This window comes from Actinoplanes flavus, assembly GCF_017592555.1.
GTDB classification, from domain to species: Bacteria; Actinomycetota; Actinomycetes; order Mycobacteriales; family Micromonosporaceae; genus Actinoplanes; species Actinoplanes flavus.
In genome coordinates this window covers 114,594-172,264 of record NZ_JAGFNS010000018.1, presented here as the reverse complement: position 1 = coordinate 172,264, position 57,671 = coordinate 114,594, and the positions used below count along the sequence as shown (strand labels likewise).

Genomic DNA, 57,671 nt, shown 5'->3' with positions numbered 1-57,671 from the left:
CCCGGACCCACCTCGATGTCCAGCCGCAGATCGTCGCCGCGCAGCGGCCCGGCCGCGCCGCCGACCAGGTGCACCGTCGCGCCGCCGGCGCTTCGTGGCCCGGTGCGGCGCGGCAGCAGCGGCGACTCACCCCGCAGCACGGCCAGCCGCGTCCCGCCCCGCCCGTCGGTCTCCGCCACGACGGCCGCGCTCGCCCGCATGAAGCGGCCCGCCCCAGCCCGGCCGGCCCCGGGTGGGTGCGGGTGGCGGAGCCCCGGTTCGGCGAGGTCAGGCACCGGCGACGGCGGTTCGGGTCGCCACCAGGGCACGGATCCAGTCGGCCACCGGGGTGGCCCGCCGGTCCTCGGCCAGGGACAGGAAGACCGTCGGCAGGTCGTGACGGCGCGCCCTCGCGTCGCGGTCCATCACCGACAGATCCGCGCCGACCAGCGGCGCCAGGTCGGTCTTGTTGATGACCAGCAGATCGGCGGTGGTGACACCGGGGCCGCCCTTGCGCGGGACCTTGTCGCCGCCGGCCACGTCGACCACGAAGATCTGCCGGTCGATCAGGCCCTTGCTGAACGTCGCGGTCAGGTTGTCGCCACCGCTCTCCACCAGCACCAGGTCCAGCGGCCCGAGCGCCGCCTCCAGGTCCTCGACCGCGTCCAGGTTGGCCGAGATGTCGTCGCGGATGGCGGTGTGCGGGCAGCAGCCGGTCTCCACGGCCCGGATCCGCTCGGCCGGGAGCACGCCGTTGCGGAGCAGGAAGTCGGCGTCCTCGGTGGTGTAGATGTCGTTGGTCACGACGGCCAGCCGCAACTCCTCGCCGAGGGCCCGGCACAGCGCCGCGACCAGGGCGGTCTTGCCCGACCCGACCGGCCCGCCGATGCCGACGCGCAGCGCGCGGGCGCCGGTGTGCAGTGGCTCGTGCGGGTCCACGCCGGGTTCCGGGTGGGTGTGGGGGGCCTCGCCGGGGCCGTGTTCGTGCTGATGAGGCAGTTCAGGATGCAAAGAGACGCACCTCCCAGGTGGCGTGGTGCTCGGCGCCGATGTCGAGCAGGGGAGCGCCCGCGGCCGGCAGGTCGTCGACCGGGTCGCCGTGCCGTCGCGCGGCGAGCGCCGCGATCCGGTCACATTCGGGGGCGAGCCGCGCCAGGAGCGCGTGCACCGCGTACGGATCAAGACCGAGAAGCCGGACCGCCGCGCCGGCCGAGCCGGAGATCGTGCCGTGCGCCGCCGCGACCGCCGCCTCGACGGGCGTCAGCCCGGCAGCCGAGGCCAGCGCGCCGAGCGCGACCGGCTGATGGGGTTCCCGCGACGGCAGCGAGGCCAGCCGCCACATCGCCCGCCCGGCCCGTAGCAGCGCGCGCCCCTGCGCCCGGGAGGCCCTGCGCAGCGCGGGCGAGGGAGTCCGGGCATCGAGCCCGGCGTCCAGTTCGGCGGCCCGCCCCACGTCCCCGCAGGCCGCGGCCGCGAACGCCGCCGACACGAGCCCACCGGTGGCGAGCCTCCCGCGCAGAAACCCGTCGAGTTCCCGGATGTCACGCACCCGCCCGGCGGCGATCTGCGGCTCCAGCCCGCCGGAATGCGCGTGCCCACCGGAGGGCAGCCGCCCATCCGCGAGCAGCACCAACGTGGCCAGACTCATGTCGCGCCCCACCACCGGCCCACCGGGCGTGACTCCGCCATCAGAACAGGAAGTAGCGCTGGGCCATGGGCAGTTCGGCGACGGGGTCCGGCTCGATGACGGCGCCGTCGATGCGTACCTCGAAGGTGTCCGCCGACACCTCGATCCGCGGCATCGCGTCGTTGAGCGGCATGTCCGCCTTGCCCACCGAACGGGTGTCGGCGACCGGCACCAGCGCCCGTTTGACGCCGATCCGGTCGGACAGCAGCGCGTCGATGGCGGCCGGGGCGACGAACGCCAGGGACGTCTGGGCCGGGACCACGCCGTACGCGCCGAACATCGGCCGGGGCAGCATCGGCTGCGGGGTCGGGATGGAGGCGTTCGCGTCGCCCATCTGCGCGTACGCGATCATGCCGCCTTTGAGGACGAGCGCCGGGCGTACCCCGAAGAAGGCCGGATCCCAGAGGACCAGATCGGCCAGCTTGCCCGGCTCGATCGAGCCGATCTGCGCGGCCATGCCGTGCGCCACCGCCGGGCAGATCGTATATTTCGCGATATAGCGTTTCGCGCGGTTGTTGTCCGCGGCCCCGTCGCCCGGCAGGGCTCCGGTGCGCGCCTTCATCACGTGCGCGGTCTGCCAGGTACGCGTGACGACCTCACCCACCCGCCCCATGGCCTGCGAGTCCGACCCGATCATCGAGATCGCCCCGAGATCGTGCAGGTAGTCCTCGGCGGCCATGGTGGACGGCCGGATCCGGCTCTCGGCGAAGGCCAGATCCTCCGGTACGGCCGAGTTGAGGTGGTGGCAGACCATCAGCATGTCGAGGTGCTCGCTGAGGGTGTTGCGGGTGTACGGCCGGGTCGGGTTGGTCGACGACGGCAGCACGTTGGGGTGCGCGGCCACCGTGATGATGTCCGGCGCGTGCCCGCCGCCCGCGCCCTCGGTGTGATAGGCGTGAATGGACCGTCCGGCGATGGCCCGCAGCGTCTCCTCGACGAAGCCGGCCTCGTTCAGCGTGTCGGTGTGGATCGCCACCTGGACGCCGGACGCGTCGGCCACGCCCAGACAGGCGTCGATCGCGGCCGGGGTGGTGCCCCAGTCCTCGTGGAGTTTGAAGCCGCCGGCCCCGCCGCGCAGCTGTTCCCACATCGACTCGGTGGACGTCGTGTTGCCCTTGCCGAGCAGCAGCACGTTGACCGGCCAGGTGTCGAGGGACTCCAGCATCCGGGCCAGGTGCCAGGCGTTCGGGGTGACCGTGGTGGCCTTGGTGCCCTCGGCCGGGCCGGTGCCGCCGCCGATGATCGTGGTGATGCCGGCCGCCAGCGCGGTGTCCAGGATCGTCGGGCTGATCAGGTGCACGTGGCTGTCGATCGCCCCGGCCGTGAGGATCTTGCCGTTCCCGGCGATGATCTCGGTGCCCGCGCCGATGACCAGCCCGGGGTGCACACCGTCCATGGTGTCCGGGTTGCCGGCCTTGCCGACGGCGACGATCCGGCCGTCGCGGATGCCGACGTCGGCCTTGACGATGCCCCAGTGGTCGAGCACCACGACGCCGGTGATGACGGTGTCCGGGGTGCCCTCGGCGCGGGTGGCGCGGGACTGGCCCATCGACTCGCGGATCACCTTGCCGCCGCCGAAGACGACCTCGTCGCCGGGACCGGGCCCGGCGCTGCGGTCCTCCTCGATCTCGATCAGCAGGTTGGTGTCGGCGAGCCGGATCCGGTCGCCGGCGGTGGGTCCGTACAGGGCGGCGTACCGGTCGCGCTCCAGAAAGGTCACCGCGGGCTCCCGTTGTGCTCGCCGTCGCCTTCGTCCTCGTCGAGGGAACCGGCCGGCTCGATGTCGGTGGGGTCGGGCCCGGGGACGGCCGGCGCCCGGTCGAGCGGTCCGCCGGCGAGGCCGCGCAGGCCGGGCACGATGCGCTCGCCGGCCAGCGCCACCAGGGTCACGTCGCGGGGGATGCCGGGCTCGAACCGGACTGAGGTGCCGGCCGGGACGGCCAGCCGGTGCCCCCAGGCGGCGGCGCGGTCGAACTCCAGGGCCGCGTTGGACTCGGCGAAGTGGAAGTGCGAGCCGACCTGGACCGGCCGGTCGCCGGTGTTGCGGACGGTCAGGGTCACCGTGGGACGGCCGGCGTTGATCTCGATGGCGCCCTCGCCGTACAGGACCTCGCCGGGGATCACGAGATCGGCCCGTGCACGGTGACGAGCTTGGTGCCGTCCGGGAAGGTGGCCTCCACCTGCACCTCGGCCAGCATCTCGGGCACCCCGTCGAGGACGTCGTCACGGGTGAGCACGCGGCGCCCGGCGTCCATCAGCTCGGCCACGGTCCGCCCGTCGCGGGCGCCTTCCAGCAGGAACGCGGTGATGATCGCGGTGGCCTCCGGATAGTTGAGCCGCAGGCCCCGCTCGCGGCGCCGCCGGGCGACGTCGGCCGCGACGTGGATGAGCAGGCGTTCCTGCTCGTGCTGGCTGAGGAACAAAGGGAACCTCCTGTTAGCGCTCCGGAATGCTCGCAGGTGGAAGTTTCGGACGTGTGAACCTATGAGGATCAAAACACGGAACGGCCACGCCTTCCGTGCTTCCGCACGGTGGCGTGGCCGTTTCCGTTCGTTTCCCGGACTACTTCGGCAGGCGTGCTCCCAGCAGCGGGGCCAGCATGGCCGAGTACCGGGTGGTGATGTGGTCGTCGTCGCGCCACACCAGGAGGTTGCCGACCACGGTGGGGCAGTCCTCGGCGGTGCAGAACCAGGCGGTCGGGTCGATCACCTGGACGCCGCCGGCCTTCGCGGCCTGGTCGACCAGCTGCTGCCGGGCGGGGATCTGGACCGCGTCGCCGGCCGGGGCGACACACCGGGAGATCTTGCGGGAGTGCTCGGCGAGGCACTCCGGCGCGTTGTGCCCGGGCCACGGCGTGTCCCGGATCTGCACCAGCTTCGTCCTGGGCGCCTTGATCGTACGGAAGGTGGCCGCCCACCCGTCCGCCCAGCGCTGGTCGGCGCCGGACGTCACCCGGTGGCCGTTCTCGTCCAGCAGCGGGTTGCCGTCGTTGCCGCTCGACGAGATCACCACGAGGTACGGCCGGGCCTTGCCGATCTCGGCGAGCACCTTCTCGCGCCAGGCCGGGCATTCGGTGTAGGCACGCTTGAGGGCGGTGCTGAAGGTGTTCACCGAGGCGGCGTGGCAGGCGCTCTTGGTACGGACCATCAGCTTCCAGCCGCGTTCCTTCGCGATCGCGTCGACCGCCGGGAACCAGTGCGCGGCGTGCGAGTCGCCGAGCAGGTAGACGGTCCGCTTGCCGGCCGGGTCGCCGAACACGCAGGGCCCGGGCACCACCGTCTCCAGGTATTCCAGGTGGCAGTTGGTGCTGTAGTACGACGGTTTGTCCTTGCGCGCGTTCTGCACCCGCGGGGTGGTGTTGGCCGGCAGCTTCCCGGTGCCGACCGAGGCCGCGATGATCCGGCTCAGCTCGCTCTCCGGGTCGGCGGCGGCCGACACCACCCGGGTGGTGTCGATCGCCGGGTCGCCCTTGGCCAGCTGCGGCGGCTTCATGGCGCCGACCTGCGCGACCAGTGCGGCCAGCGAGGACAGGGCCAGGCCGACGGCCAGGCCGCGACGGGACCGGGCCTTCACCCATGCCTGGTTGCGGGCCGGGTTCTCCACCAGGTGGTAGGAGCCGATCGCCAGCACCAGGGAACCGGCCGCCAGCCCGAGGTTGAGCGGGATGGTCGGTTCGACGTCCAGCATGTGCGGAACGATCATGAGGACCGGCCAGTGCCACAGGTACCAGCTGTAGGAATACTTGCCGATCTGCTGGAACGGCCAGGTGCCGAGCACGGTCACGGCGCCGCCGCGGGGCGCCGCGCAGCCACCGGCGATGATCGCCGCGGCGCCGAGCACCGGCAGGGCGGCGGCCGAGCCGGGGAACGGGGTCTCCTCGGTGTAGAGGAACGCCGACACCAGCACGGCGGCCAGTCCGGCCCAGGTCAGGGTGGCGGCCAGGGCGCGGGGGAGTCCGGCGAGCCGGGCCGCGCCGACCGCGACCAGCGCGCCCACGGCCAGCTCCCAGGCGCGGGTGTGCGCTCCGAAGTAGGCCCACGGGGCGGAGGACGCGGTCTGCGTGATGCTCACCGTGAGTGAGGCGGCGACCACCAGGACGAGGGTGACGATCACCGGCGTACGCCGTTTGCCCCACACCAGCGCGAAGATCAGCAGGAGCAGCGGCCAGACCAGGTAGAACTGCTCCTCCACGGCCAGCGACCAGAAGTGCTGGAGCGGGGAGGGCTCGGCGTCGGCGTTGAGGTACTGCACGCCCTCGTTCGCGAGCCGCCAGTTGATCCCGTAGAAGGTCGCGTAGATGGCGTCGGCGGCGATCGACTTGAACCGGGTGGCCGGCATCCACAGCCAGCTCGCCGTCACGGTGACCAGCAGCACCACTGTGGAGGCGGGCAGCAGCCGGGTGGCGCGCCGGGCGTAGAAGGTGGCCAGCGAGATCCGGCCGGTCCGGGTGAGTTCCTTGAGCAGCAGCGTGGTGATCAGGAAGCCGGAGATCACGAAGAACACGTCGACGCCGACATAGCCGCCGGCCAGGCCGGAGAGGCCCGCGTGCGACAGGACGACCAGGGTGACCGCGATCGCCCGCATTCCCTCGATGTCCGGTCGGAAACCTAGGTGTGAGCGTGTGGGCGCTCCCGGAGAGGATTCCGGGCGGGCGCTGTGGAGTTGTGTGTCGTACGAAACCGACATGTCCTACCTAAGCCTGCTGAAGGGCGACGGCACCCGCCGGGTAATCGGTCGCCGATCGTACCCGTCACGACATGGGTGATCCACAGCTGGTTCATCACGCTTTCATGGCGAGGAAACCTCACACGCGCGCGGCGACCCCGTCGATCAACAGATCCACGGCCAGGGCGAACCCGGTGTCGTCCGCCTCGCCGACCCCGATGAGCCGGCCCATGGTGCCGTTGACCTCGGTGTGCAGCAGTCCGCCGACGAGCACCGCGAGCACCGCGCCGGTCCGCTCGACCTCACTCTCCAGGAGTCCCGCGGAGCGCAGGACGGCGCAGAGCGAGCGCCACATCGGGCCGTCGCTCTGGATGAAGTCGTCGGAGGCGAAGGCGTGCCGGATCAGGTTGCGGTGGGCCAGGCTGAGCGCCCGGAACTCGTACGCCAGGCGGCGCAGCTGCTCCTGCCAGGTGCCCTCGGCGACCATGATGTGCCGGGCGCCCTCGGTCACCAGCCGGGTCACGCCGTCCAGGAGGGCGGCCTTGTTGTGCACGTGGTGGTAGAGCGACATCGGATTGACGCCCAGGTCGCCCGCCAGGCGGCGCATGCTCAGTGCCCCCACGCCCTCGGCGTCGATGATCCTGAGCGCGCGCAGGAGGATCACGTCCTTCGTTAGACGTGGATCACTCTGCCTTCCGTTTCCAGCCATACGCCGTATGGTAGCGCCATACACCGTATGGCTGAGGAGGACCCCACGTGACCGCCCCGATTCCCACCCCGCGCGGACTGCCGATCGTCGGCAATGGACTGCAGGTCCCGGTGGAGGGCACACATCGGTTCTTCGCCGAGCTGGCCGCACAGCATCCCGGCGGGCTCTTCAAGCTCAACCTGGCCGGCCGCCACGTCGTCTTCGTCTACGACCCCGACCTGGTCGCCGAGGTCTGTGACGAGAGCCGCTTCTACAAGCCGATCGACCCGCCGCTCGCGCACGTCCGCGACTTCGCCGGTGACGGCCTGTTCACCGCCCGTGAGGGCGAGGAGGTGTGGGGCCAGGCGCACCGCATCCTGCTGCCCGCGTTCAGTCAGCGGTCCATGAAGGCGTACTTCCCGCAGATGCTGGAGATCGCCGAGAACCTGACGACCGCGTGGGCCGGCCGCAACGAGGTCGACGTCACCGACGACATGACCCGGCTCGCCCTCGACACCATCACGCTCGCCGGGTTCGGGCAGCGGTTCCGCTCCTTCGAGCAGCCGGAGCTGCACCCGTTCCTCCAGGCCATGGGCAGCGCGCTGACCGAGGCGATGAACCGGACCCGCCAGCTCCCGATGGTCACCGGCCTGAAGAAGAAGGCCGATGCGCTCTACCGGTCGGACATCTCCGTCATGCAGGAGACGGTCGACGAGGTGATCCGCGTCCGCCGGGCCTCCGGCGAGAAGCTGAACGACCTGCTCGGCCTGATGCTCGAGGCGTCCGACCCGGTCACCGGCGGGCGGCTGTCCGACGAGAACATCCGCAACCAGGTGCTCACCTTCCTGATCGCCGGGCACGAGACCACCAGCGGCACCCTCTCCTTCGCGCTGCACCACCTGATGCGCAACCCGCACGTGCTGGCCCAGGCCTACGCCGAGGTCGACCGGATCCTGCCCGGCGACACCGTGCCCACCTACGAGCTGATCATGAAGCTCGACGTGATCCCGCGGATCCTCGACGAGACGCTGCGCCTGCACTCGCCGATCACCGCGATCGGCCTGGCCGCCCGGGAGGCGACCACGCTGGGCGGGCGCTACGCCATCGAGGCGAACCAGAAGATCGCGGTGGTGCTCAAGCCGCTGCACACCCACCCGGCGGCCTGGAGCGACCCGGAGACCTTCGACATCGACCGGTGGCTGCCGGAGCACAAGGCGTCGCACCACCCGCACGCGTACAAGCCGTTCGGCAACGGCGAGCGGGCCTGCATCGGCCGCCAGTTCGCCCTCACCGAGGCCCGGCTCGCGCTCGCCATGATCCTGCAACGGTTCGCGCTCTCCGACCCGCAGGGCCACGAGCTGACCATCAAGCAGACCCTCACCATCAAGCCCGAGGACTTCCGGCTCCGGCTGCGCCGGCGCCACGAGCACGAGCGCATCGCCACCTCCGCGCCGTCGGCCGCCGCCGTCACCGACGAGGTCGAGGTTCAGGCCTCGGGGGTACGGATGCGCGTCGCCTACGGGTCCAACCTGGGCACCTCCGAGGACCTCGCCCAGCAGATCGCCGACCGGGCCCGGCGCTCCGGGTTCGAGGTGACCGTGCAGACCCTCGACGAGCTGGCCGCCGACCTGCCCGGCGAGGGGCTGCTGACCGTCGTCACGTCCAGCTACAACGGCAAGGCGCCGGACAATGCGCAGGCCTTCGACGACCTCGACATCCCGGCCGGGGCGCTCGACGGCGTCCGGTTCGCGGTCCTCGGCAACGGCAACACGCAATGGGCCACCTACCAGGCGTACCCGAAACGGGTTTTCGAGAAGCTCGCGGCGGCCGGCGCGGAACCGGTCGTCGAACGCGGCGAGACCGACGCCTCCGGCGACTTCGACGGCATGGCCACCACCTGGCTGGAAGGGCTGTGGACGGCGCTCGCCGCCGCCTACGGGACCGCGACGGCCGCCAGCACCGGGCCGCGCTACTCGGTCGAGGTCCTCGGCGAGGACCAGATCCGGCCCGCCGTGGTGTCCGGGCAGGCCCACCCCGTCATGATCATGTCGGTGGAGGAGCTGGTCGGCGACCCCACCGGGCTGTGGGACTTCACCCGGGAGGCGCCCCGGCCGGGCGTCAAGGCGATCACCGTCCAGCTGCCCGAAGGGGTCGAGTACACCGCCGGCGACCACCTGGCCGTCTACGCCAAGAACGACCCGGAACTCGTCGACTGGGCGCTGCACACGCTCCGGGTGTCCCGCGACCTGGTGATCCGTCTCGGCCAGGACGGCGAGCGGCCCAGCGGACTGCCGATCGGGATCCCGGTCACCGCCGGCCTGCTGCTCACCGACTTCGTGGAACTCCAGGAACCGGCCACCCGCGGCCAGATCGGGGTCCTCGCCGAGCACACCCCGTGCCCGTGGACCACCCGGCAGCTGGCCCTCTGGACCGCCGACACCCCCGAGGCGCGCCAGGCGTACGCCGACGAGATCCTCGCGAAGCGGGTGTCGGTGCTCTCCCTGCTGGAGCGGTTCCCCGCGGTCGAGCTGCCGTTCGGGGTGTTCCTCGAGCTCGTCGGCACGATCCGGCCGCGGTTCTACTCCATCTCCTCGTCGCCCGCCGTCGACCCGTCACTCGTGACGATCACCGTCGGCCTGGTGGACGGCCCGTCCCGCACCGGCAACGGCCGGTACCGGGGCATGTGCTCCCAATACCTGGCCCGCCTGTCGCCCGGCGACGTGTTCTACGGCCACGTCCGGGTGCCGGCGCCGCCCTTCCGGCTGCCCGCCGACCCGGCCACGCCGATGATCCTGATCGGTCCGGGCACCGGCTTCGCCCCGCTGCGCGGCTTCCTCCAGGAACGGGCGCTGCAGCCCGGCCGCGGTCCCGCCAAGCTGTTCTACGGCTGCCGGCACCCGGAGCACGACTGGCTGTACCGCGAGGAGATGGAGCAGTGGGCCGCCGACGGGGTGGCCGACCTGCACCTGGCCTTCTCAGCGGTGCCGGACCACCCGCACCGGTTCGTCCAGGAGGCCCTCGCCGAACAGGGCGACGCCGTGTGGGAGCTGCTGGAACGCGGCGGCCACATCTACCTGTGCGGCGACGGGGCCCGGATGGCGCCGGCGGTCCGCGACGAGCTCTACGCCATCTTCCGCCGCCACACCGGCGCGACGGCCGAACAGGCGGAGTCGTGGCTCAGCTCCCTGGAAGCGGCGGGCCGCTACCAGCAGGACGTCTTCGCCTAGCCGGATTCCGTGGCGCCGGGCCGGTCCGGGCCGGCGCCACGGATCGTCTTCGGTCGCCGTACCGTCGCCGGGTCTTGACCTTGATCTTCGGTCTCAGCCCGCGTCAGCGGACGGGCCGGCCGGAGGAGGGCTCGCCGGGGCGTCCGGCGACACGCTCGTCGACGGGACGGGCGAGACACTGCCGTCGGCGGACGGGCTGGTGGCCGACGGGCGCGGAGAACGCGTGCGGGTCGCGGGCGGAGGCTTGCGGCCGGTGGAGGCCGACGGCGACGGGGTGACGGACACGCTCGGAAGCCCGTCCGGGCTCGGTGAACCGGCCGGGGTGGGCGAGGGCGTCGCGCGGCCGGCCGGCAACCAGCCGAACCATTGGGCCGCGGCGAGCGCGAACATCGAGACGGCGAGCACCGTCAGCGCGACCGTGAGGACCGGCAGCCAGCGTGCGGGCCCCGCCGGGATCGCCGGGCTCTCGTCGACGGGTGTCCGGACGGACGGCCGGCGCGGGATCGGGGTGGTGACCGGCTCGGTGGCCAGAAGCGCCGCACGGACCGCCGCCTCGCCACCGGCCGCGTTCGTCGCCGCGGCGGCCATCGCGGCGGCGGACGGGGCCCGGGCGCCGGGATCCTTCGCGAGGGCCTGCTCGACCAGCTCGCGGACCGGCGCCGGGATGGCCGGCGGCAGCGGCGGCGGCTCCTCCGAGACGTGACGCAGCGCGATCGTGACGGCGTCGTCGCCGGTGAACGGGGGAGCCCCGGTCAGGCAGTGGTAGGCGACGGCGCCCAGCGCGTACAGGTCGGCGGCCGGGCCGACCACCTGCTTGGACACCTGCTCGGGGGCGATGTAGCAGGCCGTACCCACCACGTTGCGGGCGCCGGTCAGCGTCTGCGACGTCGCCGACCGGGCCACCCCGAAGTCGACCAGCACCACGTTGCCGTCCGGCTCGACGATCAGGTTGCCCGGCGTGACGTCCCGGTGCACGATGCCCGCCCGGTGCGCGGCGTGCAGGGCCCGGCCCGCCTGAGCGACCACCGCCATGGTCTCGGCGGGCGACAGCCGGCCGCGCTCGGTCAGCCGCTGATCCAGGGACTGGCCGTCGATGCGGGCCATCACCAGGAACGCGCCCTCGGCGGTGCTGCCGTAGTCGTACACCGCGGCGACACCCGGATGCCGCAGCGCGGCCATCGCCCGCGCCTCGTGCTCGAAGCGCCGCCGGAAACTCGCCTCCCCGGCCGTACCGGCCAGCAGCATCTTCACCGCGACCGGACGGCCCAGGACGGTGTCGGTGGCCCGCCAGACCTCGCCCATGCCCCCGGCGGCGATCCGGTCCTCCAACCGGTATCGCCCGCCGAGCGAATCTCCCGGTCCGGGCATGGACTCATCTTCTACGATCGATGGCCCGTTCGCCTAGATCGGAAGGCGGGCCTCCAGCAGTGGGGCCAGCATCGCGGCGTACCGGGTGGTGATGTGGCTGCTGTCCCGCCAGGTCAGGATGTTGCCGACCACGGCCGGGCAGACGTCACCGTCACAGAACCACGGCCGGGTCTCGATCACCGTGACCCCGTTGCCACGGGCCGCCTGCGACACCAGCGCCTGCCGCGGCGGGAAGGCGAACGCCTCGGCCGCCGGGCGGGCGCACTTCGACGCCCGGTTCGAGTGGGCGGCCAGGCACTCCGGAGCGTCCTTGCCCGGCCACGGGGTGTCCTCGATCATCACGAGCGCGGTGCCCTTGGCACGGACGGCCTTGAAGGTGGCGGTCCAGCCGGCCGCCCACAGCGCGTCCCGCTCCTCGGCGGCGCCCTCGTCGATCCGGTTGCCGGCCGCGTCCAGCAGGCCGCCGTTGTTGTTGCCGTTCGAGGCGATCACCACCAGCTTCGGGCGGGTCTGCCTGATCTCGGCGAGGACGGTGTCACGCCACTGGCTGCACTCGTCGTACGGGCGCTTGAAGACCTGGGCGTACGTCCGGACCAGCGGCGCCTGGCAGGCGCTCTTGGTGCGGACCATCAGCTTCCAGCCGCGCTTCTTGGCGATCGCGTCCATGGCCGGATACCAGTGCGCGGCGTGCGAGTCGCCGAACAGGTACACCGTCTGCTTGCCGGCCGGGTCACCGAAGACGCACTCGCCGGGGGCGGTCACGTCCGCGTAGTCCAGGTGACACTTGCTCTTGTAGTACGCCGGCAGGTCGTAGTGGGCGCGCTGCACCTTCGGCGTGACGTTCGCCGGCAGCTCACCCAGGCGGGCGGACTCGGCGATGATCCGCCTGAGCTCCGCCTCCGGGTCGGCGGCGGCCGCCACCGCCTTGGCGGTGTTCACGGCCGCGTCGCCCCGGGCCAGCTGCGGCGGGTTCATGGCGCCGACCTGCGCGACCAGCGCGGCGGTCATCGACAGGGCCAGGCCGACCGCGATGCCCCGGCGGGCGCCCTTCTTGACCCACGCGTGGTTCCGGACCGGGTTCTCCACCAGGTGGTACGAGCCGATCGCCAGCACCAGCGCGCCGGCCGACAGACCCAGGTTGAGCGGTACGTTCGGCTCCACGTCCAGCATGGACGGGACGATCATCAGAACCGGCCAGTGCCACAGGTACCAGCTGTACGAATACTTGCCGATCTGCTGGAACGGCCAGGTGCCGAGCAGGGCCACGGCGCCGCCGCGGGGCGCCGCACAACCACCGGCGATGATCGCCGCGGCGCCCAGCACCGGCAGGGCGGCGGCCGAACCGGGGAACGGGGTCGCCTCGTCGTACATCAGCGCCGAGGTCACCACCGCCGCGAGACCCGCCCACGTCAGGCCGGCGGCCAGCGCCCGGGGCAGGGCGGCCAGACGGCTCGCGCCGATCGCCACCAGGGCGCCGATACCGAGCTCCCAGGCACGGGTGTGCGCCCCGAAGTACGCCCACGGCGCCGACGACTCGGTCACCTGGACGCTGGTGATCAGCGACGCCACCACGATCAGGCACAGGGTGACCACCACCGCGGCCCGGCGTTTGCCCCACACCAGCGCGAAGACCAGCAGAAGCAGCGGCCAGACCAGGTAGAACTGCTCCTCCACCGCGAGCGACCAGAAATGCTGGAGCGGCGACGGGGCGGCGTCGGCGTTCATGTACTGGACGCCCTCGTGCGCCAGCCGCCAGTTGATCCCGTAGAAGGTGGCGTAGATCGCGTCCGAGGCGATCGACGAGAACCGGGTCGCCGGCAGCCACAGCCAGCTGCCCACCACGGTGACCAGCAGGACCAGGGTCGACGCCGGCAGCAGCCGGGTGGCGCGCCGGGCGTAGAAGGTGGCCAGCGAGATCCGGCCGGTCCGGGTGAGCTCCTTGAGCAGCAGCGTGGTGATCAGGAAGCCGGAGATCACGAAGAACACGTCGACGCCGACGTAGCCCCCGGCCAGCCCCGCGATCCCGGCATGCGACAGCACCACGAGAGTCACCGCGACGGCTCGCATGCCCTCGATGTCCGGCCGGAACCTGAGATGTGGCTGAGCCGGCTTGACCTCGTTCTCCGGTCGGAGCGCTGCGGTTTGCGTGTCGTGGATAACCGACATGTCCTGCCTAAGGGAACTCAGTGCCGCCGGTCCGCCCGGAGGGTTAGCTGAGAGATCTTACATATCGATCCCAAAGCTTGCACACAGCTCTTTCATCGGCTGTTCACGAGCCGGTCGGCTAGGTCGGAGGCCTGGTTATCACCCTGTTCGGCCTGGTCCTCCCGGTTTCGGCCCGAGTCCCGTCGGTTTCGGCTTGGTTCTCGCCGCTTACGGCTTGTTCTCTCGGTGCCGACCTAGGGCGCCTCGGTCTCGCCTTGGTTCTTGCCGCTTACGGCTTGGTTCTCCCCGGTTTCGACCTAGGGCGCCTTGGTTTCGGCTTGGTTCTTGCCGCTTGCGGCTTGGTTGTCGCCGGTCTCCGCTTGGATCTCGCCGCTTTCAGCCTGGTTCTCCCCGGGTTCAGTCTCGTTCGCGCCGGGTTCGGTCTCGTCTTCACCGGGCTCGCTGGTTTCGTCGCCGTCGGGAGTCTGCTCCGGTGTGGACGTCTCCCCGGCCGTCGGCTCGGTGGTCGGCCCGGCGGTCGGCCCGGCCTGACTCTCCGCGGGCCGGGTCGGCGTCCGGCTCGGTTCGGCGGAGGACTTCTTCGGTTTCGGAGATTTTTCCTGATAGTCGGCCTTGTTGTCCGGTCCGCCCTTGTCGTCCTTCTGCTCCACGGTCCGCGGCGCCGAACTCGCCGGAGCATCAGGCACGACCCGGTCGATCCTCTCCCGGCCACCGAAGAGCCCGAACGGATCCGCCGCGGCGACCACACCGGCCACCCCGAGAACCACGGCCGCCGCCACCGCGAGCACCCGCTGCCGCCGTCGCATCCTTCCCCCGGAGTCTCCACTCCGATCCCCGGCCGTCCCACCTACGCCCGCACCGGCGCCTCCGCCAGCCGCGGCCATACCCGGCGCGGCGGCCCAGCCCTCCGTCCCGGCCATGGCTCGACCAGGGGTTTGGCCCTCTGACGGGGCCGGTCTCGGCGCGGCGGTCTCGCCCACTGCGGCGTTCCCGCCGACCGTGGCGGTCTCACCCGCCGCTGCGGCCCCGCCCACTGCGGCGGTCTCGCCGACCGTGGCGGTCTCGCCGACCGTGGCGGTCTCGCCGACCGTGGCGGCCCCACCCAGCGCTGCGGCCGTTGTAGCACCAGCGGTGTGAGCCTCCGTCGCCGCCGTGGTCGGCACGGTCGGCGTGCCTGCCGTCGCGGGTGAGCGTTGCGCGGGAACGGCGGGACCCCCGCCGGTCGAGTCCGGCTCGATGGCTCCGCTTTCCTCCGAGGACGTCCCGATGGGGACGACTCCGGCGATGCCGAACCAGGGCGCCCCGGTCCTCGTCTTCGCGAGGCCGTCGTCGGGCGCCACCGGGGCAGGGCCGGTCACGATCCCACCTGTGGGGGCTGCGGCGGGCGTTCCCCCAGCCTGGGTTCCGAGCCTCGCGGCGGGCGTTTCCCCGGCCTGACCCGCGAGCCCGGTGGCTGCTGGTTCCGTGGCCTGGCCCGTGAGTTCGGTGGCTGCTGTTTCCCCGGCTTGGCTTGTGAGTTCGGTGGCTGCTGGTTCCCTGGCCGGGCCCGCGAGCCCGGTGGCTGCTGAACTCCCGGCCTGGTCCGGGAGTTTTGTGGCCGCTGATTTGCCGGCCTGGTTCGTTAGTTCGGTGGCCGCTGCCGAGGCGGCTTCGGCCATGGCCTCGGCGGACGGGAAGCGTGCCGCCGGATCCTTCGCCAGCGCGGTACGGACGAGCGCGCTCACCGCGGACGGCACGTCGTCCGGCAGCGGCGGCGGCTCCTGGTCGAGATGCTGGAGGGCGATCGCGATCGGGTTCTTGCCGAGGAACGGCGGGTGCCCGGCGAGGCAGTGGAACGCCAGAGCGCCCAGCGCGTAGACATCCGCGGCGGGACCGGCCTCCTGCTTCGTCACCTGCTCCGGCGCGATGTAGAGGGCAGTCCCGACCACCTCCCGCGCCCCGGTCAGGGTGCCGGAATGGGCGGAGCGCGCCACCCCGAAGTCGACCAGGACCACCGTGCCGTCCGGTTCGACCAGCAGGTTGCCCGGTTTGACGTCCCGATGCACGATCCCGGCGGCGTGTGCTGCCGCCAGGGCCGAGGCCGCCTGCGCCACGAGCGACATGGTCTCGGCCGGGGTGAGGCGACCGCGCTCGGCCAGAATCCGGTTCAGCGGTTGCCCGTCGACCCGGGCCATGACCAGGTAGGCGTCCTCGGTGCCGGTGCTGCCGAAGTCGTACACCGCGACCACACCGGGGTGGCGCAGGGCCGCGAGCGCCCGCGCCTCGTGCCGGAATCGTCGCTGGAAGCCGGCATCGCTGGCCCGGTCGGCGAGCAGGGTCTTGACCGCGACGGCCCGTCCCAGAACGGTGTCGGTCGCCTGCCAGACCTCGCCCATGCCGCCGGAGGCGATGCGGTCGTCCAGCCGGTAACGTCCGCCGAGCAACTCTCCGGGGTGAGGCATGAATGTCCCTCTACCCAGGAGAGTTCGGGGCTATCCGTCCGCGGTCATGGCCCGGTGTAGAGAACAGCGTCGATCTCGATGTCGAAGCCGACCAGTGGCACGGGCAGCGTCGTGCGCACGGGACGGTGTTCCCCCTTGATGTACTCCTGGTAGATCTCGTTCATCTCCGCGAAGTCGCCGAAGTCGCGCAGGTAGACACCCACCCGCACGGCGTCGTCCAGGCTCGACCCGGCGGCCTCGGCCACCGCCGCCAGATTGCGGAACGCCGCGTGAGCCTGCTCGGCGAAGCTGCCGGTCACCCGGGTGCCGTCCGGCAGCGCGGGGATCGCCCCGGCCAGATAGATCGTGTCGCCGGCGACGACGGCGTGCGAGTAGGGGCCGCCGGCGGGTGCCGCCTTGTCGGTCATCACAGCGCGTTTGGGCATCAGGAACTCCTCGGTTTCGGTCTCGGGAACTGATCGGCCAGCCCGTCCACATCCACGAGCGGCGTGGTGAGCAGGGCACGGATGTCGTGATCGCGGCGCGCCAGGGCGGCGTGCTGCGCGTCGGTCAGGGGGATCCACGGCGCCGGTGGCGCGGACAGCTTCGGCGGCAGTGGACGGCCGTCCACATAGGTGGACCGGTTGATCAGGCGGAACGGGGAGATCCGGACCTGGCGGTGCGCGTCGGAAACCGGGAACGGCTCGTCCCGTACCTCGAAGATCGCGAAGTCGGCTGGAGCGCCGACCGTGAGTGAACCGCCGGGAAGGCCCAGCGCCCGCGCCGGATGGGTGGTCGCCGCGGCCACCACCTCGGGCAGCGTCATCCCCGCCGCGAGCAGTTTCGCCATGGTGGTCGGCAGGTCGAAGGCCGGCCCGTGCAGGGACCGGGCGTGCAGGTCGGTGGAGACGGTGAACGGGCGCAGCCCCGCCTCGAGCTGGGCCTCCAGCACGTCGAAGGCGAACCCACCGGAACCGTGGCCGATGTCCAGCAGGACACCGCGGTCGGCGGCCGCCCGGATCGCCGGGCCCAGCGGCGTGGCGATGCCGCTCGCGCAGTGCGTCACGATGTCGCCCGGGCGCAGCAGATCGAGCACCTCCGCCAAGGAGGGCGGGGGCGTGCCGACGTGGACCATGACCGGCACCCCGCAGGCGTCCGCTGCCGCGAGCCCGCGGCGCAGCGGCTCCACGCCGTTGTCGCCCACCGTGTCGGCGTCGATGCGGACCTTCACCCCGACCAGTAGATCGCGGTTCGCCTGGATCGTGTCGATCGCCAGGGCGGTGTCGCAGTTCGCCAGGTCACGGCACTCGCCGGTGCGCCCGGCCAGCCCCACCGCGGAGATGTTGAGCAGCGCGGGGATCCGCACGGCGGCCGACTCGGCGGTGCGCCGCAGCCCGGCCAGCGTGAACGCCCCCGCCGAGCCCGCGTCCACCCAGGTGGTGACCCCGGATCGCCAGGCGACGGCATCCGGATCGATCCCCCAGTAGCCCGGTCCGACATGCGTGTGCAGATCGATCAGGCCCGGGGTGACCAGGCAGCCGGTCACGTCGACAACCCGGCGTGCGTCGCGGGGCAGCCCGGCACCGACCGCCGCGATTCGCCCGTCGCGGATTCCCAGCTCCTGATCGCCGCCGGTCAGCAGCAGGTCGAACCTCATCCGCGAGCACCGCCCACCACATGGCCGGTCCCCTCGGCGCCGTCGGGTGATGACACGGCCGGGGTGCCGGCGTCCCGAGCGGAGAGGAGCGGGTGGCGGAGAGAGCCCGGCTCGGCCTCGGTGAGGAGGCGGTCGTGCTGACTGTTGGCCGGGTGATCGATGTCCGGCGGTGTGGGGGTGCGGCTCGCGGTGGGAGGACGGTCGTGCTGAGCGTTGGCGGGGTGGTCGGTGTCCGGCGGCGCGGCGGTGCGGCTCGCGGTGAGTGCGGCGGTGATCGCCAGGCGGTAGAGGCGTGCGGGGCGGCCCTTGTGATGTGGCTGGGTGCTGCCCTCCGCGACAGCCAAGCCCGCCTCGGTGAGCTTGCGGATGAGCCGCCGGCCGCTCGGGTCGGTGATGCCGAGCGCCTCCGCCACCTCGCCGGGTGAGACCGGCCGGCCTGCGAGGGAACGCTCCAGCGCGGTGAGACGGGACAGTGTGGCCGGGCTCAGGCCGGCCCGGCCGGCCAGCTCTTCCAGGCCGCCGTGCTGACGATACGTATACGTGAGCGGCGATCCGCCCGCACCGCCCATCGGGCCGATCATCACGCCGTCGTCGGTGATCAGATAGGCGGTGGGGGCACCGTCACGCTCCGCCCGGTCGGCCGCCTGCTCGGCGAGGGACACGCTGTGCCGGGCCGACGGGCCGATGCCGAACCCGGCGAACGCGCCCACCGGCCCGCCCTCCCGCTCGGTGGTGTCGTGCCAGGAGACCGGGGCCGTCACCCAGTGCCGGGTGAACCTCTCGAAGACGGCGGCCGGCGCGAACGCCACCACGTCACGTGTGCTGTGCTCCTCCATCCAGGCGTCGCTCAGCTCCGGGACCTCCGCCAGGGCCCGGCGCAGGGCGGCCCGCGCGCCCGTCTCCGGGGAGCGGAAGACGGCGGCCGCGAACCGCTGCTCGTCGGCCCGCCGCCGGCGGATCCGCAGAGCCAGCTCGTGCAGGTCGGCGCGGATCGTGCCCGGGGTGGCCAGCGCGTGCAGGACGGCGGCGCGGCCGTCGAGGGCGGCGGCGACACCGGTCCGCACGGTGATCACATAGCTCGCGCCGGTGCTCTCCAGATGGGCGCGGTGGAACCGCACCACCTCGGCGAGCGACTGCTCCGGATCGAACGGCAGCGTGGCGACGGCGGACCGGTCGAGATCGAGCGCCGCGGCGACCTCGTCGACCGTCTCGGTGGCGAACGTGTCGATGCTGACCGGGGTGGCCGGCCAGCCGTTGCCGCGAGCCCGGGCCCAGGCCAGGGCCAGGTCGAGAGCGGCCGACCGGGTGACCGCGACGGGCAGGCCGGCCGGGATCAGGTCACGGGCCCGCGACCAGGGGACCAGGCCGAGCAGCAGTCCGTCGAGCCCGCCGGTGGCCAGCAGCTCGCCGACCCGATCACGGATCTGCTCCTCGCTCTCGTAGACGGCCCAGGAGAAGGAGACTCCGGTGAGCGTGCGCGCGGCCTCGGCGAAACGCTCCCGGTGGCCGGCGTGCACCACCAAACCGATGATCATCGCCGCTCCTCTTGTGGTTCGTATGTGGTGCGTATTAGCGTCCTCCATGACGACAGCGTGGTCAAGGAGGTTCCGTGAACGAACCAGTTACGAGCCTGATCCCGCTCCCGCGGGCGGTGACCTCCTCGGCCGGGGCCTTCCGGCTCGAGACCGCCACCAGCCTGTCAGCCGATCCGGGGACGGAGGCGGTCTCCGGATGGTTGCGGGCGGCGCTCGGCCCGGCGACCGGGTGCTTGCTGTCACCCGGCGAGGGCGGCATCCGGATGCGTCTCGATCCGGACCTCCCGGCCGAGGGTTACCTGCTCGACGTGGCCCCGGCCGGCGTGCACATCGCGGGCGGTTCCGCCGCGGGCGTCTTCTACGGGGCGCAGACGTTGCGTCAGCTCCTGCCCCCGGCGGCGTTGCGCGGGGCGGCGATCTCGGCCGGTCCCTGGGAGATCCCCGCTCACCGGATCGCGGACGAGCCGAGGTTCGCCTGGCGTGGCGTGCTCCTCGACGTGGCCCGCCACTTCATGCCCGTCTCCGACGTGCTCCGCTTCATCGACCTGGCCGCCTTCCACAAGCTCAACGTGCTGCATCTGCACCTCACCGACGACCAGGGGTGGCGGATCGAGGTGCCCGGCCTGCCCCGGCTCACCGAGGTCGCCTCGTGGCGGTCCACCAGCATGCTCGGCTCGCGTGGCCACGAGCGCTATGACGGGCGGCCGCACGGGGGCTACTACACGACCGACGACCTGCGCGAGATCGTGGCGTTCGCGGCCGCGCGCCACATCACCGTCGTCCCCGAGGTCGACATGCCGGGTCACATGCAGGCGGCCATCGCGGCCTACCCCGAGCTGGGCAACGGGTTCGCGGGCCCGGTGCGCACCGCCTGGGGGATATCCGAGCACGTCCTGAATGTCGGCCCGGCGGCGCTCGACTTCTGCCGGGCCGTGCTCGACCACGTCTGCGACGTCTTTCCCGGCGAGCTGATCGGCATCGGCGGCGACGAGTGCCCGACCACGGAGTGGCGGGACAGCCCGTCCGCCCGGGAGCGGATCAGCGCCGAGGGGCTGGCCGGCCCGCACGAGTTGCAGCCCTGGTTCACCGCACGGCTGGCCGAGCATCTCGCCAGCCGGGGCCGCCGGTTGTTCGGGTGGGACGAGATCCTGGCCGGAGGGGCGCCGCCCGGCGCGGTCGTCGCCGCCTGGCGGGGGCGCGAGCCCACCACCCACGCGGTTCGCGCCGGGCATCAGGTGGTGGCCTGTCCCGACATCGCGGTCTACCTCGACTACCGGCAGTCCGACGACCCCGGGGAGCCGACACCGGTCGGCACCCGGCTGACCCTCGCCGACGTGTTCGCGTTCGACCCCGTCCCGGCCGGGCTCAGCGTGTCCGAGGCCGCCCTGGTTCTCGGCGGGCAGGCCAACGTCTGGACCGAGCATCTGGAGTCCGCCCGCCGGGTCGACTACCAGGCCTTCCCCCGGCTCTGCGCGTTCGCCGAGACGGTCTGGGGGCCGCCCGAGCGGGACTTCGCCGGATTCTCCGCGCGGCTGCCCGCCCATCTGGCCCGTCTCGACGCACTCGGCGTCGGCTATCGGCCGCTCACCGGCCCCCGGCCGTGGGACGCCCGGCCCGACGCCCCGGGCCATCCCCGTGACCTGGCCGGCCGGCTGGCCGAGCTGCACGAGATGACCGCCGGCCTGCGGCGGGTGGCGACATGACGGCGCCCGTCTCAGGACAGCATCGGCAACAGCCGCCGGGCCAGTCGCAGCGGCCGGCCGGTCATGACCCCGTCTCCTTCGAAGGTCCACACCTCGGAGAGCACCGCCTGCACGAAGCCCCAGGCCACCACCCGGTCCATCGGCATGCCGAGGCCGTCGGCGAGCTGTTCCATCCGAGCCGGAACCAGATCGAGGACGGTGTCGTCCGGGTCGAGCGGATCGGGGTTGTAGAGCATGGCGCCGATCTCGTAACCGGGATCGCCGACCACGCCGTGCGGGTCGATGGCCAGCCACGGTTCCCGTTCCGCGGCCAGCACGTTGTCGTGGTGCAGGTCGCCGTGCAGCACCACCCGCTCGGTGGCGCTGGAGCAGAGCTCGGTGAAAAGGCCTCCGGCCCGCTTCACGAGGTGCCGGGGCAGCGGCTCGTCACCGGGGAAGCGGCGCAGGTGCCTGGCGAAGGAGGCGCTGCGATCGGCGAGCTCGGGCAGCGGCGCATCCGGTGGTGCCGGGCGATGCAGCCGCTTGGCGACCTCGATCAGGGCGGCCGTCGCCGCTTCGTCCCGCGCCGGCACGAGCGCGCTCACCGGAGTGCCGGGCCGGGCCTCCTCCAGCAGCAGAGCGCCCCGGACCTCGTCGCGGGCCAGCACGGTGATCGCCCCGCGACCGGCGAAACACTCCAGCGCCGCCGCCTCGTCCCGGAGGTGGTCGCTGTCCGGGACGCCCAATTTGAGGACCGCGGTCGTTCCGTCCGCGCGGCGGACCCGGGTCACCCAGTTCATGCTCAGCGGGAGGCGGCCGGCCGGCCGCAGCTCCCAGTCGCGCATCACCCGGTCGGCGATGCCGGGCAATCCGGCCAGCCACTGGGTACCGGCTTCGCCCCAGCATTCCTCGACATTGCGGACGAACGAATCGGGGAGCGCGATACCGACCATGAGGTGCAGTCTGGCAGCCGGCGGCGAAGGGGAGCGAAATGACGATCGACTGGCGGAGCAAGGGTTTCTGGGCTCCGGACGAGGCGTGGGATCCCGCCCGTCTCGCGGCCGAACGACCCGGCATCTTCGACGGTGGCTTCAGCTGGCCGTTGCTGGTGGTCCGGCGGGACGCGGTGGAGGCGAACATCGCCACGATGGCGGCCTACTGCCGGCGGCACGGACTGGAGTTCGCCCCGCATGCCAAGACGACGATGGCCCCGGGTCTGCTCGACGCCCAACTACGGGCCGGGGCGTGGGGGATGACCGTGGCCACGCCCCATCAGGCGCTGGTGATGCGGCGGCTCGCGGTGGAACGGGTGCTGATCGCCAACGAGATCCTCGACCCGACGGCGCTGCGCTGGCTGGCCACCGAGAGCGCCGCCGGATGGGAGGTCTACTTCCAGGTCGACTCGGTCGCCGGTGTGGACGCGGCGGCCGCGACGGGTGGGCCGTTGCGAGTCCTCGTCGAGCTGGGGCACGCCGGCGGGCGGACCGGGGTGCGGACCCTCGACGAGATGGAGACGGTGGCCCGTGCCGTCGCCGCTGCTCCCGGCCTCGAGCTCGCCGGGGTCACCGGGTATGAGGGCCAGCTGCCCGACCAGGACAGTGTGGACACGTTCCTGGACCGGCTCGTCGCCGGTGTGGCCCGGCTGAGCGGGGCCGGTCTGCTGCCGGAGCGCCCGATCGTCTCGGCCGGAGGCAGCGCCTGGTTCGACCGGGTCGCCGACAGATTGGCCGGCCTCGACGTGGCAGCCAGGCTCGTTCTGCGCAGTGGCGCCTCGGTCACCCATGACGACGGCTTCTACCGGGAGCGGACCCCGTTCGTCCGGGTGCCCGACGAGGGCCCGCTCGCCGCGGCCCTGGAGATCTGGGCCCAGGTGCTCTCGGCGCCCGAGCCGGGGCTCGCGCTCGCCGGCATGGGCAAGCGGGACGCCCCGTTCGACGAAGGACTACCGGTTCCCCTGGAGATTCGGCGACCAGACGGGGTGATCGAGTCAGCGGAGGGTCTGCGGGTCACGAAACTGAACGATCACCACACCTATCTCCAGGTCGACGGGGTCGTTCTCGGGCCGGGCGATCTCGTCCGGTTCGGGATCTCGCATCCGTGCACCGCCTTCGACAAGTGGCGGGACATCCCGGTCGTCGACGAGCAGCGGCGGGTGGTCGACGTGCTGCACACCTACTTCTGAGGAGGTTCGACCAGCAGGCGAGCGCCATTCTCCATCGACCGGCGGTAGAGCGGCAGATGGCGGGCCGGGGCGCCGACCCCGATCGAGACGGCCTCCCGTTCCCGGTCGACATCGGTGAGGGCGGGCGGGAGGTAAACGGGAAGCGTGTGGGAGATCGCCGTGCCAGACTGCCGCCTGTGACGACCCTGACCCTGTGGCGGCCGACCGGTCCGCGGGAGCTGGACCTGGTCCGTTCCTCGGGATGGCGGCGCTGGCCGGCACGCCTGCCGGACCAGCCGATCTTCTATCCGGTGCTGAACGAGGATTACGCGATCATGATCGCTAGGGACTGGAACGTCCCGGCGTCCGGAACCGGGTATGTGACCCGGTTCGAGGTCGACGCCGGGTTCGCTTCCCGGTACCCGGTCCGGCAGGCCGGTGGCGACAGCATCCTCGAGTTGTGGGTTCCGGCCGAGGAGCTCGAGGAGTTCAACGATCACATCGTCGGCCTCATCGAGGTGGTGCACGAGTTCCGATGAGGGAGGTGTTCGGGCAGGGCGCTTATCGAGTGCGGTTCGACTGGGGTCCGGCCGGTGCGGACCGGATCGCCGACGGCGCCGCCTGTGTGGTTGTCGTGGACGTGTTGTCCTTCACCACGGCTCTCACCGTGGCGGCGGAGCACGGCATCTCGGTGTTGCCCTACCCCTGGCGGGACGCGTCGGCGGTCTCCGCGGCCGCCCGGCACCGGGCCGAACTCGCGGTCGGCCGCATGGCGGCGAGATCGGCGGCGGGATCAGAGACGGGATCGGCGGTGGGATCGGCGGTGGGATCGGCGGCGGGATCAGAGACGGGATCGGCGGTGGGATCGGCGGTGGGATCGGCGGCGGGATCAGAGACGGGATCGGCGGCGGGATCGGCGGCGGGGTCGGAGGCGGGGTCGGCGGCGAGCGTCAGCCTCTCGCCGCCGACCATCGCCCGGGCGGCGGCGCACCGGCGTATCGAGCGGCTGGTTCTGCCCTCGCCCAACGGTTCGGCGATCTCCGCCCGCATGGCGGCGACCGGCGCCACAGTGGTCGGTGTGAGCCTGCGCAACGCCGCGGCCGCGGCCGCCTGGGTTCGGCGCCGGGCGGCGGGGCGGCCGGTCGCCGTGGTCGCGGCGGGTGAACGCTGGCCGGACGATGCGCTGCGCCCGGCCGCCGAGGATCTCTGGGGCGCCGGCGCGTTCCTCGACGCTTTCGTCGCCGGTCCACCGGAGCCGGACGGTGTGTCCTTCGAGGCCGGTGCGGCGATCGCGGCCTACCGGGCGGTCGCCGTCGACCTGCCCGCCGCGCTGGCCGCGTCCGTCTCCGGGCGCGAGCTGACCGCGAAGGGTTTCGAAGCCGACGTCGCGACCGCCGCCGATGCGGGTGCGAGCACTGTGGTCCCGGTCCTGACTGATGGTTGGTTCCGCCCGCACACCCTTGACCCCGCAGACGGATAGCGCAGGCACCACCAGTCGGTGCGGTGGTGGCGCTCCCGCGTTGCGCGGGGGAAGCCGGCCGACATGCGGAGAGTCACGGGCCGCGCAACCGGTGAGAGTGTGACCGTAATCAGTCGCCTCACCGGGGGATGGCCGCTGAGATCGACGATGTTTATGGTGATTAAGCAACTGATAGACCGGTTTCTTCACCTGCGTCGCCGGAGTCATATATGACCGCTTTCCGCGCAGCCGCCAGCGACCCCGCCGCCCACCAGCCATCACCGCCGGACCGCGCGGCCCCGGACCCCGGGGCCGCTCCCCGGCCGGCCGCCGGACCCTCCTCCGGTACGACCTACCCGAGTGGCGCGCACCCCACCGCCGGCCACTCCGGTCACACCTACGGCAGCGCCTCCGCGCATCCCGGAGCGCCGAGGTACGCCGGTGGGGCGCCCCAGCGTGGACCGGCCGGCGGGAGCGCACCGGCCTATCCACGCGGCTCGCAGTACAGCGGCGAGCCGCGGATCCCGAGGCAACACGGTGCGCCGGGCCAGAACGGGAGAGCCGCCTGGGCGGCGCCGGATCCGGCCGCCTCGGAAGGGCCCACCCAGCCACTGGGAACGCCCGAACCGCCCGCCCCGGGTTCCGCGGCGGCGAACGAACAGACGGCGCGCCCCGAAGCGGCGCCCGAGGACGCCAAGCCGGTCAAGGAGCCGAAGGTCCCCGCGAAGGAGCCGAGGACGAAGGTGCGGAAGGCGCCACGACGGACGACGGTCGCCCTCGCCGTACTCCTGAGTCTGCTGGCCCTGGCCGGCTCGGTGGCGGCGGTGGTTCTCGCTTGGCGTACGAAAGAATCGGAAGAGGCACGGCGTACCGAAGAATCCACAGCGGTGGAAACGCCCAGCCCGGCCCCCGCCCGTCCCGATGAATATCGGGTCTCGTACGCCAAGGAGCCGTTGCGGATCCAGCCGGCCTGCGCCGCGGTCGTCCACCTGGACCTCGACGAACCTCGCGCCGCGGTCGCGGAGAACCTGGCCGATCTGCGGTACGAGAACCGCTGCGGCGGCCGTCAGCCGCAGCTGAGTCTCGGCGCCGGCGCGGCCCGGGGAAGCCGGTACGCCGGTGCCGACACCGACGCCGAGGGTTGCGACCGGGCGATCCGGACCAGCCCGCTCGGGCAGGGTCTGCGCGTCGAGGTCACGAAGGGTACGGCGCTCTGTGTGCTGACCACGGCGACGCCGGCCGCGCTGGTGCTCGTGGAGATCGTGGAGGTCGGCGGCTCCGGCGGCGCCGGCCTGCGGGCCACATCGTGGCAGATGCCGGGAGGGCGGTGACCGGCCCGTGCCACGCGGCGCGGGCGCTCCTGACAGAATGTCGGGTGCGCCCCGCGAACTCTGTTAGGAGACGTTTCCGTGATCCGTACCCATGACGCCGGCACTCTGCGCGCGAGCGACGCCGGCACGACGGTGACGCTCGCCGGGTGGGTCGCGCGTCGGCGCGACCACGGCGGCGTCATCTTCGTCGACCTCCGCGACGCCTCCGGCGTGGTGCAGGTGGTGTTCCGCGAGGAGGACGCGCACGCGCTGCGCAACGAGTTCTGTGTGAAGGTCGTCGGCGAGGTCAGCGCCCGCCCGGCCGGCAACGAGAACCCGGACCTGGCCACCGGCGCGATCGAGGTGGTCGCCAGCGAGCTGACCGTGCTCTCCGAGGCGGCCCCGCTGCCGCTGCCGGTCGACGACACGGTCACCGCCTCCGACGACCTCCGCCTCAAGTACCGCTACCTGGACCTGCGCCGTTCCGGCCCGGCGAAGGCGCTGCGCCTGCGCAGCCGCGCCAACCAGATCGCCCGCGAGGTGCTGCACGCCCGCGACTTCAACGAGATCGAGACGCCGACGCTGACGCGTTCGACGCCGGAGGGCGCCCGCGACTTCCTGGTCCCGGTCCGCCTCCAACCCGGGACGTGGTACGCGCTGCCCCAGTCCCCCCAGCTGTTCAAGCAGCTGCTGATGGTGGCCGGCATGGAGCGGTATTACCAGATCGCCCGCTGCTACCGCGACGAGGACTTCCGCGCCGACCGGCAGCCGGAGTTCACCCAGCTCGACATCGAGATGTCGTTCGTGACGCAGGACGACGTCATCGCGCTCGGCGAGGAGATCGTCTCCCGTCTGTGGAGCGAGCTCGCCGACTACCAGGTGCAGCTGCCGATCCCGCGGATCACCTGGACCGACGCGATGAACCGCTACGGATCCGACAAACCCGATCTCCGGTACGGCGTCGAGCTGGTCGAACTCACCGAGTACCTGCGCGGCACCGCGTTCCGGGTGTTCGCCGGCGCGATCGACGCGGGCGGCTACGTCGGCGCGGTCGTCATGCCGGGCGGCGCCGCGCAGACCCGCAAGGAGCTGGACGGCTGGCAGGACTGGGCGAAGGCGCGCGGCGCCCGTGGCCTGGCCTACGTGGTGCTGGACGCCGAGACGGGCGAGCCGAAGGGCCCGGTTGCGAAGAACCTGTCGCCGGAGCACCTGGCGGGTCTCGCCGACCAGGTCGGGGCGAAGCCGGGCGACGCCGTCTTCTTCGCCGCCGCGACCGAACGGCGGGAGGCGCAGGAGCTGCTCGGCGCGGCCCGGATCGAGATCGCCAAGCGGGCGAACCTGATCGACGAGTCGGCCTGGGCGTTCTGCTGGGTGGTGGACGCGCCGATGTTCGAGAAGACCGACGACGGCGGCTGGACCGCGGTGCACCACCCGTTTACCTCGCCGAACGAGGAGTGGGAGGCGCGCTTCGAGGAGGCGCCGGACCAGGCCCTCGCGTACGCGTACGACATCGTCGTCAACGGCAACGAGATCGGCGGCGGATCCGTCCGTATCCACCGCGCCGACGTGCAGAGCCGGGTCTTCGACCTGCTCGGCATCACGCCGGAGGAGGCCGCGGACAAGTTCGGCTTCCTGCTGGAGGCGTTCAAGTACGGCCCGCCTCCGCACGCCGGCATCGCGCTCGGCTGGGACCGGACCTGCATGCTGCTCAGCGGCAACGACTCGATCCGTGAGGTCATCGCGTTCCCGAAGACCCGCGGCGGCTTCGACCCGCTGACCACCGCGCCCACGCCGATCACCGCCCAGCAGCGCCTGGAGGCCGGCATCGACGCCAAGCCGAAGGCCACCGCCGGCACCCCGGGCACCGACGGCCAGGCGGCTCCGGTCCTGCACTCCAACTGAGTCGGTCGTGAGGGCCGGTCGCGGGGGATGAACCCGGCGGCCGGCCCTCACGTTTCAGGAACCCCACCGGTCGGGTATCAGCGGGTCACAGGCTCTCTGACACCCCCCGGAGGAACCATCATGCTCGCCATCGCAGGCGCCGTCGTCTTCGGCATCTACCTTCTCGCCGACCTGCTCGACACCAACTTCGGTGCTCCCGACCTGTTCAACTTCCCGACCATGGCGTCGCTCGGCCTGCTGCTCGTCTCGCTGTACCTGGCGGGCATCGGCAGCGGCCCGCGTGCCGGTGCGGGCACCGGCTCCGGCCGCCGCTTCTACGGCCGTCGCCCCGGCCGCGGCTGATCCCCGCGGCCGCTCGGCCGCGACCTCCGGCCCCTGGAGGCCCGCCTTCCCCCGGCGGGCCTCCAGCCGTGTCTGCACACGCTGCGTGAGGCCGTCGTGGCTGCTCGGGAGCGTTTCCACAGGGCGGTGGTCCGCATTGCGGATCGGGCCGCCGGGGCCGGTACTGTCGTTTGTGATGGAAACGGACGGGCTCTTCTCCCTCGCCTCACCGGAGGCGCCGACCGCTGGTCCGGCCGCCGCCGGGACCGCCGGATTCGGCTCGCCCTCCGGTGACGCGCCGCTCCCGGTGCGGATGCGGCCGGTCTCCCTCGACGAGCTGGTCGGGCAGAAGCACCTGCTGGCCCCCGGCGCCCCGCTGCGCCAGTTGGTGACCGGCGCGAGTCCGATGTCGGTGATCCTCTGGGGTCCGCCCGGCACCGGCAAGACCACCATCGCGCACCTGGTGGCCAACGCCACGGATCGCAAGTTCGTCGCCATGTCGGCGCTGACCGCCGGTGTCAAGGACGTGCGCGCGGTGATCGACACGGCCCGCCGCGAGCGACGTTATGGCGGCCCGCCGACCGTCCTGTTCATCGACGAGGTGCACCGCTTCAGCAAGACCCAGCAGGACTCGCTGCTCGCCGCCGTCGAGGACCGCACGGTCACCCTCTTGGCCGCGACCACGGAGAACCCGTATTTCTCGGTCATCTCGCCCCTGCTCTCCCGCTGCGTGCTGCTCACCCTCCACGCCCTCGACGAGCAGGACGTGCGCGATCTCATCCGGCGCGCGATCACCGACGAGCGCGGCCTGGGCGGCGCCGTCACCCTTTCCGCCGAGGCAGAGGACCATTTGGTACGACTGGCGAGCGGCGACGTACGCAAGGCCCTCACGGCGCTGGAGGCCGCGGCCGGAAGCGCCCTGGCCCAGAACGTCGGGGAGATCGATCTCGCCACCGCGGAGAAGGCGGTCGACGTCGCCGCGGTCCGTTACGACCGGGACGGCGACGCCCATTACGACGTGATCAGCGCGTTCATCAAGAGCATGCGCGGCAGCGATCCGGACGCGGCCCTGCACTACCTGGCCCGCATGCTGGTCGCCGGGGAGGACCCGCGGTTCATCGCCCGGCGGATCGTGATCTTCGCCAGCGAGGACGTCGGCATGGCCGATCCGCAGGCCCTGCTCGTGGCGTCGGCGGCGGCTCAGGCCGTCCAGAACGTGGGTCTGCCCGAGGCCGGGCTCAACCTGGCCCAGGCCGTGGTGCACCTGGCCACCGCCCCGAAGTCGAACAGCGTCACCACCGCCCTCGGCGAGGCGATGGCGGACGTCCGGGCCGGGCGGGGCGGCCCCGTTCCGCCGCATCTGCGCGACGCCCACTACCCGGGTTCGCGGGGGCTGGGCCACGGCCGTGGCTACCGTTACCCGCACGACGACCCGCGCGGTGTGGTCCGCCAGCAGTACGCTCCCGGCGACCTGACCGGCGTCGACTACTACCGCCCGACCGACCACGGCGCCGAACGGCTGGTGGCCGAGCGGGTCCCCCGCCTCCGGCGTATCGTTCGCGGTCTCGGCGCGGCGCCGCGCACTGATGGTGACGAATCCTCCTCGGCGCGGGTAGGCAGGACTGTTACCGCTTCGGTGGGTACCCCGGACCGCGCGGCGGGTGGTGCTCGGGCCGCCGATGAGTCACAGTCGTCGGCGGACTCGGAACCGGTCGAGGCCGCGGTGGCGGGGGAGAGCCCGGCCACCGACGGGGCGGACGCCTCCGGTGAGGCCGTGGCCTCCGGTGAGGCTGACACCTCCGGTGGGGTGGGAGATCCCCCGGAAACCGGGGCTTCCGCGGAGACCGAGGCCGAGAGTGACTACGACAGCGGCGTCAGCGCCGGAGAGGAAACGCGGTGACAGGGCGGGGTGCCGATCGGCCCGACGACGACGCGGGGTCGCGCGAGGAGCAGGGCGGGAAGAACCGCCGGCGCTTCGGGCGTGGCGGCCGTGCCGATCAGCCGGCCGTTCCCCAGGAGGTCCCGCGCGAGGAGACCGGCTGGCTCGACGACCTACGGGTGGCCAAAGAGGAACGCAACGCGATCGGCCCCGGCACCCTGCCGGGGGAGGGCCGGACCAGCAAGTCCGGCCGGGTCGCGCCGGGGCCGGACGACATGCCCGACGACGACTTCGCGTTTCCCGGCGGCCCCGGCGAGGGCCTCCCGGCGGCGGGCGACCGGATGGACGCCGAGCCGGGCCAGCGGCCGGGGCAACGACCCGGCCCCCCGGGCCCGGCGTCTCCTCCGGGTGGGCAGCGTGCCGCGGCCGTTCCACCCGGCGGTCGTCCGCAGGGCGGGCCCGTTCCGCCCCCTCCGATGCCGCCGGGTGCGATGCCGCCCGCCCAGATGCCCGCTGGACCGGCCTCGCCCGGCCCGATGCCGCCGGGCGGTGCTCCGGGCGGGCGGCGTCAGCGCGGCCAGATGCCGCCGGGCGCCGCGCCTGCCGCCCCGGGCATGCCGGGGCAGATGCCACCGGGAACTCCTCCCCGCCAGACCGGACCGGGCGGTCAGATGCCCCCGGGAGCGCCTCCCCGTCAGATGGGACCGGGCGCCGCGCCCGGAGCCCCGGGCCGGACGCCGCCGGGCGCCGTACCGGGACCGCCCGGGTCCGCAGCGCGTATGCCGGGGCAGATGCCGCCGGGGTCCGGGCCGGGCATGCCCGCTCAGATGCCACCGGGAGCTCCCGCCGGCCCGCCCGGCGCGGTGCCGGGACAGGCACCGCCGGGCGCCCGCCGGACCGGACCTCCGCAGGGCGGCCGCGCGGCGGTGACCCCCGAGGCGGGTCACGCCCGCCGTCAGATGGACGTCGATCCGTCCGGCCAGATGTTCCCCGGCCAGGCGCCGGTGCCGCTCTCCGGCAACGCGCCCGAGGTTCCCGGGGTGCCGCCGACCACGTCCAGCGTGCGCCCGGTCTCGCCGGGCCCCCGGTCCGCGGGCCCGGGCATCCGTCCGCTGTCCCCGGCCGCCCCGGCGCGAGACCGCTTCCGCCCCGCCGACCCGGTCTCGCCCGGACGGTCCGGCCCTCCGCCCGGCGGATACGACCCCGCGTCTCAGCCGGGCGCGCACGACCCGGTGCACCGCTCCGGCCCGATTCCGGGCGTGCACGACTCGGGCCCGATTCCGGGTGGCGCCGCACACCGCTCCGGCCCGGTCCCCGGCGGCTTCGACCCGGTTCAGGATTCCGGTCCGGTGCCGGGTGGGCGGCGGCCTGGTTCGGGGCAGGGTGGTTTCGATCCGGTTCAGGATTCCGGTCCGGTGCCGGGTGGGCGGCGGCCTGGTTCGGGGCAGGGTGGTTTCGATCCGGTCCATGACTCCGGTCCCGTTCCCGGCGGGCAGGATGCCGTGCATCGCTCCGGGGCCCTTCCGAACGGGTACGAGCAGGGCGCCGGCCGTGCCGCGCCGGGCGCCTACGGTGTTCCGGGCGCGCCCGACGACCGGCCGGGGCGGGGCCGCCGGTCCCGCGCCGACGAGCCGGGCGCCTTCGAGGAGCCGACCGGCCGGCACGGCGGTGGCACCCGGTCCGGGCGGGCCGCCCCGGAGGGCGACCCGCGGCACCGGCCCGGCCATGCCGCGCCGCCCGGTGACGAGCGACCCGGTAGGCGTGGCCCTTCGGAGGGTGACTTCGGCACCGGCTCGCACTCGCTGGTCCGCGCGGACGGTTTCCCCGATCCCGGGAACGACACCGGCACGGTCGGGTTCGTCCGCCGCCCCGGTGACGGTGGGTCCGGTCCCGGGGCACAGCCCGGCAAGGACGGCCGAGGCGGCGCCGGCGGACGGTCCGGCGGCGAGCCGCGCCGGCGCCGTGCCGCACGCCGTTCCGCCGACCCGGACGAGCCGGAGATCGGTGGCTTCACCGGCACCCCGGACGTGCCCGGCCCGCGCCGCATCGGCCCGGGTGACGGCCGCCCGGTCCGGGCCGCCGCCGTCGTCCCGCCGGTCGTCCCCGGACGTCAGGGTGCCCGCACCCCGGCCGTTCCGGGTCGTGCCGGCGCGATGGCGGACAGCACCTCCGGTGTGATCCAGCGTCCCGGCCGTGGCCAGCAGGGTCCCGGCGGCCCGGCGCGGCCCGGCGAGGACCAGGGCGTCACCGGTGGCGTGGCGGTACCCGAACAGCCCGGCCCCGGCCGCCGCGCGGCCCGCGCCGATGTGCCTGCCGCCGGACCGTTCGCGCCGGAGGAGGAGCACACCGGCCGGCACGGCGGTGCCCGTCCGGACGGCCCGGGCGGTGCCCGGACCGGTGCGGCCGTGCCCGGTCGCGCCGCGCCCGTTCCGGGTGGCGGCCCCGGTCGTGCCGCGCCCGTCTCCGGTGGCGGCCTGGGCCAGGGTTCCGGCCGTGTGGCGCCGGTCTCGGGTGGCGGGCCCGCACAGGCGATGGGCGCCGCTGCTCCCGGCCGTGCCGTGGTCGGCCCGCCCGGATCGGATGGCGTACCCGGCCCCGGCTCGGGTGGCGCGGTCGGAAAGCACGGTGGTGGTTCCGGCCCGGGTGCCATGACCGGTCCCGGCACGCCCGGTCCGGGTGGCGCGGTGGGAAAGCACAGCGGTGGTCCCGGCCCGGGGACGGCCGGCCCCGGTGCCGGTGGCCCCGGTCGGATGCCGGGTGGCGCGGGCGGCCCAGGTGGTGCGGCCGGCATGGCTGGACCCGGCGGTGTGCCCGGTCCCAACGGTGGCCCGGCACGAGGCGGCGCCCAGGTTCCGGGGCGGGCTCCGGGCCGTGGCCCCGCACGTGGCGGCGCTGCCGTGCCCGGCCGTGGACCCGCAGACCTGGAAGGCGGACCTTCGGGGCTGCCCGGCCGCGGTGCCGAAGGCGGTCCCGGACATGGCCCGTCGGGTCCGGATGGTGGTCCGGGGCGCGGTATGGCGGGTCCGGATGGTGGCCCGGGGCGCGGCATGGCGGGTCCGGACGGTGGCCCGGGACGCGGCATGGCGGGTCCGGACGGTGGCCCGGGACGTGGCATGCCCGGTTCGGAGGGCGACCCGTCCCGAGGCCCGGGCGGCTCGGGCAGAGGCCCGGGCGGCCTGGACAGGAGCCAGGGCGGCCCGGACAGAGGTCCGGGTGGCCCGGACAGGGCCCAGGGCGGCCCGGACGGTCCTTCTCGGGCGATGGGTGGCGCGCCCGTTCCCGGCGCCGCGGGTGCTCCGCGTGCGAGGGCAGGCGTCGCCGTTCCCGGTAAACCTTCCCGCCCGATGGGCGGGGCCGCAGTCCCAGGACTCGACGGTCCGGCACGTGGCGGTGCCGCGCCGGGCGTCGACGGCCCGGCACGCGGCGGTGCGATTCCCGGTGGGGACGGTCCGGCCCGTGGTGGCGCCGGGGTCCCCGGGATGGACGGTCCGGCACGTGGTGGGGCCGCGGTTCCCGGCGGGGACGGTCCGGCACGTGGTGGCGCAGCGGTTCCCGGCATGGACGGTCCGGCCAGGGGCGGCGCCGCTGTTCCCGGCGCGCCGTCGCGGGCGCTGGGCGCCGCCGCGAGCGTGGACGGCCCGGCCAGGGGTGGCGCTGCGGTTCCCGGCATGGATGGTCAGGCCAGGGGTGGTGCCGCGGTTCCCGGCATTGACGGCCCGGCCAGGGGTGGTGCCGCGGTCCCCGGGGTGGACGGTCCGGCGAGGGGTGGTGCCGCCGTTCCGGGGTCGGGACGTGGTGGCGCCTCCGTTCCCGGTCGCGGCCCCGACGGTCAGCCCGGCCCGGACGACCCGGGCACGAACGCGACCGGCTCGGTACGCCCGATGGGGCCCGGCGATGCGTCCGGGGGGAACGCGAACGGCGTACCCCTGAAGGATGAAACGGCCGAGGGTGGCCTCGCCGAGCTGCGCCACAAGCTGCGCACGCAGCGGAGGCTGCGGCTCGTCACGCTGTTCTCGCTGGCGGCGCTGGTGTTGCTGGCTCTGCCGGCGTTCGTCGGTTTGCGTGCGGCGAGCAGCGATCCGGTGCTGGCCTCGCTGGCGGCGCTGAAGGTTCCGTCCTGGGCCGCGAAGGATGTGGAGAATCAGGAGACCGGCAGCACGCTGTGCATCATGGAGTGTTCGTTCCGGGAGCGGAAGGCCGAATCGGACCGGCCGTTCAAGGAGACCGCCGACGTCTACGCGGCGGCGCTGACCAAGGCGGGCTGGAAGCAGCGGAAGGTCGAGGGCTGCCCGGAGACGCCGGTCGCTCCGGAGGAGGGCACCTACAGCTGCTGGAGCCGGGACGAGCTGACCCTGGACCTGGCGGTGGGCCTGCCGGGCTGCGCGGTGGATCAGATCTCGGCGGAGCAGAACCCGACGGCGGGCGCCGCGGAGGCGCTGCCGGAGCCGGGGGCGTGCCAGGGCTCCACGGTCCGGATCAAGGTGTGGAACAAGATCGAGGACCGGCGGGGTGAGAAGGAGACCACGCCGGGGCTGGTCGGGGTGACTCCGGACACGGTGTTGTCCACCGATGATCCGCTCTTCTCGCCGACACCCCAGGCGTCGTGACGTGGGCGGTGGTCACGGACGGTAGGGTCTGCTAGTTGTCCCGCCGAATCCGTGACCACCCGAATAGGAGACGCGCCAGATGGATGCCGGAGAAATCGCAGGCCTGATCGCGGCGGGCGCCTTCCTCATGCTCGTTCTCGTGCTGTCCGTGCCCATCCTGAAGTTGGGCCGCACCGTGGACGCCACGACGAACGCGATCAACGACCTGGTCGACCGGACGGGACCGTTGCTCTCCAACGTGAACGTCACGGTGGAGAACGTGAACACCGCGCTCGGTCAGGTTCAGGTCTCTTTGGACGGCGTCAACGTCCAGCTCGCCAAGGTCGACACGATGACCGGGCACGCTCAGAACATCACGGCCAATGTCGCGAACCTGGTCACCGTCGTGTCGGCCGCCGCGGCCAACCCGCTGGTCAAGGTCGCGTCTTTCGGGTACGGCCTGCGCAAGGCCACCGCCGCCCGACGGCACGCCGAGGAGGAGCGCGAGGTCCGCGCCACCCTCAAGCAGCGCCGCAAGGCCGCCCGCTGATCTTCGATCGAGAGGTAATGCCGTCATGAAGCGCCTGCTGTGGCTCGGCGTCGGCTTGGCCGTCGGCGCCCTCGTCGTTCGCAAGCTGAACCAGAAGGCCAGCGAGTTCACCCCGACCGGGATCGCGACCTCGCTGTCGGAATCCGCTGGCGGGCTCGTCGAGTCGCTGCGTAGCTTCGTGGAAGACGTCCGCGAGGGGATGGCCGAGCGGGAGCACCAGATCCACGAGGCGTTCGCCGCGGGCGAGCTGTATGAGGACAAGTTCGCCGAGTTGCGTGACGACGCGTGGCCCGGCTCGCAGGAGGGAAATCGATGAGAACGGCGGAAGTCAAGCGGCGCTTTCTGGCGCATTTCGAGGCGAACGGGCACACGGTGGTCCCGAGTGCCCCGCTGCCGGCTATCGACGACCCGAACCTGCTGTTCATCAACGCCGGCATGGTGCAGTTCGTCCCGTTCTTCCTGGGGCAGCGGACCCCGCCGTACCAGCGGGCCGCGAGCGTGCAGAAGTGCATCCGGACGCCGGACATCGACGAGGTCGGCAAGACCAGCCGGCACGGCACGTTCTTCCAGATGAACGGCAACTTCTCGTTCGGCGACTACTTCAAGGCGGGCGCGATCCCGCTGGCGTGGGAGCTGTCCACCAAGCCGGTCGAGCAGGGCGGTTTCGGTCTGGACCCGGAGAAGATCTGGGCGACCGTCTACCTGGACGACGACGAGGCCATCGAGATCTGGAAGCAGACCGGCCTGCCGGCGGAGCGGATCGTGCGCCGCGGCAAGAAGGACAACTTCTGGTCGATGGGCATCCCCGGCCCGGCGGGCCCGTGCTCGGAGCTGTACTACGACCGTGGCCCGGCGTACGGCAAGGAGGGCGGCCCGGAGGTCGACGAGGACCGGTACCTGGAGTTCTGGAACCTGGTCTTCATGCAGCACGAGATCACCGACGTGAAGTCGAAGGAGGACTTCACGATCGTCGGTGACCTGCCGAAGCAGAACATCGACACCGGCATGGGCCTGGAGCGCATCGCGTCGATCCTCCAGGGCGTCGACAACCTGTACGAGATCGACGAGGTCCGCCCGATCCTCGCCAAGGCCGCCGAGCTGACCGGCAAGGAGTACGGCAAGCGCTCCGGCCACGCGGCGTCCGAGAGCCACCCGGACGACGTGCGCCTGCGGGTGATCGCGGACCACGTCCGTACCGCGCTGATGCTGATCGGCGACGGCGTCACCCCGTCCAACGAGGGCCGCGGCTACGTGCTGCGCCGCATCATGCGCCGGGCGATCCGGTCGATCCGCCTGCTCGGCTGGCAGGAGAAGGCGCTGCCGATCCTGCTGCCGATCGCGCGGGACTGCATGTCCCCGTCGTACCCGGAGCTGGCGACCGACTTCGAGCGGATCTCCACGTACGCGTACGCGGAGGAGGACCAGTTCCTCTCCACGCTCAAGGCGGGCACCACGATCCTGGACACCGCGATCACCGAGACGCGCGCCTCCAACCAGACGCAGCTGTCCGGTGACAAGGCGTTCCAGCTGCACGACACGTACGGTTTCCCGATCGACCTGACCCTGGAGATCGCGCAGGAGCAGGGCCTCCAGGTCGACCAGGAGGGCTTCCGCCGGCTGATGGCCGACCAGCGGAACCGGGCGAAGGCGGACGCGGCGGCCCGCAAGACCGGCCACGCGGACCTGTCGGCGTACCGGTCGGCGCTGGACGCGGGCGGCCCGGTCGAGTTCACCGGCTACCAGGAGATCTCCCGCGAGTCCCGGGTCCGGGCGCTGATCGGCGAGAAGGGCCGGATCGAGGTGGCCGGCGAGGGCGACTTCGTCGAGCTGGTGCTGGACACCACCCCGTTCTACGCGGAGGGCGGCGGCCAGCAGGCGGACACCGGTGTGATCAACGTCGGTGGCGGCCGGCTGGAGATCGTCGACGTGCAGCAGCCGCTGCCGGGCCTGATCGTGCACAAGGCGCGGGTGGTCCGGGGTGAGGTGCGCGCGGGCGAGACGGCGCTGTCCGAGATCGACGTGACCCGCCGGAAGGCGATCTCCCGGTCGCACACCGCGACGCACCTGGTGCATCAGACGATGCGCAACTTCCTCGGCGAGTCGGCGACCCAGGCGGGTTCGCTGAACGCTCCGGGCCGGCTGCGGTTCGACTTCCACACTCCCGGCGCGGTGAACCCGTCGGTGCTCTTCGACGTCGAGCAGCAGATCAACGAGGTGCTGCTGCGCGACCTCGAGGTGAACGCGTTCATCACCTCGCAGGAGGAGGCGCGCCGGCTCGGCGCGATGGCGCTGTTCGGCGAGAAGTACGGCGACGAGGTCCGGGTCGTCGAGGTCGGCGACTACGCCCGTGAGCTGTGCGGCGGTACCCACGTCGCCCGTTCCGGCCAGCTCGGCCTCGTGAAGATCCTCAACGAGTCGTCGATCGGCTCCGGGGTGCGCCGGGTGGAGGCCCTGGTGGGTCTGGACGCGTTCAGTTTCCTGGCCAAGGAGCACCTGCTGGTGTCCCGTCTGGCCGACCTGTTCCGGGTGCCGGGCGAGCAGGTCGCCGACCGGGTCGAGCAGACCGTCACGGCGCTGCGCGACGCGGAGAAGGAGCTGGACAAGCTGCGGGCGCAGATGGTGCTGGGCGGGGCGGCGGCGCTCGCGTCCGGGGCGAAGGACGTGCGCGGGGTGGCGTATGTCGGCACCGAGGCGCCGGAGGGCGCGGCCGGCAACGACGTGCGGACGCTGGCGCAGGAGATCCGCGGCAAGATCGACGCGGCGCGGCCCGCGGTGGTCGCGGTGACCGCCCGGGCGAACGGCAAGGCGTCCCTGATCGTCGCGATCAACGGCGCCGCGAAGACCCGCGGGCTGTCCGCGCAGGACCTGGTCAGGGCGGCGCTGTCCGGCCGGGGCGGCGGCAACGCCGACCTGGCGCAGGGCGGCGGCGTGCCGGCTGGGGAGGCCCCGCGTCTGCTGGCCGCGATCGAGCAGGCGGTCGCCGACAAGGCCTGACAGCGCTTCTCGACGGAACGCCCCGGACGGTTGTCCGGGGCGTTTCGCGATGCGCGATGATTGCTCTGGGTAGTCGTTTGCTGATGGTGGGTACTCCATTTCTTAGCGGATCTTTAGGCCTTGCAAAGGGTGGCGGCGCATCGGCCAGCGGTGCGGTTAAGCTTCGGGGCGCGATCGGAGCGATGGCATCGAAGCGGGCGAAAGCCCCGGCCGTTACTCTTCGCAGCGAAATCTTGATCGGGGACGGGAGACGCGTGTTGCTGCTGTGCAGGGTGGGAGCGTGACTCAGCGCTTCACTCGGGGCGTCCGCCTGGGTGTGGACGTGGGTCAGGTGCGTGTCGGGGTGGCCAGGTGCGACCCGGACGGGATCCTGGCCAGCCCGGTGGTGACCGTGCCGCGGGACCGGGAGACCGGTGACGACGGCACGCCGAAGGACATGACGGAGTTGGCGCGGCTGACCGCCGAGCACGAGGCGATCGAGGTCGTCGTCGGGCTTCCGGTGGCGCTCAACGGGCGTGAGGGTGTGGCGGCCGGCCACGTCCGGGCGTACGCGGAGCGGCTCGGCACGGTGCTGGCGCCGGTCCCGGTCGTGTTGACCGATGAGCGCATGTCCACGGTCGTCGCCAGCCGCCGGCTCTCCGAGCGGGGTGTCAAGGGCAAGCGCCAGCGTGCGGTCGTGGATCAGGCGGCCGCCGTGGAGATCCTGCAGGGCTGGCTCAACGCGCAGCGGAGGCAGACTTAATTGATCGGCGAGATAGAAGACCTGAGGTACGAGGACAACCCCGATCCCGGGCGATGGAGACATCGCAAGAGGGAGAAGGGTGGCCGCTCGGTCATCACGTTCGTCCTGGTCCTGGTGCTGTTCGGCGTTCTCGGTGGCGGAGCCTGGTACGGCTACGACAAGGTGTCCGGCTTCTTCACCGCGGCCGACTACGACGGCCCCGGCAGTGGTGAGGTGATCGTCGAGGTCAAGAAGGGCGAGTACGCCTCCGCCATCGCCGAGACCCTGTTCAAGGCGGGTGTGGTCAAGAGTGCCGCGGCGTTCGTCGAGGCCGCCAAGGACAATCCCGACAGTACCGGCATTCAGGTTGGATCCTACAAGCTGCGCAAGCAGATGAAGGCCAGCGACGCGGTTTTGTGGCTGCTGGACCGGAAGAATCTCGCCGTCAACGGGGTGGTCATCCCCGAGGGCTGGACCAAGATGCAGGTCTTCGCGGCGTTCTCCAAGTACACCGGCATCCCGGTGGCGGAGTTCGAGAAGGCCGCCAAGGACATCTCGAAGCTCGGCGTCACGGCCGAATGGCTGAAGCGGACCGACGGCAAGAAGGTCGACAAGTCCAACATCGAGGGCTTCCTGTACCCGGCGACCTACGAGATCCCGAAGAAGACCACCGCGACCGACGTCCTCAAGCTCGTCATCAAGAACTTCAACGCCGAGATGGACAAGCTGGACTTCGCGGCCACGGCGAAGTCCAAGCTCAAGATCTCACCGTACGAGGCCCTGGTCGCGGCGTCGATCACCCAGGTGGAGGCGCTGCTCCCGGAGGACATGGGCCCGGTGTCGCGGGTCCTCTACAACCGGGCGTACTCGGGCGACTTCCCGTGCGGCTGCCTCCAGCTGGACAGCACGGTCAACTACTGGCTGCGGCTGAACGGCAAACAGGGCAAATCCTCCGAGAAGCTGACGATCGACGAGATGCACAGCGAGGACAACCCGTACCGGTACAACGCGCCGGGCATGTCGATCGGCCCGATCAGCAATCCCGGTGAGATCGCCCTGAAGGGCGCCATCGACGCGCCGAAGAGCCAGAATTTCTTCTTCGTGACCATCGACGAGAAGGGCACGATGGCGTACGGCAAGACGTTCGACGAGCACAACGCCAACATCAAGGTCGCGTGCAAGAACGGCATCCCGATCTGCTGAACCGCTAGTGTGACGTGGCCGGGTGGAGTTTCCTCGCCCCGCCACGCGCGTTAGGAAGGACGCCGCGTCACCGCCCGGTCGACGGAAAGTCGCCGGGGTGGGCGGCGGACCATCGATGTAGGTATGGTGCGCCCAGTGCTCGCGGAGTCGGCCGGACGGGCAGCGGAGGCAGACGACATGATCGACGAACTGGACGTGGCGTTCGAAGAGGACGCCGAGGGAGAGGGTTCCCGGCGTGATCACCGGGCCCGGAAAGGACGTGGCCGCTCCGCGGTCGCCCTGGTTCTGACGCTCCTGCTGTTCTCCGTGCTCGGCGGCGGCATCTACCTCGGCTACACCAAGGTCGCCGGCTTCTTCGTGGCGGCCGACTACGAGGGCTCCGGCAGCGCCCCGGTCGAGGTCACGATCATCAAGAACTCGTCGCTCACCGAGATCGGCAACGTGCTCGTCAAAGCCGATGTGGTGAAGAGCACCAAGGCCTTCCTGGAGGCCGCCGACGCCGAGCCGCGCAGCGAGAACATCCAGGCCGGCACCTACGTGCTGCGCCGCCAGATGGCCGCCGATCAGGCGGTCGCCCAGCTGCTCGACCCGAACACCCGGCTCAGCAAGGGCGTGACCATCCCCGAGGGCAAGACCGCCAAGCAGACGTTCGAGCTGCTCGCGAAGGCCACCGGCATCCCGGTCAAGGACTTCGAGGAGGCGGCGAAGGATCCGGAGGCGCTCGGCGTACCGGACTGGTGGTTCAAGCGCACCGACGGCAAGCCGGTGTCCAAGACGGCCGAGGGCTTCCTCTTCCCGGACACGTACGAGTTCGATCCGAAGGCCACCGCCTCGCAGGTCCTCAAGACGATGGTCGAGCACTTCCTCACCGTCACCGGCGAGATCGGGTTCGCCGACGGGGTGCAGAAGAATCTGGCCGTCTCGCCGTACGAGGCGCTCATCGTGGCGTCGCTGGCGCAGGCCGAGGCCGGTAACGCCGACGATCTGCCCAAGGTCGCCCGGGTCGCCTACAACCGGGCGTACAAGAAGAAGATGCCGTTGCAGTTCGACGTCACCACGAACTACTGGCTGGAGCTCAACGGCAAGAAGGCGAAGCACTCGGGCCAGCTCACCGAGGCCGAGATGAACGACCCGAAGAACCCGTACAACTCGGAGACCGTGGTCGGGCTGCCGATCGGGCCGATCAACAGCCCCGGCAAGGCCGCCCTGACCGGCGCCCAGAAGCCGCCGGTGGCGCCCTGGTTGTTCTTCGTCGCGATCGACAAGGCGGGGCACTCCGCGTTCGCCGCCACCGACGCCGAGCACGAGAAGAACAAGAAGAAGGCCTGCGACAACGGGATCAAGTTGTCCGACTGCTGAGCCCCGCGTGTGGGTGAGGGCGTGCCGCGGGTGTCCACCCGTAGAGTGAGCCCCGTGCAGAAGCCCGAGGAGACCCCGGCCGCGCGGAAAGCCGCGGTGTGCGGCAAGCCGATCGCGCATTCGCTCTCGCCCTTCATCCACACCGCCGGTTTCGCCGCGACCGGCCTGCTCGACTGGACCTATTCGGCGATCGAGTGCGCCGAGTCCGAACTGCCCGACCTGGTGGCCGGCCTCGGCCCGGAATGGGCCGGCCTGTCGCTGACCATGCCGCTCAAGGAGACCGCGCTGCGGCTGGCGTCCTCCGCCTCGCCGCTGGCGATCGCGGTCGGCTGCGCCAACACCCTGGTCCGCCAGGCGGACGGCACCTGGCACGCGGACAACACCGACGTCATCGGCATGGTCCAGGTGCTGCGGGAGGCCGGGCTCGGCGCGGGCACCGGCCGGCACGCCGCCAAGGTGGACCCACCCCGGATCACCGTGCTCGGTGGCGGCGGCACCGCGCGGGCCGCCCTCGGCGCGGCCGCCCAGCTCGGCGCCGAGACGGTGACCGTGGTCACCCGCCGTCCGGAGGCCCGCGAGGAGCTCGGCCCGGTCGCCGTCGCGCTGGGCATCACCCTCGACGGCGTGTCCTGGGACGACGCGGCCGGCGCGTTCGACGCCGACGCGATCATCGCCACCGTCCCGAAGGGTGCCGCCGACCCGCTCGCCGAACGGGTGACCTGGCGTCCCGGCAGCGTCTTCTTCGACGCCCTCTACGACCCGTGGCCGACGCCGCTGGCCGCCGCCGCGACCGCGCACGAGGTGCCGGTCTTCTCCGGCCTCGATCTGCTGCTGGCCCAGGCGCTCAGCCAGTTCGAGCAGTTCACCGGCCTGCCCGAGGCTCCCGAGGAGGCCATGCGCAAGGCTCTCGGCGAGGCGGTCGCGAACCGCGCCTGAGCGGCTTCCCAGCCCGAAGATCAAGAGCGACGAGCCGGGGTACGCGGTACGCGCGGCCGCCCCGGAAGGTGTCCGTAAAGCGGGACACGGGCGGCCTGTCGCGGCCCGTGTCCGGCGCCGTGCCAGACTGTTGCCGTGTTGCGCTGGCTTACTGCAGGTGAATCGCACGGACCGGCGCTCGTCGCGCTGCTCGAGGGTGTCCCCGCCGGGATCGAGGTGACGAGCGCGGACATCATGCGTGATCTGGTGCGCCGCCGCCTCGGGTACGGCCGCGGCGCCCGGATGAAGTTCGAGCAGGACGAGCTCGAACTCATCGGTGGCATCCGGCACGGGGTGACCCAGGGCTCGCCGGTCGCGATCCGGGTGGGCAACAGCGAGTGGCCCAAGTGGGAGACCGTCATGGCGGCCGACCCGGTGGACCCGGGGCTGCTCGCCGCGCAGGCCCGCAACGCGCCGCTGACCCGCCCGCGTCCCGGGCACGCCGACCTGGCCGGCATGCAGAAGTACGGGCACACCGACGCCCGCCCGATCCTGGAGCGCGCCAGCGCCCGGGAGACCGCGGCCCGCGTCGCCGTCGGCGTGGTCGCCAAGAAGCTGATCAAGCAGGCGCTCGGCATCGACATCGTGTCGCACGTCATCGAGCTCGGCGCGGTGGCCGCCAAGCCCGGCGTCATCCCCACCCCCGACGACTTCGACCGGATCGACGAGGACCCGCTGCGCTGCCTCGACCCGGAGGCCAGCGCCCGCATGGTGGCCGAGGTCGACGCCGCCAAGCAGGACGCGGACACCCTCGGCGGCATCGTCGAGGTGCTGGCCTACAACGTGCCGCCGGGTCTCGGCTCGCACGTGCAGTGGGACCGCAAGCTCGACGCCCGGCTGGCCACCGCTCTCATGTCGATCCAGTCGGTGAAGGGCGTGGAGATCGGCGACGGCTTCACCCAGGCCCGTTCGCGCGGCTCGGTGGCGCACGACGAGATCGTCCCGACCCCGGACGGGGTGAAGCGGGTCACCGACCGGGCCGGTGGCCTGGAGGGCGGCATCACCAACGGCGAGCCGCTGCGGGTCCGCGCCGCGCTCAAGCCGATCTCGTCGCTCAACCGGGCGCTGCAGACCGTCGACATCACCACCGGCGAGCCGGCCACCGCCATCAACCAGCGCTCCGACGTCTGCGCGGTCCCGGCCGGCGCGATCGTGGCCGAGGCGATGGTGGCGCTGGTCCTGGCCGAGGCCGCGACCGAGAAGTTCGGCGGCGACTCGGTCGCCGAGATCCGGCGCAACCTCCGGTCGTACCTCGACAACCTGATCATCCACTGATGGCCCCGGTCGCGGTCTTCGTCGGCGTCATGGGCGCCGGTAAGAGCACCATCGGCGCGGCGGTCGCCGCCGAGCTGGGTGTCCCCTTCGCCGACACCGACGCGATCATCGAGGACCGGGCCGGCAAGCCGATCCCGGACATCTTCGTGGAGGACGGCGAGCCCGCCTTCCGCGACCTGGAACGGCGGACCGTCGCCGACGCGCTGGCGACCTTCGACGGCGTCCTGGCGCTGGGCGGCGGCGCGATCCTGGACGAGGGCACCCGGAAGCTGCTGACCGGGCACACCGTCGTCTACCTCTCGGTCGAGCTGGCCGACGCGATCAAGCGCGTCGGCCTGGGCGCCGGCCGTCCGCTGCTCGCGATCAACCCGCGGGCCACCCTGCGGCACCTGCTGGACCAGCGCCGCCCGCTCTACCTCGAGGTGGCCACCCACACGGTCGCCACCGACGGCCGCGAGGAGTCCGAGACCACCGCCGAGGTCCTCGCCCTTCTCAGGCGGTAGTGAGCGGCGGCGGGCTCGGACGGGTCTGCAGCGCGGCCAGCTCGGAGACCGTGGCGAATTGGAAGCCGCGGGCCTTGAGGCCGCTGAACATGGCGCTCAGGCCGCGCAGCGAGACCAGCCGGTGCGGTTTGCCGACGTCGTGGGCCAGGATGATGGAGCCGGGGCGGACGTTGTCGACGATGTCGCGGACCTGGCCGTCCGGGTCGTCCTGGAAGTACTTCTCCCGCATCAGGTGCGACCACAGCACGATCTCGTAGCCGAAGTGGTCGGCGGCCAGCACCGTGGACCCGCCGAGGTGCCCGTACGGCGGGCGCAGCAGGGTCGTCTCCCGGCCGAAGACCTTCTTGATCATGTCGTGGGTGCGGGACAGCTCGGTCTCCACGCCCGCGCGGTCCAGGGTCGCCAGGTCGTCGTGCGACCAGGAGTGGTTGCCGATCTCGTGCCGGCCCATCCGGTCGCGGACCAGGTCGGCGTGCTTCTCCAGGTTCTGGCCCACCATGAAGAACGTGGCCGGGATGTTCGCCTGGTCCAGCGCGTCCAGCACCATCGGCGTCCACTGCGGGCCGGGGCCGTCGTCGAAGGTGAACGCCACCACCGGCTCGGTGGTCTCCACGAAGTACCGGATGGTCAGGTTGGCGGTGCGCAGGGCCTCGGGCGCGTCGGCGGCGGCCGCGTAGCCGCCGCTGACCGGTGGCCGGTCCCAGCCGAACGCCTGTGACAGCGCGTCCATGCCCACCACGCCGCCGACCGCCCCACCGGCGGTGAGCAGCGCGGCACGCAGCGCGGCACGTCGACTCAGTCTCATATTGATGATCTCCCCCGTTGCGGCCGTGAACGGTAGCGGGTGGCCGCAAATGGGGACGCGGTGACCCCCTTGCCGGGCTATCGGCACGGGATCGCCGGCACATGACCCCATCCGAGGAGTGGAATAGGTGCGGCGAGGTCGCGGTCCGGATCCCCGGCGGGGATAGGGTGGCGGCCGTGGTGACACGGATTCCGGTGACGGGTGACCGTCCATATGACGTGGTCGTGGGCCGAGGGCTGGCGGACGAGCTGCCCGCGATGATCGAGGGCGCGGCCCGGGTGGCGGTGCTGCACCCGCCGACGCTGCGCGAGCGGGCCGAGGCCGTGGCCAAGGCGGCCGGTGTCGAGACGGTCGTGCCGATCGAGGTGCCGGACGCCGAGCGCGGCAAGTCGATCGAGGTCGCCGCCCGGTGCTGGGACGAGCTCGGGGCCGCGGGCTTCACCCGTACGGATGTGGTGGTCGGTGTCGGTGGGGGAGCGACCACCGACCTGGCCGGGTATGTCGCCGCGGCCTGGTTGCGCGGGGTTCGCTGGGTGCCGGTGTCGACGTCGGTGGCCGGCATGGTCGATGCCGCCGTCGGCGGCAAGACGGCGGTGAACATCGCGGCCGGCAAGAACCTGGTCGGCGCCTTCCACCCGCCCGCCGGCGTGCTCTGCGACCTGGACGCGCTGGACACGCTGCCGGCCGAGGACATCGCGGCGGGCCTGGCCGAGGTGGTCAAGGGTGGTTTCATCGCCGACCCGCGGATCCTCGAGCTGATCGAGGCGGACCCAGCCGCCGCCCTGGACCCGCGCGGCGACGTGCTCCGTGAGCTGGTCGAGCGCAAGATCAGGGTGAAGGCGCACGTGGTCGGCGTGGACCTCCAGGAGTCCGGGCTGCGGGAGATCCTCAACTACGGCCACACGCTGGGGCACGCCATCGAGCGCCGCGAGAGGTACACCTGGAAGCACGGGCACGCGATCGCGGTGGGCCTGGTCTTCGCGGCCGAGCTGGGGCGGCTCACCGGGCGGCTGGACGACGCCACGGCGGATCGGCACCGGGCGGTGCTGGAGAGTCTGGGCCTGCCCACGGCGTACCCCGGGGAGGCCTGGCCCGAGCTGTTGCCCGCGATGCGCGTCGACAAGAAGGCGCGGGCCGCGACCTTGCGTTTCGTGGTTCTGGACGGCCTGGCGAAGCCGGGCATCCTGGCCGGGCCGGACGAGGGCCTGCTGGAGCGCGCCTACGCGGCGGTGGCCCGATGATCTACGTGCTGAACGGGCCGAACCTGGGCCGGCTGGGCCTGCGGGAGCCGGGGGTCTACGGCTCGGCCACCTACAAGGACCTGGTCGAGATGTGCCAGACCGTCGCCGAGGACCTGGGCCTGGAGGTCGAGGTGCGGCAGACCAACGCCGAGCACGAGATGCTGGAGTGGCTCTACCAGGCCGCCGACGAGGGCGCCGACGTGGTGCTCAACCCCGGCGCCTGGACGCACTACAACTACGCGGTCCGGGACGCCTGCGCGATGCTCCGCGGCAAGCTGGTCGAGGTGCACATCTCCAACATCCACAAGCGTGAGGAGTTCCGGCACCATTCGGTGATCTCGGCCGTGGCGACGGGGGTCATAGCGGGGCTCGGGTTCGACGGATATCGGCTTGCTCTGGAGCACATCGCCCGGTAGGCCCGATTCGCTCCGAGCCGCGCCGCGCCGGTAGAGTGGTTCGGTCACCGATACGTATCAAGATCAAGGCAGGACATGGCTTCCACCAACGACCTGAAGAACGGTTTGGTTCTCAACCTCGACGGGGAGCTGTGGTCCGTCGTTGAGTTCCAGCACGTCAAGCCGGGCAAGGGCCCCGCCTTCGTGCGCACCACGCTCAAGCACGTGCTGTCCGGCAAGGTCGTCGACAAGACGTTCAACGCCGGCACCAAGGTCGAGACCGCGACCGTGGACAAGCGCACCATGCAGTACCTGTACCAGGACGGCGAGGACTTCGTCTTCATGGACCTGGACACCTACGACCAGATCCACGTGTCCGGCGGCACGGTCGGTGAGAACTCGAACTACCTGCTCCCGGAGGCCGAGGCCACGGTGGCCCTGCACGAGGGCGTGCCGCTCTACATCGAGCTGCCGACCAGCGTGTTCCTCGAGGTCACCTACACCGAGCCGGGCCTGCAGGGCGACCGCTCGACCGGCGGCACCAAGCCGGCCACCGTCGAGACCGGCGCGACCGTCCAGGTTCCGCTCTTCATCACCACCGGTGAGAAGATCAAGGTCGACACCCGCGACGGCCGCTACCTCGGCCGCAGCTGATGGCCGAAGGTCCCAAGAAGGAACGGCTCGCGCGTCGCAAGGCCCGCAAGCGAGCGCTGGACGTCCTTTTCGAGGCCGACCTGCGTGACCTGCCGCCGAGCCAGGTGCTGCTCACCTACCTGGACCGGATCGCCAAGCCGCACCCCGAGCACCTGGAGTACTCGAAAACGCTCATCGACGGCGTGGCGAAGCATCTCGACCGGATCGACGAGCTGATCGCGAGTTACGCCGAGGGGTGGACGATCGACCGGATGCCGGTGGTCGACCGCAACCTCGCCCGGATCGCGGTCTACGAGCTGCTCTACGAGGCCGACGTCGACGACCCGGTGGCGATCACCGAGGCGGTCGAGCTGGCCAAGGAGATGTCCACCGACGACAGCCCCCGCTTCCTCAACGGGCTGCTGGACCGGATCGCGGCTTTCGCGACCCGCTGAACCATGGGAACGGCCCGGATCGTCTGGTCCGGGCCGTTTCTTCATGCCCAGGGGTACGAGAACCGCGCTCCCCGAGTTCAAAAGACGCAAAAGCCCGCGTCGGGGGACGCGGGCCTCACGGGGGGCGCTACTGGGTGTTGCTGATTTTGTTCAGTGTCAGCTGATTTTGTTCAGCGTCAGCTGGCGAAGAACGCGCGCGGGTCGGCCACCAGGACACCCTGCTCGGTCAGGCGCTCGATGAGGCCGGACGGCGAGATGTCGTAGACGATGGCGAGCGCGCGCAGGTCGTCGGCGCGGATGGAGAGCACGCGGCCGTTGTAGTCGCCGCGCTGCTGCTGGATCGCCCGGGCGTAACGCGCCACGTAGGCGAGGTCCTCGCCCGTGGTGTCGTACAGCTTCTCGAGGTCCAGGACGATCTTGTTGGTCGCCTCGAGACGGATGCCACTGCCGTCGGGCAGCAGCTCGGAGACGGGAACACGGTAGAAGTCGGCGAGTTCGGCAAGGCGCGACACGGTCACGGCGCGGTCGCCACGCTCGTACGAGCCCACCACGACCGCCTTCCAGCGGCCGTTGGACTTCTCTTCGACACCCTGCAGGGACAGGCCCTGCTGCTGGCGGATGGAGCGCAGACGAGCGCCCAGCGACTTCGCGTACTCAGACGGCATTAGGACACTCCCGGTACTGTGCTGGCCCGGAGGGTTCTTTCCTCACGGATCGCTACGCTGCGTGACGGTACGGAGTTTGCGACCGCCGGTCAAGTGTTGGTTACCGATGAGTCGCGCGGGCCGCACCAAAGTAACCGGCTGTATCCCTAGACGACGGGATTTGTCCGATCTGCTCCAGTCAGGCACGTCACCATAATGCATGCCACGTCCACTGGTAACGTAGCGTCAGCCATCGGGTTCCGGTCCTCCGGGTCCCGTACCGACGTCCTTTAACGACCCGTCCCGTGAGGCGGGGAAGGAGGTCCGCCGTGGCGCAGCCACGCGCAGACGCGCCCAGCAAGATCATTTTGGCGGGGTCCGACCTGCACCGGGTCGTCGACCGCATCGCCCATCAGATCCTCGAGAAGACCTCGGGCGCCACCGGCACCGTCCTGCTCGGCATCCCGACCCGCGGCGTCCCCCTGGCGCACCGGCTCGCCGCCCGGATTCACGCCTTCGAGGGCGTCGAGATCCCGGTGGGCTCCCTCGACATCACGCTCTACCGCGACGACCTGCGCCTCAACGCCACCCGCGCGCTCGGCAAGACCGAGCTGCCGGCCGGCGGCATCGACGGCCTGCGGGTCATCCTGGTCGACGACGTGCTCTTCTCCGGCCGATCGGTGCGGGCCGCCCTGGACGCCCTCAAGGACCTCGGCCGGCCCAGCTCGGTGCAGCTCGCGGTCCTGGTCGACCGCGGCCACCGCCAGCTGCCGATCCGCGCCGACTACGTGGGCAAGAACATCCCGACCGCGCTGAGCGAGAGCGTCAAGGTGACCCTCACCGAGATCGACGGCGCCGACGAGGTCAAGCTGATCGGAGGCCTCAAGTGATCAAGCACCTGCGCTCGGCCGCCGACCTGGACGCGGCCACCGCGACCCTGATCCTGGACACCGCCGCCGAGATGGCCGCCCTGTCCGGCCGCGAGGTCAAGAAGCTGCCCGCGCTGCGCGGCCGGACCGTGGTCAACCTCTTCTACGAGGACTCCACCCGCACCCGGATCTCCTTCGAGGCGGCCGCCAAGCGGCTCTCCGCGGACGTCATCAACTTCTCCGCCAAGGGCTCCAGCGTCTCCAAGGGCGAGAGCCTCAAGGACACCGCGCTCACCCTCCAGGCGATGGGCGCGGACGCGGTGGTGATCCGGCACTCGGCCAGCGGCGCCCCGCACCGCCTGTCGAACTGGGTGGACGGCTCGGTGGTCAACGCCGGCGACGGCACCCACGAGCACCCCACCCAGGCGCTGCTGGACGCCTACACGATGCGGTCCCGCCTGGGCCGCCTGGACGGCCTCAAGGTCGCCGTCGTGGGCGACGTGCTGCACAGCCGGGTGGCGCGCTCCAACGTCCTGCTGCTCAGCACCCTGGGCGCCGAGGTCACCCTGGTCGGCCCGCCCACCCTGATCCCGGTCGACATCGTCGCGGCGCTGTCGAAGACCGCCCGGGTGTCGTACGACCTCGACAGCGTCCTTCCCGACTCGGACGTCGTGATGATGCTGCGGGTGCAGACCGAGCGGATGCAGGATTCGTACTTCCCCTCCGCCCGGGAGTACAGCCGCCGCTACGGCCTCGATGTCACCCGGATGAGGAAGCTGCCGGAGCACGCGATCGTCATGCACCCCGGTCCGATGAACCGGGGCATGGAGATCGCGCCCGAGGTGGCCGACTCGCCCCGCTCCACCATCGTCGAACAGGTCGCCAACGGCGTCAGCGTCCGGATGGCCGTCCTCTACCTGCTGCTGGGAGGCAAGTGATGGCGTACCTGCTCAAGGGCGTCTCGATCCTCGGTGCTTCACCGAGCGACCTGTACATCGCCGACGGCGTCGTGTCGGAGAAACCGGTCGAGGGCGCCGAGGTGATCGACGCGACCGGCCTGGTCGCGCTGCCCGGCCTGGTGGACGTGCACACCCACCTGCGCGAGCCCGGCCGGGAGGACGCGGAGACCGTCGAGACCGGCTCCCGCGCCGCGGCCCTGGGCGGCTACACCGCGGTCTGCGCGATGGCGAACACGTCGCCGGTCGCCGACACCGCCGGCGTGGTCGAGCAGGTGTGGCGCCTGGGCCGGGAGGCCGGCCTGGTCGACGTGCAGCCGATCGGCGCCGTCACGGTCGGGCTGGCCGGTAAGCAGATGGCCGAGCTCGGCGCGATGGCCACCTCCGCGGCCAACGTGCGGATCTTCTCCGACGACGGGTTCTGCGTCGCCGACCCCAAGCTGATGCGCCGCGCCCTGGAGTACGTGAAGGCGTTCGACGGCGTCATCGCCCAGCACGCCGAGGAGCCCCGGCTCACCGAGGGCGCGCAGATGCACGAGGGCGAGGTCAGCACCCGGCTCGGCCTCACCGGCTGGCCGGCCGTCGCCGAGGAGGCGATCATCGCCCGCGACGTGCTGCTCGCCGAGCACGTCGGCAGCCGCCTGCACGTCTGCCACGTCTCCACGGCCGGTTCGGTCGAGGTGCTGCGCCAGGCCAAGGCCCGCGGCGTCCGGGTGACGGCCGAGGTCACCCCGCACCACCTGCTGCTCACCGACGAGCTCGCGGCGGGTTACGACCCGGTCTTCAAGGTCAACCCCCCCTTGCGTACGCGCAGCGACGTCGAAGCCCTGCGCCAGGCGCTGCTGGACGGGGTGATCGACGTGGTGGCCACCGACCACGCCCCGCACGCCGTGCAGGACAAGGAGTGCGAGTGGGCGCACGCCCGGCCCGGCATGCTGGGCCTGGAGACGGCTCTGCCGATCGTGCTGAGCGTCTTCGGCCCCCAGTGGGACCTGATCGCCGACCGGATGTCGATCGCGCCGGCCCGGATCGCGGGCCTGGACGGGCACGGCGGTGACCTGACGCGGGCCGGCACCCCGGCCAACCTGACGCTGGTGGACCCGGCGGCCCAGCGGACCGTCGACCCGGCCGAGCTGGCCAGCCGCAGCCGCAACACGCCGTACGCCGGTATGACCCTGCCCGGTCGCATCGTCGCGACCTTCCTGCGGGGCGAGGCCACGGTTCTCGATGGGAAGGCAGTCAAGTGAGCAAGGCGATCCTTGTCCTGGAGGACGGTAGGACGTTCCACGGCACCGCGTACGGCGCCGTGGGGGAGACGTTCGGCGAGGCGGTGTTCACCACCGGCATGACCGGTTACCAGGAGACGCTGACCGACCCGTCGTTCCACAAGCAGGTCGTGGTGCAGACCGCGCCGCAGATCGGCAACACCGGCGTCAACGACGAGGACGACGAGTCCGACCGCATCTGGGTCTCCGGCTACGTGGTCCGCGACCCGGCCCGCCGCCCGTCCAACTGGCGCTCCACCGGCGACCTGGGCGAGCGCCTGGCCGCCGAGGGCGTCGTCGGGATCAGCGGCGTGGACACCCGCGCCCTCACCCGCCACCTGCGCGAGCGCGGCGCCATGCGGGTCGGCATCTCCTCGGTCGACCTGGACCCCCGCGCGCTGCGGGAGCGGGTCCTGGCCCAGCCGCAGATGCTCGGCGCCGACCTCTCCGCCCAGGTGACCACCGGCGAGCGCTACACGGTCGCGGCCGAGGGCGAGCACCGCTACACGGTCGCCGCGCTCGACCTGGGCATCAAGCGCAACGTCTCGCGCCGCCTGGCCGAGCGGGGCGTCACCACCCACATCTTCCCGGCCTCGTCCTCGATCGAGGACCTGCTGGCGGTCGGCCCCGACGCGGTGTTCTTCTCGCCCGGCCCGGGCGACCCGGCCACCGCCGACGGCCCGGTCGCGCTGGCCCGTGAGGTGATGCGCCGGCGGGTGCCGCTGTTCGGCATCTGCTTCGGCAGCCAGATCCTCGGCCGGGCGCTCGGCTTCGGCACCTACAAGCTGGGGTACGGGCACCGCGGCATCAACCAGCCGGTGCTCGACAAGACCACCGGCAAGGTCGAGGTGACCAGCCACAACCACGGGTTCGCCGTGGACGCCCCGATCGGCGAGCGCATCGACACCGAGTTCGGCGGCGTCGAGGTGTCGCACGTCTGCCTGAACGACAACGTGGTCGAGGGCCTGCGGGGCCTGGAGGTTCCCGCCTTCACCGTCCAGTACCACCCCGAGGCCGCCGCCGGCCCGCACGACGCCGACTACCTGTTCGACAGGTTCGTCGAGCTCGTCGAGAAGAAGGGCTGAGCAAGTGCCGAAGCGTGAAGATCTCAAGCATGTGATGGTCATCGGGTCCGGCCCGATCGTCATCGGCCAGGCCTGCGAGTTCGACTACTCCGGCACCCAGGCCTGCCAGGTGCTCCGGTCCGAGGGCATCCGCGTCTCGCTGGTCAACTCCAACCCGGCCACGATCATGACCGACCCGGAGTTCGCCGACGCCACCTACGTCGAGCCGATCACCCCCGAGTTCGTCGAGCTGGTCATCGCCAAGGAACGCCCGGACGCGATCCTGCCGACCCTCGGCGGCCAGACCGCGCTCAACACCGCGATCGCCCTGCACGAGAGCGGCGTGCTGGAGAAGTACGGCGTGGAGCTGATCGGCGCCAACGTCGACGCCATCCGCAAGGGCGAGGACCGGCAGCTCTTCAAGGACATCGTGGCCAAGGCCGGTGGCGAGACCCCGCGCTCGCGGGTCTGCCACTCGATGGACGAGGTCCGCGAGACGGTCGCCGAGATCGGCCTGCCGGTCGTCATCCGCCCGTCGTTCACCATGGGCGGCCTGGGTTCGGGCATGGCCCACACGGCCGAGGACCTGGAGCGTATCGCCGGCGCCGGCCTGGCCGCCTCCCCGGTGCACGAGGTGCTCATCGAGGAGAGCGTGCTCGGCTGGAAGGAGTACGAGCTCGAGCTGATGCGCGACAAGCACGACAACGTCGTGGTCGTCTGCTCGATCGAGAACGTCGACCCGATGGGCGTGCACACCGGCGACAGCGTCACCGTGGCCCCGGCCATGACCCTCACCGACCGGGAGTACCAGCGCCTGCGCGACCTGGGCATCGCGGTGCTGCGCGAGGTCGGCGTGGACACCGGCGGCTGCAACATCCAGTTCGCGATCAACCCGGACAACGGCCGCCTCATCGTCATCGAGATGAACCCGCGGGTGTCCCGGTCGTCGGCGCTGGCGTCGAAGGCCACCGGCTTCCCGATCGCCAAGATCGCGGCGAAGCTGGCCATCGGCTACACCCTCGACGAGATCCCGAACGACATCACGCTCAAGACCCCGGCCGCCTTCGAGCCGGCCCTGGACTACGTGGTCGTCAAGATCCCGCGGTTCGCGTTCGAGAAGTTCCCGGGCGCGGACAAGGAGCTCACCACCACGATGAAGTCGGTCGGCGAGGCGATGAGCCTGGGCCGCAACTTCGCCGAGGCGCTCAACAAGGCGATGCGCTCGATGGAGACCAAGGCCGCCGGTTTCTGGACCGCCCCCGACCCGGAGAGCACCCTCGAGGAGACCCTGGCCGAGCTGCGGATCCCGCACGACGGCCGGCTCTACACCGTGGAGCGCGCCTTCCGGCTCGGCGCCACCGTCGAGCAGGTGCACGAGGCGTCCGGCCGGATCGACCCGTGGTTCCTCGACGAGATCAAGGCCCTGGTCGACCTGCGGGCCGAGATCCTGGCCGCCCCGGTCCTCGACGAGGACCTGCTGCGCCGGGCCAAGCGGGCCGGGCTCTCCGACCGGCAGCTCTCCGGCCTGCGCCCGGAACTGGCCGGCGAGGACGGCGTCCGGGCCCTGCGGCACCGGCTCGGCCTGCGCCCGGTCTACAAGACCGTCGACACCTGCGCCGCCGAGTTCCAGGCGAACACCCCGTACCACTACTCGTCGTACGACGAGGAGACCGAGGTGGAGCCGAGCGACCGTCCCAAGGTGATCATCCTGGGCTCCGGGCCGAACCGGATCGGGCAGGGCATCGAGTTCGACTACTCCTGCGTGCACGCGGTTCAGGCGCTGCGCGGTGTGGACTTCGAGACCGTCATGGTCAACTGCAACCCGGAGACCGTGTCGACCGACTACGACACCGCCGACCGGCTCTACTTCGAGCCGCTCACCTTCGAGGACGTCCTCGAGGTGTTCCACGCCGAGGACAGCTCCGGCAAGGCGGCCGGCGGCCCCGGCGTGATCGGCGTGATCGTGCAGCTCGGCGGGCAGACCCCGCTCGGCCTGGCCAACCGGCTCAAGGCCGCGGGCGTCCCGATCGTCGGCACCAGCCCCGAGTCGATCGACCTGGCCGAGGACCGCGGCCTGTTCGGCGCACTGCTCGACGAGAACGGGCTGCGCTCGCCCGACCACGGCACCGCCACCAGCTTCGGCGAGGCCAAGGCGATCGCCGACGCGATCGGTTACCCGGTCCTGGTTCGCCCGTCGTACGTGCTGGGCGGCCGGGGCATGGAGATCGTCTACGACGAGCCCACCCTGAGGGGCTACATCGAGCGGGCCACCGAGATCTCGCCCGACCACCCGGTGCTGGTCGACCGGTTCCTCGACGACGCCATCGAGATCGACGTGGACGCGCTCTGCGACTCGACCGGCGAGGTCTACCTGGGCGGCGTCATGGAGCACATCGAGGAGGCCGGCATCCACTCCGGCGACTCGGCCTGCTCGCTGCCGCCGATCACCCTGGCCGCCTCGCACATCGCCGAGGTCCGCCGCTACACCGAGGCGCTGGCCCGGGGCATCGGCGTGCGCGGCCTGATGAACGTGCAGTACGCGCTCAAGGACGAGACCCTCTACGTCCTGGAGGCCAACCCGCGGGCCTCGCGGACCGTGCCGTTCGTCTCCAAGGCGACCGCGGTGCCGCTGGCCAAGGCGGCCGCCCGGATCATGCTGGGCGCCACCATCGCCGAGCTGCGCGCCGAGGGCATGCTGCTGCCCGAGGGCGACGGCGGGACCGTGCCGGCGAACGCGCCGATCGCGATCAAGGAGGCGGTGCTGCCGTTCAAGCGGTTCCGCACCCTGGCCGGCAACAACGTGGACAGCCTGCTCAGCCCGGAGATGAAGTCGACCGGCGAGGTGATGGGCATCGACGCCGGCTTCGGCCAGGCGTTCGCCAAATCGCAGGCCGCGGCGTACGGTTCGCTGCCGACCAGCGGCAAGGTCTTCGTCTCGGTGGCGAACCGGGACAAGCGGTCGATGATCTTCCCGGTCAAGCGGCTCGCCGACCTGGGCTTCACCATCGTCACCACGGCCGGCACCGGCGAGGTGCTGCGGCGCTACGGCATCGACTGCGAGGTCGTCCCGAAGCACTACGAGGACCCGGGCCGGCGCAACGCCGTCGACCTGATCCTGGCCGGCGAGATCGCGCTGATCATCAACACCCCGCAGGGCTCCGGCGCCGGCGCCCGCCTCGACGGGTACGAGATCCGCAGCGCCGCGGTCACCGCGGACGTGCCCAGCATCACCACGGTGCCCGGCGCGGCCGCCGCGGTGATGGGCATCGAGGCGCTGCGGGCCGGTGACATGAAGGTCCGGCCGCTCCAGGAGCTGCACAAGGTCCTTCGGGGTGGCGAGTGAGCGAGCTCGCGAGCGGACCATCGGGCTCGGTTCTGACCTCGTTGCGACGCCGGAGCGCCGCGGAGGTGGCGCGATGAGCCTGTTCACCAGCGTCGCCCGGCCGGCTCTGTTCCGGCTGGGCGGCGGCGACGCCGAGCACGCCCACGAGTGGACGCTGAACCGGCTCGCCGCGCTGCCGGCCCCGGCCCGCAACGCGATGCGCCGCTGGTACGGGTTCTCGAACCCGGTCGAGGTGTTCGGCGTCCGCTTCCCGAACCGGGTCGGCCTGGCCGCCGGCATGGACAAGAACGGCATCGCCCTGCCGGCGTGGCCGGCGCTCGGCTTCGGGTTCGTCGAGGTCGGCACGGTCACCGCGAAACCGCAGCCGGGCAACGACAGGCCGCGGCTGTTCCGGGCCAAGGAGTCCGGGGGCATCGTCAACCGGATGGGCTTCAACAACGCCGGCGCGGCGGCCCTGGCCGACCGCCTGGCCGCGCTGGGCCCGCTCGACGTGCCGCTGGGCGTCTCGCTCGGCAAGTCGAAGGTGACCCCGCTGGAAGAGGCGGTCGAGGACTACCTGACCTCGTACCGGCTGCTGCACCCGTACGCCGACTACATCGCGGTCAACGTCTCCTCGCCGAACACGCCCGGTCTGCGGAACCTCCAGGACTCCGAGGCGATCGCGGCGCTGCTCAAGGCGCTGGCCGGGCCGGTGCCGGTGCTCGTCAAGATCGCGCCGGACCTGACCGAGACGGCCATCGCCGAGCTGCTGGAGGTCTGCCTCGAGCACGGCGCGGCCGGGATCATCGCGACCAACACCACCCTGTCCCGGGACGGGCTGGCCGCCTCCGACCGGCACCTGGCGAGCGAGGCGGGCGGGCTCTCCGGCGCCCCGCTGACCGCCCGGGCCCGCGAGGTGGTCCGGTTCGTGCACACCGAGAGCGGCGGGCGCCTGCCGATCATCGGGGTGGGCGGGATCATGTCGGCCGACGACGCGTCCCGCATGTTCGACGCCGGCGCCGCGCTGGTGCAGCTCTACTCCGGGTTCATCTACCAGGGCCCGGACCTGGTCCTGGCGGTCGCCCGCGGCGCCCGCCCGTCGCGGACCGCCGTCGCGCGATGAGCCCGGCCGAGCGCGACCTGCTTGCGCTCGGCCCGTCGTCCGGGCCGCCCGGCGCGGACGGCGGCGCCGCGGCGGAGTTGCTCGCGCTCGACCGGGCGCACGTCTGGCATCCCTACGGGCCGATGCCGGGCCGCAACGAGCCCTATCTGGTGGAGAGCGCGGAGGGGGTCCGCCTGCGGCTGGCCGGTGGCCGTGAGCTGATCGACGGGATGTCGTCCTGGTGGGCGGCCATCCACGGCTACCGGCACCCGGCCCTGGACGCGGCGCTGGCCGACCAGGCCGGGCGGATGAGCCACGTGATGTTCGGCGGGCTCACCCACGAGCCCGCCGTCCGGCTCGCCACCGATCTGGCCGGTCTCGCCCCGGCGGGGCTGGAGCACGTGTTCCTCTGCGACTCCGGCTCGATCTCCGTCGAGGTCGCGATCAAGATGGCGCTGCAGGCCCAGCGGGCGCTCGGAAGGCCGCAGCGGCAGCGCCTGGCGACCTGGCGTGGCGGGTATCACGGCGACACCTTCCACCCGATGAGCGTCTGCGACCCGGTCGGCGGCATGCACTCGCTCTGGACGGGGGTGCTGCCCCGGCAGGTCTTCGCGGGCCCGCCGCCGGCCGCATGGGACGAGAGCTATG

The 57,671-nt window shown here is 72.1% G+C and carries 49 protein-coding genes (2 of these 49 cut by a window edge); 30 read left to right on the top strand and 19 right to left on the bottom strand.

Annotated features, from left to right (window positions below; genetic code table 11):
• From J5X75_RS45595 to J5X75_RS26545, 8 genes are all read right to left on the bottom strand, one after another.
• A protein-coding gene (locus tag J5X75_RS45595) for an urease accessory protein UreD (protein ID WP_208470224.1) crosses the window boundary here: on the bottom strand, positions 1–200 show its 5' end (the start). Its footprint begins 661 nt before the window's first position; the window shows 200 of its 861 coding nt (coding positions 1–200); its start codon is at positions 198–200; its stop codon lies off the left edge, out of view.
• A 67-nt stretch (positions 201–267) separates the two neighbouring features.
• A complete protein-coding gene (gene ureG, locus J5X75_RS26575) occupies positions 268–990 on the bottom strand; it encodes an urease accessory protein UreG (protein ID WP_208470223.1) in 723 nt (240 codons plus the stop codon).
• Positions 980–1,627, bottom strand: coding sequence for an urease accessory protein UreF (locus J5X75_RS26570; protein WP_208470222.1), 648 nt, complete (start codon positions 1,625–1,627; stop codon positions 980–982). The genes ureG and J5X75_RS26570 overlap by 11 nt, the downstream gene beginning before the upstream one ends.
• 40 nt (positions 1,628–1,667) lie before the next feature.
• Positions 1,668–3,386 carry an urease subunit alpha gene (locus J5X75_RS26565; protein WP_208470221.1) on the bottom strand — a complete coding sequence of 573 codons (1,719 nt, stop codon included), beginning with the start codon at positions 3,384–3,386 and terminating at the stop codon, positions 1,668–1,670.
• Positions 3,383–3,790, bottom strand: coding sequence for an urease subunit beta (locus J5X75_RS26560; RefSeq protein ID WP_208470220.1), 408 nt, complete (start codon positions 3,788–3,790; stop codon positions 3,383–3,385). The genes J5X75_RS26565 and J5X75_RS26560 overlap by 4 nt, the downstream gene beginning before the upstream one ends.
• On the bottom strand, positions 3,787–4,089 hold the full coding sequence (locus J5X75_RS26555; RefSeq protein WP_208470219.1) for an urease subunit gamma: 303 nt from the start codon (positions 4,087–4,089) through the stop codon (positions 3,787–3,789). Before J5X75_RS26555 ends, J5X75_RS26560 begins: the two co-directional genes overlap by 4 nt.
• 139 nt (positions 4,090–4,228) lie before the next feature.
• Entirely contained in the window at positions 4,229–6,250 is a 2,022-nt protein-coding gene (locus J5X75_RS26550) for an acyltransferase family protein (RefSeq protein ID WP_208470218.1), read from the bottom strand.
• 220 nt (positions 6,251–6,470) lie between these two features.
• Positions 6,471–6,995, bottom strand: coding sequence for a TetR/AcrR family transcriptional regulator C-terminal domain-containing protein (locus tag J5X75_RS26545; RefSeq protein WP_208470217.1), 525 nt, complete (start codon positions 6,993–6,995; stop codon positions 6,471–6,473).
• Positions 6,996–7,087: 92 nt separating this feature from the next.
• Between J5X75_RS26545 and J5X75_RS46090 the strand changes: the two genes are divergently transcribed.
• Positions 7,088–10,246 (top strand): bifunctional cytochrome P450/NADPH--P450 reductase, encoded by a 3,159-nt coding sequence (locus tag J5X75_RS46090; protein ID WP_208470216.1) that lies wholly within the window; start codon positions 7,088–7,090, stop codon positions 10,244–10,246.
• A gap of 93 nt (positions 10,247–10,339) precedes the next feature.
• Here the strand turns inward: J5X75_RS46090 and J5X75_RS26535 are convergent, their stop codons facing one another.
• From J5X75_RS26535 to J5X75_RS26510, 6 genes are all read right to left on the bottom strand, one after another.
• Entirely contained in the window at positions 10,340–11,614 is a 1,275-nt protein-coding gene (locus tag J5X75_RS26535; RefSeq protein WP_208470215.1) for a serine/threonine-protein kinase, read from the bottom strand.
• Between the two features lie 33 nt (positions 11,615–11,647).
• Entirely contained in the window at positions 11,648–13,681 is a 2,034-nt protein-coding gene (locus J5X75_RS26530) for an acyltransferase family protein (protein ID WP_208470214.1), read from the bottom strand.
• A 395-nt stretch (positions 13,682–14,076) separates the two neighbouring features.
• Positions 14,077–16,221 (bottom strand): serine/threonine-protein kinase, encoded by a 2,145-nt coding sequence (locus J5X75_RS26525; protein ID WP_208470213.1) that lies wholly within the window; start codon positions 16,219–16,221, stop codon positions 14,077–14,079.
• 44 nt (positions 16,222–16,265) lie between these two features.
• Positions 16,266–16,646, bottom strand: a complete 381-nt coding sequence (locus J5X75_RS26520) for a RidA family protein (RefSeq protein WP_208470212.1) — start codon at positions 16,644–16,646, stop codon at positions 16,266–16,268.
• Entirely contained in the window at positions 16,646–17,857 is a 1,212-nt protein-coding gene (locus J5X75_RS26515; protein ID WP_208470211.1) for an amidohydrolase family protein, read from the bottom strand. The genes J5X75_RS26520 and J5X75_RS26515 overlap by 1 nt, the downstream gene beginning before the upstream one ends.
• Complete coding sequence (locus J5X75_RS26510; protein ID WP_238489327.1) at positions 17,854–19,392, bottom strand: helix-turn-helix domain-containing protein; 1,539 nt, start codon at positions 19,390–19,392, stop codon at positions 17,854–17,856. The genes J5X75_RS26515 and J5X75_RS26510 overlap by 4 nt, the downstream gene beginning before the upstream one ends.
• Positions 19,393–19,466: 74 nt before the next feature.
• On the opposite strand from J5X75_RS26510, the gene J5X75_RS26505 reads away from it, so the two are divergent.
• Positions 19,467–21,095 (top strand): beta-N-acetylhexosaminidase, encoded by a 1,629-nt coding sequence (locus tag J5X75_RS26505; protein WP_208470210.1) that lies wholly within the window; start codon positions 19,467–19,469, stop codon positions 21,093–21,095.
• Positions 21,096–21,106: 11 nt separating this feature from the next.
• Here J5X75_RS26505 and J5X75_RS26500 read toward each other — a convergent pair whose 3' ends face one another.
• Entirely contained in the window at positions 21,107–22,027 is a 921-nt protein-coding gene (locus J5X75_RS26500; protein ID WP_208470209.1) for an aminoglycoside phosphotransferase family protein, read from the bottom strand.
• A 38-nt stretch (positions 22,028–22,065) separates the two neighbouring features.
• Here J5X75_RS26500 and J5X75_RS26495 point away from each other — a divergent pair, with 38 nt between their 5' ends.
• Positions 22,066–23,256, top strand: coding sequence for an alanine racemase (locus tag J5X75_RS26495; RefSeq protein ID WP_208470208.1), 1,191 nt, complete (start codon positions 22,066–22,068; stop codon positions 23,254–23,256).
• Here J5X75_RS26495 and J5X75_RS46085 read toward each other — a convergent pair.
• Positions 23,247–23,411: a tetratricopeptide repeat protein gene (locus J5X75_RS46085; protein ID WP_307798270.1), complete on the bottom strand. Its 165-nt coding sequence runs from the start codon at positions 23,409–23,411 to the stop codon at positions 23,247–23,249. The two genes, J5X75_RS26495 and J5X75_RS46085, sit on opposite strands and share 10 nt — an antisense overlap.
• A 21-nt stretch (positions 23,412–23,432) precedes the next feature.
• On the opposite strand from J5X75_RS46085, the gene J5X75_RS26485 reads away from it, so the two are divergent.
• The 6 genes from J5X75_RS26485 (at position 23,433) to J5X75_RS26460 (ending at position 30,127) form a co-directional block, all read left to right on the top strand.
• The gene (locus J5X75_RS26485) at positions 23,433–23,774 is read left to right on the top strand and encodes a hypothetical protein (protein ID WP_208470207.1); all 342 of its coding nucleotides are present in this window, start codon (positions 23,433–23,435) and stop codon (positions 23,772–23,774) included.
• Positions 23,771–24,715 (top strand): 2-phosphosulfolactate phosphatase, encoded by a 945-nt coding sequence (locus J5X75_RS26480; protein WP_238489325.1) that lies wholly within the window; start codon positions 23,771–23,773, stop codon positions 24,713–24,715. Before J5X75_RS26485 ends, J5X75_RS26480 begins: the two co-directional genes overlap by 4 nt.
• Positions 24,716–24,924: 209 nt before the next feature.
• The gene (locus tag J5X75_RS26475; RefSeq protein WP_208470206.1) at positions 24,925–26,025 is read left to right on the top strand and encodes a hypothetical protein; all 1,101 of its coding nucleotides are present in this window, start codon (positions 24,925–24,927) and stop codon (positions 26,023–26,025) included.
• A 78-nt stretch (positions 26,026–26,103) separates the two neighbouring features.
• The gene (gene aspS, locus J5X75_RS26470; RefSeq protein WP_208470205.1) at positions 26,104–27,906 is read left to right on the top strand and encodes an aspartate--tRNA ligase; all 1,803 of its coding nucleotides are present in this window, start codon (positions 26,104–26,106) and stop codon (positions 27,904–27,906) included.
• 120 nt (positions 27,907–28,026) lie between these two features.
• Positions 28,027–28,248 carry a hypothetical protein gene (locus J5X75_RS26465; RefSeq protein WP_208470204.1) on the top strand — a complete coding sequence of 74 codons (222 nt, stop codon included), beginning with the start codon at positions 28,027–28,029 and terminating at the stop codon, positions 28,246–28,248.
• A gap of 175 nt (positions 28,249–28,423) precedes the next feature.
• Positions 28,424–30,127, top strand: coding sequence for a replication-associated recombination protein A (locus tag J5X75_RS26460; RefSeq protein ID WP_208470203.1), 1,704 nt, complete (start codon positions 28,424–28,426; stop codon positions 30,125–30,127).
• Between the two features lie 152 nt (positions 30,128–30,279).
• On the opposite strand, the gene J5X75_RS45580 is transcribed toward J5X75_RS26460, so the two are convergent.
• Positions 30,280–33,084 carry a hypothetical protein gene (locus J5X75_RS45580; protein ID WP_208470202.1) on the bottom strand — a complete coding sequence of 935 codons (2,805 nt, stop codon included), beginning with the start codon at positions 33,082–33,084 and terminating at the stop codon, positions 30,280–30,282.
• A 579-nt stretch (positions 33,085–33,663) separates the two neighbouring features.
• On the opposite strand from J5X75_RS45580, the gene J5X75_RS26450 reads away from it, so the two are divergent.
• The 10 genes from J5X75_RS26450 to J5X75_RS26405 all read left to right on the top strand — a co-directional run bounded on the left by J5X75_RS26450 (position 33,664) and on the right by J5X75_RS26405 (position 44,272).
• Positions 33,664–34,713, top strand: coding sequence for a TrbL/VirB6 family protein (locus J5X75_RS26450; RefSeq protein WP_208470201.1), 1,050 nt, complete (start codon positions 33,664–33,666; stop codon positions 34,711–34,713).
• Positions 34,714–34,792: 79 nt separating this feature from the next.
• Complete coding sequence (locus J5X75_RS26445; RefSeq protein ID WP_183215255.1) at positions 34,793–35,242, top strand: DUF948 domain-containing protein; 450 nt, start codon at positions 34,793–34,795, stop codon at positions 35,240–35,242.
• Between the two features lie 25 nt (positions 35,243–35,267).
• Positions 35,268–35,558 carry a hypothetical protein gene (locus tag J5X75_RS26440; protein ID WP_208470200.1) on the top strand — a complete coding sequence of 97 codons (291 nt, stop codon included), beginning with the start codon at positions 35,268–35,270 and terminating at the stop codon, positions 35,556–35,558.
• Positions 35,555–38,236 (top strand): alanine--tRNA ligase, encoded by a 2,682-nt coding sequence (gene alaS, locus J5X75_RS26435; RefSeq protein WP_208470199.1) that lies wholly within the window; start codon positions 35,555–35,557, stop codon positions 38,234–38,236. Before J5X75_RS26440 ends, alaS begins: the two co-directional genes overlap by 4 nt.
• Positions 38,237–38,516: 280 nt before the next feature.
• Complete coding sequence (gene ruvX, locus J5X75_RS26430; RefSeq protein WP_208470198.1) at positions 38,517–38,978, top strand: Holliday junction resolvase RuvX; 462 nt, start codon at positions 38,517–38,519, stop codon at positions 38,976–38,978.
• Positions 38,979–40,160 (top strand): endolytic transglycosylase MltG, encoded by a 1,182-nt coding sequence (mltG, locus tag J5X75_RS26425; protein ID WP_208470197.1) that lies wholly within the window; start codon positions 38,979–38,981, stop codon positions 40,158–40,160.
• Positions 40,161–40,337: 177 nt separating this feature from the next.
• Positions 40,338–41,519 (top strand): endolytic transglycosylase MltG, encoded by a 1,182-nt coding sequence (gene mltG / locus J5X75_RS26420; RefSeq protein ID WP_208470196.1) that lies wholly within the window; start codon positions 40,338–40,340, stop codon positions 41,517–41,519.
• 54 nt (positions 41,520–41,573) lie between these two features.
• Positions 41,574–42,455, top strand: coding sequence for a shikimate dehydrogenase (locus J5X75_RS26415; protein WP_208470195.1), 882 nt, complete (start codon positions 41,574–41,576; stop codon positions 42,453–42,455).
• A gap of 135 nt (positions 42,456–42,590) precedes the next feature.
• Positions 42,591–43,769 (top strand): chorismate synthase, encoded by a 1,179-nt coding sequence (aroC, locus tag J5X75_RS26410; protein ID WP_208470194.1) that lies wholly within the window; start codon positions 42,591–42,593, stop codon positions 43,767–43,769.
• Entirely contained in the window at positions 43,769–44,272 is a 504-nt protein-coding gene (locus tag J5X75_RS26405) for a shikimate kinase (RefSeq protein ID WP_208470193.1), read from the top strand. The genes aroC and J5X75_RS26405 overlap by 1 nt, the downstream gene beginning before the upstream one ends.
• Here the strand turns inward: J5X75_RS26405 and J5X75_RS26400 are convergent.
• On the bottom strand, positions 44,262–45,077 hold the full coding sequence (locus J5X75_RS26400) for a polysaccharide deacetylase family protein (RefSeq protein WP_208470192.1): 816 nt from the start codon (positions 45,075–45,077) through the stop codon (positions 44,262–44,264). The two genes, J5X75_RS26405 and J5X75_RS26400, sit on opposite strands and share 11 nt — an antisense overlap.
• 101 nt (positions 45,078–45,178) lie before the next feature.
• Between J5X75_RS26400 and aroB the strand changes: the two genes are divergently transcribed.
• From aroB to nusB, 4 genes are all read left to right on the top strand, one after another.
• Positions 45,179–46,318: a 3-dehydroquinate synthase gene (gene aroB / locus J5X75_RS26395; protein WP_372450965.1), complete on the top strand. Its 1,140-nt coding sequence runs from the start codon at positions 45,179–45,181 to the stop codon at positions 46,316–46,318.
• Positions 46,315–46,734, top strand: a complete 420-nt coding sequence (aroQ, locus tag J5X75_RS26390; protein ID WP_183215234.1) for a type II 3-dehydroquinate dehydratase — start codon at positions 46,315–46,317, stop codon at positions 46,732–46,734. Before aroB ends, aroQ begins: the two co-directional genes overlap by 4 nt.
• 75 nt (positions 46,735–46,809) lie before the next feature.
• Positions 46,810–47,367, top strand: coding sequence for an elongation factor P (gene efp, locus J5X75_RS26385; RefSeq protein ID WP_208470190.1), 558 nt, complete (start codon positions 46,810–46,812; stop codon positions 47,365–47,367).
• The gene (gene nusB, locus J5X75_RS26380; RefSeq protein ID WP_204295468.1) at positions 47,367–47,801 is read left to right on the top strand and encodes a transcription antitermination factor NusB; all 435 of its coding nucleotides are present in this window, start codon (positions 47,367–47,369) and stop codon (positions 47,799–47,801) included. Before efp ends, nusB begins: the two co-directional genes overlap by 1 nt.
• 176 nt (positions 47,802–47,977) lie before the next feature.
• On the opposite strand, the gene bldD is transcribed toward nusB, so the two are convergent.
• Entirely contained in the window at positions 47,978–48,466 is a 489-nt protein-coding gene (bldD, locus tag J5X75_RS26375) for a transcriptional regulator BldD (protein WP_014446326.1), read from the bottom strand.
• A gap of 284 nt (positions 48,467–48,750) precedes the next feature.
• Here bldD and pyrR point away from each other — a divergent pair, with 284 nt between their 5' ends.
• The 7 genes from pyrR to J5X75_RS26340 form a co-directional block, all read left to right on the top strand.
• Positions 48,751–49,335 (top strand): bifunctional pyr operon transcriptional regulator/uracil phosphoribosyltransferase PyrR, encoded by a 585-nt coding sequence (gene pyrR, locus J5X75_RS26370; protein ID WP_372441825.1) that lies wholly within the window; start codon positions 48,751–48,753, stop codon positions 49,333–49,335.
• Positions 49,332–50,252, top strand: coding sequence for an aspartate carbamoyltransferase catalytic subunit (locus tag J5X75_RS26365; RefSeq protein ID WP_208470189.1), 921 nt, complete (start codon positions 49,332–49,334; stop codon positions 50,250–50,252). Before pyrR ends, J5X75_RS26365 begins: the two co-directional genes overlap by 4 nt.
• Positions 50,249–51,517 (top strand): dihydroorotase, encoded by a 1,269-nt coding sequence (locus J5X75_RS26360; protein ID WP_208470188.1) that lies wholly within the window; start codon positions 50,249–50,251, stop codon positions 51,515–51,517. The genes J5X75_RS26365 and J5X75_RS26360 overlap by 4 nt, the downstream gene beginning before the upstream one ends.
• Positions 51,514–52,620: a glutamine-hydrolyzing carbamoyl-phosphate synthase small subunit gene (carA, locus tag J5X75_RS26355; protein ID WP_208470187.1), complete on the top strand. Its 1,107-nt coding sequence runs from the start codon at positions 51,514–51,516 to the stop codon at positions 52,618–52,620. The genes J5X75_RS26360 and carA overlap by 4 nt, the downstream gene beginning before the upstream one ends.
• 4 nt (positions 52,621–52,624) lie before the next feature.
• Entirely contained in the window at positions 52,625–55,942 is a 3,318-nt protein-coding gene (gene carB / locus J5X75_RS26350; protein WP_208470186.1) for a carbamoyl-phosphate synthase large subunit, read from the top strand.
• 73 nt (positions 55,943–56,015) lie between these two features.
• Positions 56,016–57,044, top strand: coding sequence for a quinone-dependent dihydroorotate dehydrogenase (locus J5X75_RS26345; protein WP_208470185.1), 1,029 nt, complete (start codon positions 56,016–56,018; stop codon positions 57,042–57,044).
• Positions 57,041–57,671, top strand: partial view of an adenosylmethionine--8-amino-7-oxononanoate transaminase gene (locus J5X75_RS26340; RefSeq protein ID WP_208470184.1) — the 5' end (the start) only. 704 nt of this gene lie beyond the right edge of the window; only the first 631 of its 1,335 coding nucleotides appear in the window; its start codon is at positions 57,041–57,043; its stop codon lies beyond the right edge, outside the window. The genes J5X75_RS26345 and J5X75_RS26340 overlap by 4 nt, the downstream gene beginning before the upstream one ends.

What these genes read in the sequence shown, in the direction of transcription:
- J5X75_RS26570 (WP_208470222.1), bottom strand. Translation starts at nt 1,627, where the DNA reads ATGAGTCTGGCCACGTTGGTGCTGCTCGCGGATGGGCGGCTGCCCTCC.
- J5X75_RS26550 (WP_208470218.1), bottom strand. Translation starts at nt 6,250, where the DNA reads ATGCGGGCGATCGCGGTCACCCTGGTCGTCCTGTCGCACGCGGGCCTC.
- J5X75_RS26535 (WP_208470215.1), bottom strand. Translation starts at nt 11,614, where the DNA reads ATGCCCGGACCGGGAGATTCGCTCGGCGGGCGATACCGGTTGGAGGAC.
- J5X75_RS26530 (WP_208470214.1), bottom strand. Translation starts at nt 13,681, where the DNA reads ATGCGAGCCGTCGCGGTGACTCTCGTGGTGCTGTCGCATGCCGGGATC.
- J5X75_RS26525 (WP_208470213.1), bottom strand. Translation starts at nt 16,221, where the DNA reads ATGCCTCACCCCGGAGAGTTGCTCGGCGGACGTTACCGGCTGGACGAC.
- J5X75_RS26520 (WP_208470212.1), bottom strand. Translation starts at nt 16,646, where the DNA reads ATGCCCAAACGCGCTGTGATGACCGACAAGGCGGCACCCGCCGGCGGC.
- J5X75_RS26515 (WP_208470211.1), bottom strand. Translation starts at nt 17,857, where the DNA reads ATGAGGTTCGACCTGCTGCTGACCGGCGGCGATCAGGAGCTGGGAATC.
- J5X75_RS26510 (WP_238489327.1), bottom strand. Translation starts at nt 19,392, where the DNA reads ATGATCATCGGTTTGGTGGTGCACGCCGGCCACCGGGAGCGTTTCGCC.
- J5X75_RS26500 (WP_208470209.1), bottom strand. Translation starts at nt 22,027, where the DNA reads ATGGTCGGTATCGCGCTCCCCGATTCGTTCGTCCGCAATGTCGAGGAA.
- J5X75_RS26495 (WP_208470208.1), top strand. Translation starts at nt 22,066, where the DNA reads ATGACGATCGACTGGCGGAGCAAGGGTTTCTGGGCTCCGGACGAGGCG.
- J5X75_RS26480 (WP_238489325.1), top strand. Translation starts at nt 23,771, where the DNA reads ATGAGGGAGGTGTTCGGGCAGGGCGCTTATCGAGTGCGGTTCGACTGG.
- J5X75_RS26475 (WP_208470206.1), top strand. Translation starts at nt 24,925, where the DNA reads ATGACCGCTTTCCGCGCAGCCGCCAGCGACCCCGCCGCCCACCAGCCA.
- J5X75_RS26465 (WP_208470204.1), top strand. Translation starts at nt 28,027, where the DNA reads ATGCTCGCCATCGCAGGCGCCGTCGTCTTCGGCATCTACCTTCTCGCC.
- J5X75_RS26460 (WP_208470203.1), top strand. Translation starts at nt 28,424, where the DNA reads ATGGAAACGGACGGGCTCTTCTCCCTCGCCTCACCGGAGGCGCCGACC.
- J5X75_RS45580 (WP_208470202.1), bottom strand. Translation starts at nt 33,084, where the DNA reads ATGTCCGGGACCGCCTTCGGCACCGCGGCCGGGCAGCCCCGAAGGTCC.
- J5X75_RS26450 (WP_208470201.1), top strand. Translation starts at nt 33,664, where the DNA reads ATGGACGGTCCGGCCAGGGGCGGCGCCGCTGTTCCCGGCGCGCCGTCG.
- J5X75_RS26445 (WP_183215255.1), top strand. Translation starts at nt 34,793, where the DNA reads ATGGATGCCGGAGAAATCGCAGGCCTGATCGCGGCGGGCGCCTTCCTC.
- J5X75_RS26440 (WP_208470200.1), top strand. Translation starts at nt 35,268, where the DNA reads ATGAAGCGCCTGCTGTGGCTCGGCGTCGGCTTGGCCGTCGGCGCCCTC.
- alaS (WP_208470199.1), top strand. Translation starts at nt 35,555, where the DNA reads ATGAGAACGGCGGAAGTCAAGCGGCGCTTTCTGGCGCATTTCGAGGCG.
- mltG (WP_208470196.1), top strand. Translation starts at nt 40,338, where the DNA reads ATGATCGACGAACTGGACGTGGCGTTCGAAGAGGACGCCGAGGGAGAG.
- J5X75_RS26405 (WP_208470193.1), top strand. Translation starts at nt 43,769, where the DNA reads ATGGCCCCGGTCGCGGTCTTCGTCGGCGTCATGGGCGCCGGTAAGAGC.
- J5X75_RS26400 (WP_208470192.1), bottom strand. Translation starts at nt 45,077, where the DNA reads ATGAGACTGAGTCGACGTGCCGCGCTGCGTGCCGCGCTGCTCACCGCC.
- aroB (WP_372450965.1), top strand. Translation starts at nt 45,179, where the DNA reads ATGACCCCATCCGAGGAGTGGAATAGGTGCGGCGAGGTCGCGGTCCGG.
- aroQ (WP_183215234.1), top strand. Translation starts at nt 46,315, where the DNA reads ATGATCTACGTGCTGAACGGGCCGAACCTGGGCCGGCTGGGCCTGCGG.
- efp (WP_208470190.1), top strand. Translation starts at nt 46,810, where the DNA reads ATGGCTTCCACCAACGACCTGAAGAACGGTTTGGTTCTCAACCTCGAC.
- nusB (WP_204295468.1), top strand. Translation starts at nt 47,367, where the DNA reads ATGGCCGAAGGTCCCAAGAAGGAACGGCTCGCGCGTCGCAAGGCCCGC.
- bldD (WP_014446326.1), bottom strand. Translation starts at nt 48,466, where the DNA reads ATGCCGTCTGAGTACGCGAAGTCGCTGGGCGCTCGTCTGCGCTCCATC.
- J5X75_RS26345 (WP_208470185.1), top strand. Translation starts at nt 56,016, where the DNA reads ATGAGCCTGTTCACCAGCGTCGCCCGGCCGGCTCTGTTCCGGCTGGGC.